Origin of the sequence: Paractinoplanes aksuensis, assembly GCF_024137025.1 — a bacterium.
GTDB lineage: Bacteria > Actinomycetota > Actinomycetes > Mycobacteriales > Micromonosporaceae > Actinoplanes > Actinoplanes aksuensis.
Window position 1 is genome coordinate 56,928 of sequence record NZ_JAMYJR010000053.1, and the last position, 44,167, is coordinate 101,094.

At 70.8% G+C, this 44,167-nt stretch carries 37 protein-coding genes and 3 pseudogenes (1 of these 40 running past the window's edge); 14 read left to right on the top strand and 26 right to left on the bottom strand.

Annotated features, from left to right (window positions below; translation table 11 throughout):
- The 3 genes in view from M1L60_RS41485 to M1L60_RS41495 are tightly spaced (at most 27 nt apart) and all read right to left on the bottom strand, a layout consistent with a single transcriptional unit that may run on beyond the window.
- A protein-coding gene (locus tag M1L60_RS41485) for a hypothetical protein (protein WP_253243086.1) crosses the window boundary here: on the bottom strand, positions 1-343 show its 5' portion. It extends 293 nt beyond the left edge of the window; only the first 343 of its 636 coding nucleotides appear in the window; the start codon lies at positions 341-343; the stop codon falls past the left edge of the window.
- A gap of 27 nt (positions 344-370) precedes the next feature.
- Positions 371-1,477, bottom strand: coding sequence for a hypothetical protein (locus tag M1L60_RS41490; RefSeq protein WP_253243087.1), 1,107 nt, complete (start codon positions 1,475-1,477; stop codon positions 371-373).
- Positions 1,474-1,977, bottom strand: a complete 504-nt coding sequence (locus tag M1L60_RS41495) for a DUF4365 domain-containing protein (protein WP_253243088.1) — start codon at positions 1,975-1,977, stop codon at positions 1,474-1,476. Before M1L60_RS41495 ends, M1L60_RS41490 begins: the two co-directional genes overlap by 4 nt.
- Before the next feature lie 234 nt (positions 1,978-2,211).
- On the opposite strand from M1L60_RS41495, the pseudogene M1L60_RS41500 reads away from it, so the two are divergent.
- Positions 2,212-3,064 (top strand): annotated as a pseudogene (locus M1L60_RS41500) (IS630 family transposase); the annotation flags it as partial.
- On the opposite strand, the gene M1L60_RS41505 reads toward M1L60_RS41500, so the two are convergent.
- Positions 3,023-3,829 carry an AAA-type ATPase lid domain-containing protein gene (locus M1L60_RS41505; protein ID WP_498370531.1) on the bottom strand — a complete coding sequence of 269 codons (807 nt, stop codon included), beginning with the start codon at positions 3,827-3,829 and terminating at the stop codon, positions 3,023-3,025. The pseudogene M1L60_RS41500 and the gene M1L60_RS41505 overlap by 42 nt on opposite strands.
- Between M1L60_RS41505 and M1L60_RS48645 the strand changes: the two genes are divergently transcribed.
- The 4 genes and pseudogenes from M1L60_RS48645 (at position 3,749) to M1L60_RS41520 (ending at position 7,499) form a co-directional block, all read left to right on the top strand.
- Positions 3,749-3,994 (top strand): hypothetical protein, encoded by a 246-nt coding sequence (locus M1L60_RS48645; RefSeq protein WP_498370530.1) that lies wholly within the window; start codon positions 3,749-3,751, stop codon positions 3,992-3,994. The two genes, M1L60_RS41505 and M1L60_RS48645, sit on opposite strands and share 81 nt — an antisense overlap.
- 69 nt (positions 3,995-4,063) lie before the next feature.
- Positions 4,064-4,303 (top strand): annotated as a pseudogene (locus tag M1L60_RS41510) (hypothetical protein); the annotation flags it as partial.
- Between the two features lie 187 nt (positions 4,304-4,490).
- Positions 4,491-5,486: an Nramp family divalent metal transporter gene (locus tag M1L60_RS41515; protein ID WP_256518370.1), complete on the top strand. Its 996-nt coding sequence runs from the start codon at positions 4,491-4,493 to the stop codon at positions 5,484-5,486.
- Positions 5,487-5,603: 117 nt separating this feature from the next.
- Positions 5,604-7,499 (top strand): putative bifunctional diguanylate cyclase/phosphodiesterase, encoded by a 1,896-nt coding sequence (locus tag M1L60_RS41520; RefSeq protein WP_253243090.1) that lies wholly within the window; start codon positions 5,604-5,606, stop codon positions 7,497-7,499.
- On the opposite strand, the gene M1L60_RS41525 is transcribed toward M1L60_RS41520, so the two are convergent.
- Positions 7,496-8,572, bottom strand: coding sequence for a Gfo/Idh/MocA family protein (locus tag M1L60_RS41525; protein ID WP_253243091.1), 1,077 nt, complete (start codon positions 8,570-8,572; stop codon positions 7,496-7,498). The genes M1L60_RS41520 and M1L60_RS41525 overlap by 4 nt on opposite strands.
- Positions 8,573-8,598: 26 nt before the next feature.
- On the bottom strand, positions 8,599-9,570 hold the full coding sequence (locus M1L60_RS41530) for an aldo/keto reductase (RefSeq protein ID WP_253243092.1): 972 nt from the start codon (positions 9,568-9,570) through the stop codon (positions 8,599-8,601).
- Positions 9,571-9,658: 88 nt separating this feature from the next.
- Between M1L60_RS41530 and M1L60_RS41535 the strand changes: the two genes are divergently transcribed.
- Both M1L60_RS41535 and M1L60_RS41540 read left to right on the top strand, forming a co-directional pair.
- The gene (locus tag M1L60_RS41535) at positions 9,659-10,120 is read left to right on the top strand and encodes a MarR family winged helix-turn-helix transcriptional regulator (RefSeq protein WP_253243093.1); all 462 of its coding nucleotides are present in this window, start codon (positions 9,659-9,661) and stop codon (positions 10,118-10,120) included.
- Positions 10,121-10,161: 41 nt separating this feature from the next.
- Complete coding sequence (locus M1L60_RS41540; protein WP_253243094.1) at positions 10,162-13,170, top strand: discoidin domain-containing protein; 3,009 nt, start codon at positions 10,162-10,164, stop codon at positions 13,168-13,170.
- Here M1L60_RS41540 and M1L60_RS41545 read toward each other — a convergent pair.
- The 8 genes from M1L60_RS41545 to M1L60_RS41580 all read right to left on the bottom strand — a co-directional run bounded on the left by M1L60_RS41545 (position 13,167) and on the right by M1L60_RS41580 (position 22,677).
- Positions 13,167-14,714: an endonuclease/exonuclease/phosphatase family protein gene (locus tag M1L60_RS41545; protein WP_253243095.1), complete on the bottom strand. Its 1,548-nt coding sequence runs from the start codon at positions 14,712-14,714 to the stop codon at positions 13,167-13,169. The genes M1L60_RS41540 and M1L60_RS41545 overlap by 4 nt on opposite strands.
- Before the next feature lie 181 nt (positions 14,715-14,895).
- Positions 14,896-16,128 (bottom strand): ricin-type beta-trefoil lectin domain protein, encoded by a 1,233-nt coding sequence (locus tag M1L60_RS41550; protein WP_253243096.1) that lies wholly within the window; start codon positions 16,126-16,128, stop codon positions 14,896-14,898.
- Between the two features lie 94 nt (positions 16,129-16,222).
- Positions 16,223-16,975, bottom strand: coding sequence for a phosphotransferase enzyme family protein (locus M1L60_RS41555; protein WP_253243097.1), 753 nt, complete (start codon positions 16,973-16,975; stop codon positions 16,223-16,225).
- A 44-nt stretch (positions 16,976-17,019) separates the two neighbouring features.
- A complete protein-coding gene (locus tag M1L60_RS41560) occupies positions 17,020-17,244 on the bottom strand; it encodes a hypothetical protein (RefSeq protein ID WP_253243098.1) in 225 nt (74 codons plus the stop codon).
- A gap of 37 nt (positions 17,245-17,281) precedes the next feature.
- Positions 17,282-19,564: a glycoside hydrolase family 2 protein gene (locus M1L60_RS41565; protein ID WP_253243099.1), complete on the bottom strand. Its 2,283-nt coding sequence runs from the start codon at positions 19,562-19,564 to the stop codon at positions 17,282-17,284.
- Between the two features lie 62 nt (positions 19,565-19,626).
- Positions 19,627-20,475 (bottom strand): carbohydrate ABC transporter permease, encoded by an 849-nt coding sequence (locus M1L60_RS41570; protein ID WP_253243100.1) that lies wholly within the window; start codon positions 20,473-20,475, stop codon positions 19,627-19,629.
- Complete coding sequence (locus M1L60_RS41575) at positions 20,468-21,337, bottom strand: carbohydrate ABC transporter permease (protein WP_253243101.1); 870 nt, start codon at positions 21,335-21,337, stop codon at positions 20,468-20,470. The genes M1L60_RS41570 and M1L60_RS41575 overlap by 8 nt, the downstream gene beginning before the upstream one ends.
- Positions 21,337-22,677 (bottom strand): ABC transporter substrate-binding protein, encoded by a 1,341-nt coding sequence (locus M1L60_RS41580; RefSeq protein ID WP_253243102.1) that lies wholly within the window; start codon positions 22,675-22,677, stop codon positions 21,337-21,339. Before M1L60_RS41580 ends, M1L60_RS41575 begins: the two co-directional genes overlap by 1 nt.
- Before the next feature lie 128 nt (positions 22,678-22,805).
- Here M1L60_RS41580 and M1L60_RS41585 point away from each other — a divergent pair, with 128 nt between their 5' ends.
- Complete coding sequence (locus M1L60_RS41585) at positions 22,806-23,858, top strand: LacI family DNA-binding transcriptional regulator (RefSeq protein WP_253243103.1); 1,053 nt, start codon at positions 22,806-22,808, stop codon at positions 23,856-23,858.
- Here M1L60_RS41585 and M1L60_RS41590 read toward each other — a convergent pair.
- The 3 genes and pseudogenes from M1L60_RS41590 to M1L60_RS41600 all read right to left on the bottom strand — a co-directional run bounded on the left by M1L60_RS41590 (position 23,848) and on the right by M1L60_RS41600 (position 25,937).
- Complete coding sequence (locus M1L60_RS41590) at positions 23,848-24,762, bottom strand: M48 family metallopeptidase (RefSeq protein WP_253243104.1); 915 nt, start codon at positions 24,760-24,762, stop codon at positions 23,848-23,850. The two genes, M1L60_RS41585 and M1L60_RS41590, sit on opposite strands and share 11 nt — an antisense overlap.
- Positions 24,763-24,808: 46 nt before the next feature.
- Positions 24,809-25,147, bottom strand: a pseudogene (locus M1L60_RS41595) (phosphotransferase); the annotation flags it as partial.
- A 52-nt stretch (positions 25,148-25,199) separates the two neighbouring features.
- The gene (locus tag M1L60_RS41600; RefSeq protein WP_253243105.1) at positions 25,200-25,937 is read right to left on the bottom strand and encodes a DUF5615 family PIN-like protein; all 738 of its coding nucleotides are present in this window, start codon (positions 25,935-25,937) and stop codon (positions 25,200-25,202) included.
- 55 nt (positions 25,938-25,992) lie between these two features.
- Here M1L60_RS41600 and M1L60_RS41605 point away from each other — a divergent pair, with 55 nt between their 5' ends.
- Complete coding sequence (locus M1L60_RS41605; RefSeq protein WP_253243106.1) at positions 25,993-26,154, top strand: hypothetical protein; 162 nt, start codon at positions 25,993-25,995, stop codon at positions 26,152-26,154.
- Here M1L60_RS41605 and arfA read toward each other — a convergent pair.
- From arfA to M1L60_RS41625, 4 genes are all read right to left on the bottom strand, one after another.
- Positions 26,123-27,649, bottom strand: a complete 1,527-nt coding sequence (arfA, locus tag M1L60_RS41610; RefSeq protein ID WP_308208621.1) for an arabinosylfuranosidase ArfA — start codon at positions 27,647-27,649, stop codon at positions 26,123-26,125. The two genes, M1L60_RS41605 and arfA, sit on opposite strands and share 32 nt — an antisense overlap.
- Positions 27,646-28,491: a carbohydrate ABC transporter permease gene (locus M1L60_RS41615; protein WP_253243107.1), complete on the bottom strand. Its 846-nt coding sequence runs from the start codon at positions 28,489-28,491 to the stop codon at positions 27,646-27,648. The genes arfA and M1L60_RS41615 overlap by 4 nt, the downstream gene beginning before the upstream one ends.
- Positions 28,488-29,411 carry a carbohydrate ABC transporter permease gene (locus tag M1L60_RS41620; protein ID WP_253243108.1) on the bottom strand — a complete coding sequence of 308 codons (924 nt, stop codon included), beginning with the start codon at positions 29,409-29,411 and terminating at the stop codon, positions 28,488-28,490. The genes M1L60_RS41615 and M1L60_RS41620 overlap by 4 nt, the downstream gene beginning before the upstream one ends.
- 81 nt (positions 29,412-29,492) lie before the next feature.
- Entirely contained in the window at positions 29,493-30,791 is a 1,299-nt protein-coding gene (locus M1L60_RS41625; protein WP_253243109.1) for an ABC transporter substrate-binding protein, read from the bottom strand.
- Positions 30,792-30,986: 195 nt separating this feature from the next.
- Here M1L60_RS41625 and M1L60_RS41630 point away from each other — a divergent pair, with 195 nt between their 5' ends.
- Positions 30,987-32,003, top strand: a complete 1,017-nt coding sequence (locus M1L60_RS41630) for a LacI family DNA-binding transcriptional regulator (protein ID WP_253243110.1) — start codon at positions 30,987-30,989, stop codon at positions 32,001-32,003.
- Between the two features lie 198 nt (positions 32,004-32,201).
- Here the strand turns inward: M1L60_RS41630 and M1L60_RS41635 are convergent, their stop codons facing one another.
- Positions 32,202-32,981 carry a class I SAM-dependent methyltransferase gene (locus tag M1L60_RS41635; protein ID WP_253243111.1) on the bottom strand — a complete coding sequence of 260 codons (780 nt, stop codon included), beginning with the start codon at positions 32,979-32,981 and terminating at the stop codon, positions 32,202-32,204.
- A 98-nt stretch (positions 32,982-33,079) separates the two neighbouring features.
- Between M1L60_RS41635 and M1L60_RS41640 the strand changes: the two genes are divergently transcribed.
- A complete protein-coding gene (locus M1L60_RS41640; RefSeq protein WP_253243112.1) occupies positions 33,080-35,650 on the top strand; it encodes an AAA family ATPase in 2,571 nt (856 codons plus the stop codon).
- Here M1L60_RS41640 and M1L60_RS41645 read toward each other — a convergent pair.
- The 4 genes from M1L60_RS41645 to M1L60_RS41660 all read right to left on the bottom strand — a co-directional run bounded on the left by M1L60_RS41645 (position 35,624) and on the right by M1L60_RS41660 (position 40,351).
- Complete coding sequence (locus M1L60_RS41645) at positions 35,624-36,241, bottom strand: TetR/AcrR family transcriptional regulator (protein WP_253243113.1); 618 nt, start codon at positions 36,239-36,241, stop codon at positions 35,624-35,626. The two genes, M1L60_RS41640 and M1L60_RS41645, sit on opposite strands and share 27 nt — an antisense overlap.
- Before the next feature lie 4 nt (positions 36,242-36,245).
- A complete protein-coding gene (locus M1L60_RS41650) occupies positions 36,246-36,674 on the bottom strand; it encodes a nuclear transport factor 2 family protein (protein WP_253243114.1) in 429 nt (142 codons plus the stop codon).
- A 133-nt stretch (positions 36,675-36,807) separates the two neighbouring features.
- On the bottom strand, positions 36,808-38,049 hold the full coding sequence (locus M1L60_RS41655) for a putative bifunctional diguanylate cyclase/phosphodiesterase (RefSeq protein WP_253243115.1): 1,242 nt from the start codon (positions 38,047-38,049) through the stop codon (positions 36,808-36,810).
- Positions 38,050-38,080: 31 nt separating this feature from the next.
- Positions 38,081-40,351: a putative bifunctional diguanylate cyclase/phosphodiesterase gene (locus M1L60_RS41660; protein ID WP_253243116.1), complete on the bottom strand. Its 2,271-nt coding sequence runs from the start codon at positions 40,349-40,351 to the stop codon at positions 38,081-38,083.
- A gap of 99 nt (positions 40,352-40,450) precedes the next feature.
- Here M1L60_RS41660 and M1L60_RS48120 point away from each other — a divergent pair, with 99 nt between their 5' ends.
- From M1L60_RS48120 to M1L60_RS41675, 3 genes are all read left to right on the top strand, one after another.
- Positions 40,451-41,935, top strand: a complete 1,485-nt coding sequence (locus tag M1L60_RS48120) for a diguanylate cyclase domain-containing protein (RefSeq protein WP_253243117.1) — start codon at positions 40,451-40,453, stop codon at positions 41,933-41,935.
- Entirely contained in the window at positions 41,932-42,069 is a 138-nt protein-coding gene (locus M1L60_RS41670; RefSeq protein ID WP_253243118.1) for a hypothetical protein, read from the top strand. The genes M1L60_RS48120 and M1L60_RS41670 overlap by 4 nt, the downstream gene beginning before the upstream one ends.
- A gap of 61 nt (positions 42,070-42,130) precedes the next feature.
- Positions 42,131-44,167 (top strand): ATP-binding protein (locus M1L60_RS41675; RefSeq protein WP_253243119.1); only part of this gene is annotated, 2,037 nt, incomplete at its 3' end.

The following is a 44,167-nucleotide window of genomic DNA, read 5'->3' on the forward strand; positions in this document are numbered from 1 at the left end:
TGCCGGACCGCGCCAAATGCTGCCCGACTCTTTCCAGAACCGCGTAGAGGACACCAGAAGGGAACTTCGCATCATCCGGTGGTCCATCGAGTAAGGCCGACTCACACCAAGCTAATCCTCGGGCCGACAGCGAGTAGGTGTGTATTCCGCGCTCGCTGACCTTAATGATGGGCTCATCCTCGGAAGGGCTCGAACGGAGAATCTTACTGTCGGCGCAGCGCCGGACGTCTGCCGTGATTTCCAAGCCGGCAAGCTCCCGGAGCTCCCTGTTCGTTATTGGGCGAGCCACCACCATCAGTGCAAACATCGAAGCTTGCCACCGGGTTGTCGACACATTGGTCACGGCAATCCTCCTGGGTTTTACGTCAGCTCAGAGCCCGGCGAGTTGGCCGGGCACCAGTTCCACTCGACCGGCGGGGCTGGTCAGCTCACCGGAGACAGTGATCTCGCGATGCTCGCGATGTGCCGTGATGGCTCGGTCGTACGATGCTTGGTCAGCAAGACGAACCCAGACCGCACGTCGTGCGCTCTCCACTCGGTCGGTCCGAAGCCAGCCACGTACCTTGATCCGCCACCGGTCCGCACCGACGACATCGTCGTGCAAGCTCTCGACGATCCCGGTCACCGTCGCCGCACCTGAAGCGACCAACTTCCGCAGCCGACTTCCAGCCGCCTGTAGTAACGGACCAGATCCAGCCGGAAACGGCAGGACATGGCTCGACGCCCCGTCCAGCGGCATGGCACGAGCCCAGCGGAATGTGATTTCGAAGGCGTCCCTGCGCTCGGTTCCGCACAGATCGCCGAGCGCCTGGCACAGATTCGCGGAAACACCCTCAGTCACCGCGTCGTCGAAGGCGGCCGGAGTTCCGGTCATCACGGCGGATTGAGCCGCCGCTGCTGACTCCAGCATCTGGGTGAGAACGGCTCGGCCGGTCAACTCCTCGTCGACGGCTGTCCGCGCCACGGCGCCGATGGCCAAGCGCATCTCCACGATATAGCTGCCCGCACGGGTTGGCCCTAATTCCGCCGCCCGCAGTATCCCGCGCAGCCCCGGCGCGGCTCTTCCTACGAACGCGTAGTGCGGTCCTTCGGCGATCGTCCGGGTGGCGACGTCCAGTAGGTTGCGAATGGCGTTGATAGTCTGGACGCCGCCGAGCAACGAGGCATAGCCAGGATCGTGACCGGAAGCGAATGCCTTGAAGTACTGCCTGTCCAGCTTCGGTAACGCGATCTCGGAAGCGATGTCCGTCGCAGGCCGGTCCTCGAGATCAGCCAGGCAGCGGAGAATTTCCCGGATTCGCCGCGCGGAATCACCCATGATGTCGCTGGCCGGGACCAGAACTTCGAAGTTGTCCGGGTGGTGCCACATCGTCGCTCGCTCGCCGCCGGGACCGTTCCTGAGCGCGGGTTGCCAGCCTGTGTTGGTCAAATAGTCGACGATATCGGCCACCTTTAGAACATCCATCGTGGCGGTCACCGGTCCAGCTCCGTCTCCGTGAGCCGGCGGAGGGTAGCTGCCGTCAAGACGTTGGCGATCGGAACCCGCACCGCGCGTTTGCGGGAACGGTCGGGCGCAGCGATCGGTTGCTCGGTCTCAAGTGACAGGTAGTAGCCGAGATGCCGGAGCAGAACACCGTCAGTAAGCGACGAAGCGTACAGGTGACTTTCGGCCGGCACTGTGATCAGGAAGAGGTAACGACGTATGGAGAAGTTCGGCCCGGCTAGCCTGTTGAACTGCCACTCGTCAAGGCCCCGATAGTTCAGATAGCCCGCGGATACCGACGGCGTCGACCAGGTTTTTACCTGCGCCTCGATGGTGGGCGAGTATGTCCGAGCACGACCTGCGACGGACTTCAACCCGAGATCGACGCCGTCGGCATCGATGTCTTCTTTGGTGACAACAAGCCCGGCTGCCGAGGCCAAGACGCGTACGTAGTCTTCACCGAACTTGCCCTGGTGCTGTCTCGCGTCGAGCATCAAACTTCCCTCCGCGAGCCTTGCTCACCGTAGCGGGAAGCTTACTGCCGGCTATGCGTCAAAGTCAGACCCTGGCTTGTCGGCATTGAGATTGCGCCTGCGATCCGCATTCTGCTAGTGCGTTGTCCATGAACGTTTGCTGGGTTGGTGACACGCCGGGCGGCGTTCGTCGTGGCCAGAGATGTTGGGCTCACTCTCGACGGTGATGTTCGCTGTCGAGAGTGAGGTGGGCCGGTGGCCGAGCCGGTACGGGCACGGCGGTTGACTCAGGACGAGGGCCGCAGGCTGCAGCAACTGGTGCGCCGTGGGAAGCATGATTCGGTCCGTGTCCGCCGGGCGTTGATCATCATGGCGTCGGCGTCCGGGACGCCGGTGCCCTCGATCGCCAGGCTGGTTGCGGCGCATGAAGACACGGTGCGCGACGTGATCCACCTGTTCAACGAGATCGGTCTTCGCGCGTTGGACCCTCAGTGGGCGGGAGGCCGTCCCCGCCGGATCAATGACGACGATGAAGCGTTCATCGTCGCGACGGCCACCACGCGCCCGAGCAAACTCGGTCGCCCGTTCACCCGCTGGAGCCTGCGCAAACTCGCCGACTACCTGGCCACCAACCCGGTGCGCCAGGTGACCGTCGGACGGGAACGGCTGCCGGCAGCTGCTGCGCGACAACGACGTCAGCTGGCAGCGCACCCGGACCTGGAAAGAATCCAAGGACCCCGACTTCGACGCCAAGCTGGACCGCATCGAAGAGGTGACAACCCGGTTCCCGCAGCGGTGTTTCGCGTTCGACCAGTTCGGGCCGCTGTCGATCCGCCCGCACCACGGTGGCGGCTGGGCGCCGCGAACGCATCCCGACCGGTTGCCGGCGACCTACAAACGCACCCATGGGATCCGCTACTTCCACGGCTGCTACAGCTTCGCCGACGACCAGCTCTGGGGTGTGATGCGCTGCCGCAAAGGCGGCGACCACACCCTGTCCGCGCTCAAATCCATCCGCAAGGCCCGGCCGGACGGCGCCCCGATCTACGTCATCCTCGACAACCTGTCAGCGAACAAGACGCCGACGATCCGGGCCTGGGCGGCCCGGGCTGAGCAGGCGGCGCGACACGGTTCGGCACTCGGGTGGCAGGTCTCGGGGCTGGATGGCGCCGCTTCGGCAGTGTTGGACGATGTTGCGCAGCACCTGCCACAACTGTTCGATGTTGCCGGGCCAGCTCGATCTGCTCAGCATCTGCAGGGCCGGTGGGGAGCACTCCAGGCGGCCGTCCGGCACCAGTTTGGCGAGGAAGAACGGGACCAGCGCCTGCACGTCCTCGGGGTGGTAGCGCAGCGGCGGCAGTTCGACCGTGCTGGCGAAGAAGCGCAGCAGACCCGCGAGCTCCCCACTGTCGTGGCGCGGGCTGAGGGTGAGCGCGACCCACGGCGCGGCCGAAGCGGTGCGGGCCTGTTCGAGCAGGCGGCACAGGGTTTCCAGCAGGGCCCCGGCCGCGCGGTCGGCGTGCTGGATGAGCAGGGCGCCGCCGGATCCCTGCAGCTCGCGACGCACGTCGTCGAGCCAGGCGCGGCCGGGGGTGGCCGCGTCGGCCACGGCGAAGTGCGCGCCGGGGTGGTCGTGCTGGTGGATGGCGCGCAGCACGGCCAGTTTCCCCACGCCGGCCTCGCCTTCGAGCACGAGCCACTCGCCGGATGCGTACGCCGCCTTCGCCTGCAGGCAGCCGCGTAGCCACAGGCCGCCCGAGCCGGCCAGGCCGGGCAGGAAGGCGCGCGGCTCATGGACCCGGCGCCCGAGACGTACAACCCGTGGACCGTCGTCAATGTGGTCTTCCACCACTTGGCTGCTCAGGGCCTGCATCCCGTGCTGGGCGGCGCCGACCCAGGTGGCCCGGCGGCTGACCTGCTGCGCGCGTTCGGCATCGAACCGGCGGCCGAGGGCGACCGCCAGGTCGGGGAAAGAGTCAAAAAGCACCTGGCCGACATCCGCGCCGCGGTTTTCGAAGAACGCCCTGACTCAATGTGAGACCGCCGCTCACCGGCAGTTGAGTTCTGATGCGTCGGGTAGGACGCAGACAAGGATGAGGAGTGACTCATGAGTCGGCAGAGTGTGGCCAAGGCTCATCAGAAGATCCAGGAGCTGTCCTGGGAACCGCAGTACCACCAGCCGGTCTCGCACTACGGAACCGACTACACGTTCCGCAAGGCGCAGAAGAAGGACCCGCTCAAGCAGGTGCTGCGCTCGTACTTCCCGATGCAGGAGGAGAAGGACCACCGGGTCTACGGCGCGTCGGACGGCGCCATCCGCGGCAACATGTTCCGCCAGGTGCAGGAACGCTGGCTGGAATGGCAGAAGCTGTTCCTGTCGATCATCCCGTTGCCGGAGATCGCTGGTCGCCGAGGAGCAGACGCCGTGGGGTGGCAGCCCCGCCCTGACGAGCGAGATCGGCGAGCTGGACGAGGGTCTGCCCCAGGATCACCGCCACCTTGCCGGTCAGGGCGCCGATCCGCGACCTGCCGAGCTGTGCCGCGAGCACTTCCCCAAGCCGGTGTCGCGCGGGCTGTGGGTGCAGGCCGAGATCATCGCGATGGCGACCGACCTGGCCGAGTTCCTGGGCGCTGCGGTCGGCCTCTACCTGCTCTTCGGCGTGCCGCTGTTCCCGGCCGGGCTGATCACGGCGGTCGTCGCGTTCGGCATCCTGGCCCTGGAACAGCGCGGCTACCGCCGCTTCGAGCTGGCCATCGCGGGCCTGCTCGGCATTGTCTTCCTCGGTTTCCTGTACGACCTGATCGTCGTCGGCGCCGACCCCGGTGGACTCGCGGCCGGGCTCGTCCCCCGGCTGGCCGGCGGCGACAGCCTGCTGCTGGTGTGCGGCATCATCGGGGCCACGGTCATGCCCCACGTCGTCTATCTGCACTCGGCGCTGACCAAGTCCCGGGTCGCCTGCCGCGACGACGGCGAGAAACGCGAACTGCTGCGCTTCCAGCGGATCGACGTGCTGATCGGGCTGGGCGCGGCCGGTCTGATCAACCTGTCGATGCTGGTCATCGCGGCCTCGCTGTTCCACGGCACCGCGTTCGCGACCGGCGACGCGATCCAGTCGGCCCACGACGGGCTGGGCCGGCTGGTCGGTGGCGGCGCGGCCCTGGCCTTCGCGGTGGCGTTGCTGGCCTCCGGCCTGTCGTCGTCCAGCGTCGGGACGTACGCCGGTCAGATCGTGATGCAGGGTTTCATCCGCCGCCGCATCCCGCTGTTCGTGCGCCGCGCGGTGACCATGACGCCCGCCCTGGTCGTGCTCGCGCTCGGCCTGCCGCTGACCGACAGCCTGGTGATCTCGCAGGTGGTGCTCTCGTTCGGGATCCCGTTCGCCCTGGTGCCGTTGCTGATGCTCACCCGTCGCCGGGACATCATGGGCACCTTCGTCAACAAGCCCCTCACCAACGCCGTGGCTGCCGCCATCGCCACGCTCATCATCGGCCTCAACGCTTTCCTGCTCTACGACACTTTTCTGGCCTGAGTGGCGCTCTGCTACCGGTTAGCAACCGGAAGTGGGTCAACCGGGAACCGGGGCGTCCGATGCTCGGTCTAGCGGGACTTCTCCCGCACCGATCCGAGGACGGACGAGGAGGCCGGCGTGTCGTTGTCCCGTGTCCGTCCCGCCCGCGCGCTCACCGTGCTGTTCGCCCTGCTGCTGGCCGGCCTGGCCGGCTACGCCGTGGTGGCCAACTGGCAGCAGGCGGCGCTGGTGCGCGAGGTGGCGGCCGCCGGCTCCGACACCGACGCGTACCAGAAGGCGGCCTTCGAGCTGACCACCGAGATGGCGGTGCTGCAGGGCACCATGCTGGAGCACGACGGCGAGGAACGCGACGAGCTGCTCGCCGCCAACCAGCGGGCCGACGACGCGATGGCCCGCATGGCCATGATCGACGAGGAGCACAGCGGCGAGGCCACCGACGTGGCCACCCGGCACCGCAACCTGCGCATGGTCGTCGTGGGCTTCCTGGCCCAGGTCGACCGGGGTGACATGGGCGCGGCCAAGGTGACCGTCGAAGAGGTGCTCGAGCCCGAGTACACGGCGATGATGAACGAACTGCTGGCCGAGCAGGACCACCACCTGGCCGACTACGACCGCAAGCAGGCCCAGGCCCTGCAGGAGTCGCGCAACTCGGTGATCGCCGTCCTGGTCGTCTTCGTGGCCGGGCTGGTCGTGCTGGGCGCCCTGGGCCTGTCCCGCCGCGCCTACCGCCGGCAGGTCGAGGCCATGGCCGGCACCGACCCGCTGACCGGGCTGCGCAGCCGGGCCGCCTTCGCCGAGCACGTCGCCGAGGCGCTGCCTGGCGAGCCGACCGTGCTGGTCATCAACGTGGACGGGTTCCGCGACGTCAACGAGCAGCTCGGGCACCGCGTCGGCGACCTGCTGCTGGTCGAGACCGGCCGCCGGCTGGCCTCGCTGGTCCGCGGCGCCGACGTGGTCGCCCGGCTCGGCGGCGACGAGTTCGCCGTGCTGCTGCGCGACCCCGAGCCCCGGATCGGCGAGACGATCGCGGCCCGCCTGACCGAGGCCTTCGACCGCTCGTTCGTGCTCGACGAGATCACCATCGACCTCGAGGTCAGCATCGGCGCCGCCACCGCGGCGCCCGGCGAGGACGTCGTCACCGTGCTGCGGCACGCCGACGCCGCCATGCACGAGGCCAAGCAGAACCGCACCGGCTTCTGCCGCTTCCAGGGCGAGAACCGGCAGGACGCCGCGGCCCGGCTCTCGCTGCTGGGCGACCTGCGCCGCGCCGTCGAGGACCCGGAACAGCTGACCCTGCACTACCAGCCCAAGGTCGCGGTCGACACGGGCGAGCTGGTCGGCGTCGAGGCCCTGGCCCGCTGGCACCACCCGGAGCGCGGCCCGGTCTCACCGGCCGACTTCATCCCGGTCCTCGAGGTCACCAACCTCATGCACCGCTTCACCGAGCGGGTGCTGACGATGGCGCTGCGACAGGCCCGGACCTGGCTCGACGCCGGCCACCGGGTGCCCATCGCCGTCAACGTGTCGGCCCGCAGCCTGCTCGATCCGCAGTTCCCCGACCGAGTGGCGACGCTGCTGGCCGACAGCGGTGTGCCGGGCGATCTGCTGTCGATCGAGGTCACCGAGTACGCCCTGATGAGCGACCCCGACACGGCCATCCGCGCGCTGCACCGGCTGCGCGAGTCCGGCGTCAAGGCGTCCATCGACGACTACGGCACCGGCTACTCGTCGATGACGTACCTGAAGCTGCTCCCGATCGCCGAGCTGAAGATCGACCGCTCGTTCGTGCTGGACATGGCCGACGACAACAGCAGCCGGGCCCTGGTCGCCTCGACCGTCGAGCTGGGCCACCGCCTCGGCCTGACCGTCGTGGCCGAGGGCGTCGAGGACGAGGCCGCGGTGCAGGCCCTGCGCGAGATCGGCTGCGACACCGCCCAGGGCTACCACTTCGCCAAGCCGATGACGGCCGAGGCGCTGACCACCCAGCTGCGCGAGACGCTGCAGGTCGCCTAGCCGGCTGTCCCCGCCACGCGGGCGACCAGGCGGCTGTTGTGCAGGGCGTGGGCGAACCCGGGCGTGTGGTGGGTGCCGTTCTCGATGTCGCGGGCCAGGCTCGCGTACACCTCGCCCACGTTGATGGCCGCTCCCGTCCAGATCCCGGCCACGGCCGGGCCGGCCCCGGTGGCCACGGGACGGTCGGGCGCGGCGAAACCCACGCTCGAGGTGAGCGTGAGATCACCGACCTGAACTCCGGCGGGGTGATCGCCGGTCAGCCGCAGCCAGCCGTCCGACCCGCGCACGTCGAACTGGAAGAACGCCTCGCCGGCGGGCACACCGGCCAGGATCTGCACGTTCGCCGGGGCGCCGGACGCCGTACCGACGATGGCGTCGAGGTGGTCCGGCACCTCCCGCACCGAGATCCCGCCGGTGTCGGCCAGCTTCACCTCGGGCCACAGCAGCCGCGTGCGCGCGTCGATCTCGGTGATGTCACCCAGGACCGCCTCGATCACGTCGAGCACGTGGGCGGCCGCGATCGGCAGGAACCCGGCGCCCGCGGCCGCCTGGTCGAAGTATTGGTAGGCGCTGGTCGACTCCGGCCCGTTGCCGAAGGTGGTGGCGCCGACGCGCGCCGAGAGCAGCCGCCCGAGCTGTCCGTCGGCGATGATCTCGGCCGCGCGGCGTACGGCCGGGTTGTGCCGCCCCTGCAGGCCGATCGCGGTATGCAGCGAACCGGCGGCGTCGGCCATCTCCCGGGTCTGCTCGACGGACGTGCCCAGCGGCGATTCCGAGTAGACGGCCTTGTTCGCGGCCAGGGCGGCGAGCACGAGGTCGCGGTGGGCCGGCACCTTGACGGCCACGGTGACGAGGTCGATCGACGGATCGGCGATCAGCTCGAACGGGTCGGCGTACCAGCGTTCGGCGCCGAAGGTCTCGGCCGCGAGCCGGGCGCTCGGCTCACGGCGGGTCGCCACGGCCGCCAGCGTGAACCGCGGCTGGGCGGCCAGCGCCGGAATGTGCGACGCCCCGGCCCAGCTGGCCCGGGTGTCGGCGCCGATGACACCGACGCGGATCGTGTTGCTCGACATGATGGTGACTCCCGTTCTTCGTGACTTCAGAGGTTGACGACGGCCATGTCGGACTCGGCATGGCGTTCACCCGTGGCCGGCGGCAGGGCGTTCAGGCGGGCGACCTGGTCGGCGGTGAGCCGCAGATCGTCGGCGGCGCTGTTCTCCTCGAGCCGGTCGATCCGGGTGGTGCCCGGGATCGGCGCGACGGCGTCGCCGGTTGCCAGCAGCCAGGCCAGCGCGACCTGGGCCGGCGTGGCCCCGGCCTCGGCCGCGACCTCGCGCACCTCATCGACGATGCGCAGGTTGCGCGCGAGATTGCCGCCGGTGAACCGGGGGTTGGTCCGGCGCCAGTCGCCCTCGTCCAGCCCGTCCAGCGAGCGGACCTGGCCGGTGAGAAAACCGTGCCCCAACGGCGAGTACGGGACCAGGCCGATGCCCAGCTCGTGCAGGGTGGGCCGGATCTCGGCCTCCACGGCGCGCGTCCACAGCGAGTACTCGGTCTGCACAGCGGCGATCGGATGCACCGCGTGGGCCCGGCGGATGGTCGCCGCCGACGCCTCGGACAGCCCGAGGTGGCCGACTTTGCCTGCGGTCACGAGCTCGCTCAGCGCGCCGACCGTCTCCTCGATGGGCGTGCCCGTGTCGACCCGGTGCTGGTAGTAGAGGTCGATGCGGTCGGTGCCGAGCCGGCGCAACGACCCCTCGACGGCGGCGCGGATGTTGGCCGGGGTGCTGTCCATCCCGGGCCGCCCGGTGTGGGACACGAGCCCGAACTTGGTGGCCAGGACGACCCCGTCCCGGCGGCCCCGGAGCGCGCGACCCAGCAGTTCCTCGTTGACGAAGGGCCCGTACACCTCAGCGGTGTCGAGATGGGTGACGCCGAGGTCGAGGGCGCGGTGGATGGTGCGGATCGACGCGGTGTCGTCGCGGCCCGCCCCGGTGTAGAACGCCGACATCCCCATGACACCGAGGCCGACGCGAGAGACCTCGAGCCCGCCCAGGAAAGTGCTTCGCATGCCGTGGCCTCTCATCGTTCGAACTTGACGCATCAAGAAGTACACGGTCGAACTTGATGCGTCAACAAGGGGCGCTAGGATGGGTGTCATGACACGCTGGCTGAGCCCCGACGAACTGGCGGCCTGGCTCGCCAACTCCGCGATCATGATCAGCCTGCCGGCCGCGCTCGACGCCCGGATGCAGCGCGAATCGCAGATGACGTTCTTCGAATACATGGTGTTGTCGGTGCTCTCCGAGGAGCCGGATCGCACCATGCAGATGAGCGACCTGGCCGCGCGCACGGCCGCGTCGCTCTCCCGCCTGTCGCACGTCGTCGGGCGGCTGGAGAACCGGGGACTGCTCACCCGGGCTCGGGTTCCCGGCTCCGGCCGGCGCACCAATGCCACGCTGACCGACGCCGGCTACGACCAGGTCGTGGCCGCGGCCCCCGGGCACGTCGCGGCGGTCCGCGAGTATCTGATCGACGGCCTCGAGCCCGGCGACCTGGCCGCGCTGCGCCGCATCGGCACCTCGGTCGAGGCCGCCATCAAGGGCGGCAATCTTTATTAGTGCATTGACCGTCGCGGATGGGCTCGGGAAGCATCGGCCTCATGGTCACCCGCCGCGCCCTGCTCGCCCTGGCCGGTTCGGCCGGCGGTGCGCTCGTTCTGCCGACACCCGCCCGGGCCCGCGCCGCCGACCCGGTCGCCGACGAATACCACCGGCTGCTGCTGGTGCACACCCGCTGGGTCGAGCAACAGTGGGACGCGGGGACCGGGGCCTACCGCCTCGCCGATTTCCGGTTCGCCGCCGTACTGGGAAACGCTGTTCTTCTGACGGTTGACGGCTATGACGCCGAGCCGGCCGGAATCGACGCGGCCACGCTGCGGCAGCACACGCTGGCCACGATCAAGCGGTTCGCGGCCACCAACCGGCTCGCCGGGGGCGCCGAATGGGGGCAGCGGCTGTTCTGGGACTCGACGTTCGAGCTGTACTTCGTCCTCGCCGCCCGGCTGTTGTGGACCGAGCTGGACGACGCCACCCGCGCGAACGTCGACGCCATTGCCCGCGGGCAGGCCGAATACGCGTACGGGCTGGGCACCGGGAACGACCCGCTCAGCGGCTCGTGGACGCCCAACGGCAGTGCGGGCGGCTACCGGGGCGACACCAAATTGGAAGAGATGGGCGTCTACGCGCAGGCCATCGCGCCCGGCCTGGCCTGGTCGCTGGTCGAGGACACCGGCCGGTTCGGCTTCTGGGCGGCCAACGCGAGCGGGCTGCCCGCGGCCGACCGGGCCAACCCGGCCGTCGTGGACGGTCGCGCGGTTCGGGAGTGGAACGTCGCCCACAATCTGCACGACACGTTCGTGGTGGAGAACCACGAGTCGGTCAACCCGCACTACCAGGCCGAGTTGTGGCGCACCGCGGGCCGGGCGGCCGCGCATTTCCTGGCCGCCGGGCGCCCGGTGCCGCAGGTGCTCACCCACCAGCCCAACGGCCGCGAGCTGTGGGCCACGCTGCGGTTGCTGGCCTCCGACGCCGGCGAGCCCGTGATGCCGATGGTCGCCGACCGCTACCACCTGTACGGGCGCGACGTGCTGCCGCTCGCCTTCCTGGCCCAGGTGCAGGGCGATCGGCACGCGGCCCGGGCCGAGGCCGACTTGGCCGCGCGGCTCATGCCCTATCTGCGCTACTCCCCCGGGAACAGACTGACGAAGTTCAGCGGCGAGGAGAAGTACGAGCCGGAGGCGCGGGCCGAGCTGGCCATCTCGTACCTGTTCCACCGCTGGCGCCAGACGCCGGTGCAGCCGGTGACCAGCGCCGAGTTCTTCGCGGCGGCCTCGGGCACCCGCGACTTCGGCTCGGCCGTCGGGCTGACCGCGCACCAGACCCCGGCCGGGTTCGCGGCCGCCGTGACCAAGGCCGGTTACACGCGGTTCCTGTGGCAGCCCGGGCACGACAACTGGCTGATCGACACGCGGGCGTCGGCCTTCCTGCCGCCGGCGCCGGCCGCACCGGCCCAGCAGTGGACGGCCGCGTACACCCGGGTCCGCGACGGGATCGACGCCACCGCAACGGTGTTGCGGACCGCCGCCGGATGGGCCGGATATGCGACCTTGCCGACCGGAACGGTGATCTACGCGGGTCCGGGCCCGTCCACGCTGAGCCTGTTCACCCTGGACATGCCCGGGGTGCCCGGCCTTGACGGCAGCCGCACGTTCACGGGCCAGGGTGGCGCGGTGACGCCCCCGCCGGGCCTCGGCGACGGCGGCACCGATCACATTCTGTTTCCCGTACGGACGGTCCGGCACATTCGCTTCGTGGGCCGGGCCCCCGCCACCCAGTACGGCTATTCGCTGTACGCCATCGAAGCGCTCGACGCGACGGGTGCCGACCGGGCCCGCGGCCGCCCGGTGACGGTGTCGTCGGCCGATCCCGCCTATCCGGCCGCGAACGCGGTCGACGGGAACGCCGCCACCCGGTGGGCGGTCGCCCGCGCCGAGCGGGGCCGCGCCGACAGCCGGCTCGCCGTCGACCTGGGCGCGGCCGTCGAGCTGACCGGCGTGCGGTTGAGCTGGGAGGCCGCGTACGGCGTGGAGTACGTCATCGAGACCTCGACCGACGGCGCCACGTGGACCACGGCGGCGACCGTGCCGGTCACGGCGGCGCTGGGCGCGTGGGCCGGCATCGACGGGCGGGCCGGGGTGGTCGCCCACGGCGCCGGCGGCCCGATCACCGCGTCGTCGGCGCGCGTGACGATTCCGGCGGCCCGGCTCATCGAGGGCTACCCCGGCGACCGCACCGACCTGGCAGCCCTGTCCCGCCGTCCGTTGCCCGTCGGCGGGCCGGACACCCTGCGGCTCAGCGACGCCGACGGCTGCCTGACCGCACTCAATCTCTCCGGCACCGCGCTGACCGACGTCGCGGTGACGCTGCCGCGCGGCGACCGGCTCTATCGTGGGGTGTCGGTCGTACGCCCGGACCAGCGGCTCGATCTGGCCGTTTCCGTCACCGCGGGCGGCGGCGCGGTCGAACCGGTCCGCTTCACGGTGACCGGCCGCGCGCCCGCCGGCACCCGCTTCACCGTCACCGACTCCCACCACATCACCGTCACCGCCCCGGCGACCTCGGCCGTCGACATCCGCCTGACCGCCGCTGCGGCCGGCGTCGATGGCAGTGCTCCGGCTGCGCGCTCCGCCGCCGTCAATCGGCCGGTGGCGGTTCGCGTGCCGGCCGGGGCGAGCCGCAGTTACGCCGTGCCGGTGGAGGGGCCGGTCACCCCGACCGCCGACCTGGCCCGGGGGCGCCCCACGTTCCCGACCTCGCCGCTGCCCGCGGGCATGGGCGAGCCGTCCCGAGCCGTCGACGGCGACCCGGGCACGGCCTGGCGACCCGGCCCGGACGGGCGGATGGTCGTCGACCTGGGCTCGGCCCATGCCGTGCGGACAGTCGCGCTGACCTGGACGGAAGGCCGGCGCCCACCGGTGGTCATCGAGACCTCGGCGGACGGGGCGACTTACGTGCCGTTCACCGCGCCCGCCACCGTTCGCTATGTCGCCGTGGCCGTTCCCGGCTGGCTCGACAACGGCCCCGAGCTCATCGCGCTCACCGTGGACTAGCGCACCTGGAACGTGGTCAGGACGGCCGCGTGGTCGGACGTCCACTGGTTTCCGGTGTGGTCGGGGATGGGCTGGGGCGTGCCGGCGACCAGCGTGCGTGAGCCGAGCACCGGCCAGGCGCCCTTGGCGTAGACGAAGTCGATCCGGTCCTGGGGCTCGGGCTGCCCGGCGAACTGGTCGTAGCCGTACCCGCCGGCGAACGTGCGGGTGATCGGCGACCAGGTGTGACCGGGCACCGCGACCGGGTCGGGGTGGGCGCGGCGGAAGGTGTCGACCAGCCCGGCCTGGGTGGGCAGGGTCGACGTCGGCCACGGGACAGTCTGCTGGTAGCCGCACCGGGCGGTCGCCGCGGTCCAGTCGAGGTGCGAGGCGGCGTTGAAGTCGCCGGTCAGCAGCACCGGGGTGGTGGCGGACTGGTTGAGCGGCGCCTGCATCCGCTGCAGGACGGTGGTGATCTGGCCGGTGCGACCGGAATCCGCTTCTCGTTGCAGCAGCCGCGGGACGGTGAGGCGGCCGAAACAGGCGTCGTACGGCCCGTACGGGGTGTAGCCGAGGTGGGCGTTCCACAGCGCCACGTCGTCGCCGAACTGGTCGTCGAGGCTGATCACGACGTCGTTGACCTTGGGGCCGCCGGCCGTGGGCGCGGTGCCGCGGCGCACGATCGGATAGCGGCTGAGGATGCCGAGGTCCGCTCCCACGTCATGGAAGTTCCAGCCCAGGGCCGCGCCGAGAGCGGCCGCCGCGCCGTCGTTCTCCTGGATGCCGACTACGTCCACGTCCTGTTCGAGCAGGAAGCGCAGCTGCTTGGCGCGGTAGTTGGTGACCCGGGTGCCGCCGTGCCACAGGTTCCAGCTCATCACGTTGAGCGTGGGCACCAGCCGGTCGGCGGCTCGGCTCACGTCCAGCGCGACTCGCGTGCGGGCGGTCTGGCCGGCGGTGTTGGTGGCCTGCACGGTGGCCGAGGCGGTGGCGCCGCCCGCGGTCTCGGGTGGGGTGCCGCCGATCGCGCCGTCCCGGCCGACGGTCAGCCAGGCCGGGCCGTCGACCTTGGTGAAGGCGGCGCCCCGGGTGTCGCCGGTGAGCAGACCGGCGACCGAGGCCTGATAGCCGCGCCCGGCCTTGGCGTTGCGCAGCGGCGTGGTCGCGGCGACGAACTGCAGCTCCTGGGCGCTGCGGACGGTGAACCGGACCGGCTCGGCGAACCAGGCGTATCCGTCGCGGGCCAGCCCGTACGCGATGTAGGCGCCGGGCGTCCAGTTGCCGGTGGCGAAGGTCAGCGTGCCGGTGGCCGCGGTGGCGTACTGCCACTGGAACGACGGCCCGACGAACTGCTGGTTCACGGGCCCGTTGCCGGGGTCGGTGTAGATGCCGATCCAGTTGGTGGCATGCGGCGCGTCGGCCCGGTATTCGACCTGCAGGGCCTCGCCCGGAACGACCGAGGGCGTACGGATGGTCAGGTTTCCGCTCGGGGCGGCGATGGCCGGTGAGGGCAGGACGACGATGCCGACGAGGACGACAAGGGCCACCAGGGCTCGCTTGAACATGCTCCGGACTCAACCCGACCCAACGATCGTGGTCAATATCAGTCGGTGAAGTTGGTGAACTGTTTGCCGCACGATCAACAGAAAGGCCGCCCACGGCGCGGAGAGCGTCGTGAGCGGCCTCGAACATCTGGATACGTGTTGACGTGTTGATTCAACACGTCAACACGTCGTCACCATGAGGTCAGGCGCGGGACCACTTCTGGTTGGGCTGGCCGGAGCAGTCCCAGAGCTGCAGCTGGGCGCCGTTGGCCGTATTGCGGTCCTTGATGTCCACGCACTTGTTGGCGGAGACGTTCACCAGGTCGCCCTGGGCCGACAGGGTGAACCGCTGCACCGGGTTGGTGTTGCACTGGACCAGCTGGATCGGGGTGCCGTTGGTCAGCGCCCCGCCGGCCGGGTCCATGCACTTGCCCATGGCGCGGATCGTACCGTCGCCGTTCTGGGTCCACTGCTGGGCGGCGGTGTTGTTGCAGTCGTACATCTGCAGCCGGGCCCCATCCACCGGGTTGGCGCCGGGGATGTCGATGCAGCGGCCGCTCAGGCTCGACTTGAGCGCGTTGCCGTTGCCGGTCGGCGGCGGCGTCGTGGTCGAGGTGCTGACGTGCACGTAGTCGACCAGCATCTTGCTCTCGGCGGGCAGGCTGCCGGGGTTGCCCTGGCCGAAGTTGCCGCCGATGGCCAGGTTCAGGATGATGAAGAACCCGTGGTTGAAGACCCAGTTGACGTTGCCCTTGGCCGCGCGCAGCGAGTCGGGGGTGGCGCGGAAGAACTCCCGGCCGTCGACGGTCCAGACGACCAGGTTGGGCGACCAGTCCACGGCGTACGTGTGGAAGGCCTGGTGCCACGGGGTGCTCGAGGTCGTGATGGCGCCGAACGAGTTGCCACCCGAGTAGCCGGGGCCGTGCAGCGTGCCGAAGAGCTGGTTGGGCTCGCGGCCGACGACCTCCATGATGTCGATCTCGCCGTCGGTCGGCCAGTTGCTGCCGCCGAGCATCCAGAACGCGGGCCACAGACCCGAGCCGTTGGGGACCTGGATGCGGGCCTCGATGTGCCCGTACTGCTGGGTGAACTTGCCGGCGGTCTGGATGCGGCCCGAGGTGAACTGGCAGGGGCCGTTCCAGCAGTTGTTGCCGCCGCTGCCCTTGCGGGCGGTGATGACCAACTGGCCCTGCCCGTTCATGGCGACGTTGCTGGTGCCCTGGGTGTAGTACTGGAGCTCCTGGTTGCCCCAGCCGCCGCCACCGACGTCGAAGTTCCACTTCGACGAGTCGACGCCGCTGCCGGCCGGGCCGTTGAAGTCTTCGTTCCAGACGACCGCCGCCTCGGCGGTGTCACTGCGGGAGCCGACGGCAAGGCCGGCGCCCAGGGCCACCATCATGACGGTGGCCGCGATGAAAAACCTGGACTTGCGCATGGGGGATTTCCTCCGGGGAGAGGACATGGATAATACGAAACAGTCTTAATAATTGATCCCCGCGAGTCAAGGCAAGCCGGGCATTGGCGGAACTTCAGTGCCCGAATGTCGGGGCCCGAACTGCTCGAACCTCGGCCAGCCGCCGCTTCGAGAAGTCGTCGTCCCAGCACACGGCGGCCTCCCAGGCGGCCGAGGCCTGCGCGGCGACGTCGTACGCCTCGTCGTCGAGGCCGGCGGCGTTGCCGGGCAGCACCAGGTCGAGGTCGGGCATGTCGACGTGCGACTCGTCCCAGTCGATCAGCGCGACCCGGTCCGCGGTCAGGCGGATGTTGCCCGGATTGAGATCACCGTGCACGACGCAGGTGGGCCGGCCGGCCAGCCGCGCCCAGGCGGCCCGGCAGCGGGCGACACCCTCCGGCGGCATCGCGCCCAGGTCGACCCTGGTGCCGGTCTCGGCCCGCAGCAGGTCGGTGCACGATCGCCAACCCGGGCGCTGCGGCCACCCGCTCGTCAGTCGATGCAGCTCACGCACCGTTTCGGCCACGCGTCGCCAGTCGCCCGGCGTCTCGGGCGGCCCGCCTTCGAGGTAGGTCATCACGACCAGGCCGTCGACGAACAACCGGCCGTCGGTGGCCGGGACGGGCCGCGGCACGGTCAGGCCCTCACGGTCGAGGTGTTGCAGGAGACCCGTCTCCCAGGCGAGATCGGCGTCGCGGCGGCGGCCGAGACGACCGATCGCGAGCTGCCCGCCGACCCGCACGCGCCACACGTCGTTGGCGACGCCGGCGGTGATCTTCTCGAGGCGGACGGCGTCCTCGCCCCACTGCCCGAGCGCTTCCCAGCTCATCAACCAAATGTTAAGGATGATCCGGTGCCGGGGGCGAACGGCTTTCAGCGGATGGTGAGCGCGGCCAGGCCGGCCACCGCGACAAGCGTGCTGGCGGTCAGGAACGCGGTGTTGTGGGCTGTCCACCAGCGGATGCGGCCGCGGACGTAGGCCGGGCAGTCGTCGGGCCGCACCACCCGCAGCGCGACGACGGTGAGGGCGGCCAGGACCATGCCGGCCACACCCAGCAGCGCCACCAGGGTGGCGAGCTCGGGTCGGGCCGGGTCCATGGCGTCATCTCACCGCGCCGCGGCGGGTGCTGGTGTCTCAGCTTGAGACGCGAGCCGTCGCCGGCCGGCTCGAGACGCGGGGGTCGTCGCCGATGTGACGGGTCGTATTGCGATCGACGTCGACGGCAGCGCGGGCAGCGACCCGGCCGTCGGGAGTCAGCACTGACAGGTGCAGGCGCCCTGAAGGCCAGCCGTCGGGCAGCACGGCCTCGATCGCGGTCGCGGCGCTCAACTCGTACGGCTTGGCCTCGACCGACGGGCCGTCCACCGGCGCACCGACGGGACCGGTGGAGTAGACCGGTCCCCAGGCGTGGGTCAGGCGGCCGGTGAACAGGTCGGGGCCGTGGTGCGAGAGGTGCACGCCGATGGTGGCGGTGGCACCGACGATGTCGCGGCCGGGAGCGACCGGGGCGACGTCGAGCACCAGCGTGGTCGGGGCGTTGACCGCGGCCGGGTCGGCGCCGCCCAGATCCTTGGGTTCGCGGTCGAAGGTGAGCAGGCCGGCCGACTCGTGCTCGATGTCGTACAGCTCGGTGTAGACATAACCCGAGAGCCGGTCGTGGCGGCGCAGCTCCTGGGTCTGCCAGCGCAGGTGCCAGGCCCGCTCGACACTGGTGAAGCCGCCGCCGTACTCGCTGTTGAGGTTGGGCAGTCCGCGCAGCGGTTGCGAAGGCACGGCGAGCGCCTTGTCGACCACGAAATCCGGCCCGAGCTTGACCGGGAAACTGTCGCGCTCGCCGCTGACCAGCGCGGCCAGGGTCTGCTGCCAGCCGATGGCGCTCTCGTCGTAGTAGTGCCAGTCGAGCAGGTCGGTGCGAACGTGGGTCCACCCCGAGTTATCCACAATGGGACGGGTGCGGTCGAGAGAAGCCAATTTTTCGTACGCGGCGACGACTGCCTCCTGTTTGGCGGTGTCCCCGGGGATGTCCCAATCGAGGCCCCACTCCTCGTTGTAGAGCCCCCACACGACGATGGCCGGCGAGTTGCCGTCCCGGGCGACCATGGGCTCGATCTGCGCCTCGAACGCGGCCGTGGACGCCGCGGTGAACGTGCCGGTCGAGGCCGGCTCGCACCACAGCAACAGACCCAGCCGGTCGGCGTGGTGGATGAAGCGGGGATCCTCGAGCTTGAGGTGCTTGCGCACGAGGGTGTAGCCGAGCTCGCGCGCCAGCTCCAGGTCGCGGATCATGGCGGCGTCGCTGGGCGGGGTGATGCCGGTCCGCGGCCAGTAGCCCTGGTCGAGCACGCCCTTGATGAAGAGCCGCTCGCCGTTGAAGAGGATCTCCTCGCCGCGCACTTCGACCTTGCGCAGCCCGGTATAGCCGGTGACGCGGTCGATGCCGTCGGAGGTCTCCAGCTCGACATCGACGTAGTAGAGGTGTGGATCGGCCGGGCTCCACAATGCGGGTTCCGCGATTGCCACAACGGTCTCCGTGACACCCGAATGCGCCCCGACGAAGTCGAATGCGCTCGACGCGCCACCCGACACGGCAGGCGCGGCACTCGACACGGCGGGCGCGGCACTCGACACGGCAGGCGCGGCGCTGAAAGCAGTCGAGTCGTTGGTCGTGGACGGAACGGATCGGATCGCGAGACGAACCGTTGCGTCGGCCGAGTGGGGGCCGGCGGTGTGGATCCGCACGGTGACGCCGTCGAGGTTCTCGGTCGGGCGCAGCGTCAATGCCGTGATGTGGGTGGCCGGGCGGGCCTCGAGCCACACGCTCTGCCAGATGCCGGAGGACGGGGTGAAGCAGACGCCGTCGTAGTCCGTGCGAGGAACGCTTCGCTGCTTGCCGTGGGCGATCTCGCGCTTGTCGGCCGGCGCGTCCACCCGCACCACCACCTCGCACTCCCCCGCCGCCGCGACGAGACGATCCGTTCCGTCTTGCGAGAGCACGAGACGATCCGTTCCGTCCTGCGAAAGCGCGAGACGATCCGTTTCGTCTCGGGAGGACACTGGGGGCGTCGGGGGTGCAGCGGGCGAGGCGAGCGCGTCGGTGATGTCGGCCTCGAACGGGGTGTAGCCGCCCTCGTGGCGCACCACCTCGGTGCCGTTGACCCAGACGGTGGCAGCGTGGTGGACGGCGCCGAAGTGCAGGACGACCCGCTGGCCGGTCCAGTCGGCGGGGACGGTCACGGTGCGGCGGTACCAGCCAGTGGGGCGCCAATGCTGCGCTTGGCCCGAGGCGGGCGTCTCCCACGCGTACGGGACCTGGATCCGGGAGTCGAAGGCGCGCTCACCGAAAGAGAAGTCCCAGGTGCCGTTCAGGCTGAGCCAGCTGTGGGAGCGGTCGAAATGCGGCCGCGGATATTCTGCCATTTTGTTGCTCCTATGCGGACTGACGGGATCAGCCTTTGACGTTGCCGGTTGACGAAAGGAATTCAGCCTTTGACGCTGCCGGCGAGGATGCCGTTGATGAAGTGGCGTTGGAGGAGGACGAAGACGACAAGCAGCGGGATCATCGCGATGCTGCTGGCCGCCAGCAGTTCGCTCCAGACGGTGGCGAAGTCGGCGCCGATCCGGTTGCCGCTGATGTTCTGGGCCAGGGTCGAGAGCACCACCTGCAATGTCTGATGCTTCTCGTCATTGACGGCGACCACCGGCCAGACGAAGTCGTTGTAGACGTTCATCATGGTGAGCACGGCCAGTCCGGCCAGGCCGGGGCGGATCACCGGCACCACGATCCGGCGGAAGACTCCGAATTCGCCAGCGCCGTCGACCCGGCCCGCGTCCAGCAGTTCGTCGGGGATGGCCGCGATGACCTGGCGCATCCAGAAGATGCTGAACGCGTCGATGCTGCCCGGCAGGATCAGCGCCTTGTACGTGTTGACCCAGCCCAGCGCGCTCATTTCGAGCAGCAACGGAATGATGAGCACGAGGGTCGGCAGCATCAGGGTCAGCAGCACGATCCCGAAGAGCAGATCCTTGCCGGGGAATTTGTACTTGGCGAACGCGTAGCCGGCCAACGGACAGAAGAACAGCGTCATTCCGCCCTTGATGACGAGCACCAGCGCCGTATTGGCGAAACCGGTGCCGATCGGCACGTCGGCGAACATCGCCCGGTAGCCGTCGAGCGTGACGTCGGCCAGGGAGAAACCGAGGGGGTCGCTGATGATTTCGGCGGCCGGCTTGAGCGAGGAGCTGATCGCCCACCAGATCGGGTAGAGGAACAGCAGCGCCAGTACGCCCAACAGCGCGTACGTGGGAAGGCTTGGTCTTTTGTCATTCATCACGCGCTCGCAGGAGCCGGACGGAGAGCAGGGACAACGCGAACACGAGGATCACCAGCAGGAACGAGTTGGCCGCCCCGGTGCCCAGGTCGGAGGCGGTGATGTGGTCGTAGAGGTAGAGCCCGGCGGTGGTGGTCGACCCGTACGGGCCGCCCTGGGTCACCACGAACGGTTCGGCGAACATCTGGAACACCGCCAGGGTCTGGATGACCAGCAGGAACGACAGGCTGCGGCGCATCAGCGGCACGGTCATCGACCAGAACTGGCGCGCCCGGGACGCACCGTCGAGGTCGGCCGCCTCGTACACGTGTGAAGGCACTGCCTGCAGCCCGGCCAGCAGGATGATGATGGCGAAGCCGGTGGTCTTCCACAGGAACAGCAGGGCCAGCGTCGGTTTGGACCACGCGGTGCTGGTCAGCCAGCCCACGTCGGGCAGGCCGATCAGGTTGAGCGCATGGTTGACCAGGCCGTAGTCGCGGTCGAAGACGACGATCCAGACCTGGGCCATGGCGACCAGCGGCGTCACGAACGGTGCGATGAACGCCACCCGGAACAGCCCGCGCAGCCGCAGTTTCGCGTTGGAGAGCAGCACCGCCGCGCCGAGACCGGCCACCAGCTGGATCGGCACGACGAGCAACCACATGATCGAGCTGTTGCCCAGCGACGCCCAGAACTCGGGGCTGGTCAGCAGGTAGGTGTAGTTGTCGAGGCCGATCCAGCGGGCCTCGCCGGCCCCGGTCCACTTCGTGAAGCTCAACCTCAGGGCGTACGCCAGCGGGTACGCACCGAAGGCGGCGAACACCACGAAGAAGGGCAGGACGAAGACGTACGGCGCCGCTCTCTTGCGAAGGAGCAGAGACATCAGGCCCGGTCCACCAGGTTCCGCTGGATCTGCTTGGTCGACTCGGCGATCACGTCGTCCACCGACAGCTGGCCCTGGATGAGGCGCTGCAGGTTGTTGCCGAGGTAGTCGACGGACTTGGCCCACCAGGCCGGGATGGGCGCGGCGGCCGGGATGGTCTTGCTGGCGTCGACGGCGACCTTCCACAGGTCCTGGCCGCCGAGCGCCTCGAGCGGCTGGAACAGGGGCTTGGCCGCGTCGAGGGCGGGCAGGAAGGCCGGGACCGAGGTGTTGAGACCGCCCGGATAGGTGTCGCTGGGCCCGTACACGGCCTTGATGCCCTCGTCCTGGACGGTCAGGAACTCGTACAGCCGCCAGGCCAGCTCGGGGTTCTTGGCCTTGGCCGGGATGACAAAACTGCTGCCGCCCATCGCGCCGCTGCGGGCCCCGCCCGGGGTCCAGGCCGGCAGCGGGGCCGCGCGCCACTTGCCCTTGGTCCGGCTGAGCAGGGTCTGCGGGGCGAAGTCGAACCAGATCGCCCACGGCACGAACGCCTGGGTGCCGTCCTCGAGGGCGGCGATGTCGGCCGGCTTCAGGTACGGGGTGTGGGTGACCAGCTTGTCGTCGACGGCCGACTTGATCCAGGTGAAGATGCGCCGGTACTCCTCGGAGTCGAGCCGCAGCTTGCCCTGGTCGTCGCTGAGGCTGGTGCCCTGCTGATTGGCCAGCATCTCGAGCCAGAGCTGACCCAGGAACGGGTCGGCGTCGAGGTGGATGGGCTTGGCCTTGGCGTTGCGCTCGCGCAGCTTCCGCGAGGCGGCCAGCAGGTCGTCGTAGGTGGCCAGGCCGGCCGGGTCGATGCTCGCGTCCTGCAGCAGATCCTCGCGGTAGTAGAGCAGGCCCGGGTTGAGGTCCCAGGGCACGCCGTAGACCTTGCCGCCGACCGTGTTCACGCTCAGCTTCTGGGGCGCGATCCGGTCGCGGTAGGGGGCGATGAGCGCGGTCAGGTCGTACAGGTGCTCGGCCTGGCCGGCGATCTTGGCGTCGTCCCAGAACGAGCCGTCGGGCACGCCGGCCCCGCTGATCAGCGTGTTGGCCAGCTTGGCGTCGATGTCGACGGCCTGGTGGTCGACGGTGACGCCGGGGTTGGCCGCGGTGAACTTCTTGATGGCGGCGTCGAAGACCTTGAACAAGTCGCCCGAGCGGCTCCAGATCGTGAGCGACCCGGTCAGAGGTCCGGCGCTGGAGGAGGCGGTGAGCGGCTGGGAGGTGGTGGTGTCGTCGCCACCGCCGCAGGCGGCGAGGGCGGTCAGGGCACCGGCGCCGGCGGCACCGGCCAACAGGGAACGGCGAGTGGTCATGTCTGCTCCTTCGAGCTGGTGGCAGCTCTGCAACGATGCAGACATCGTGCACGTAGCTCTGCAACGATGCAAGACCTAGGATGGGCGCGTTGCCGTAAGCTGTCGTTTGTTTTTTCGGGGAGGTCGGGATGCGCGAGGCGACGCTGAAGGATGTGGCGACCCGGGCCGGGGTGTCGATCCGCACGGTGTCGAACGTGGTGAACGGCTACGCGCCGGTCTCGGACGCGTTGCGGGCCAAGGTCGAGACGGCGCTGGGCGAGCTCGACTACCGGCCCAACGTGATCGCCCGCAACCTCAAGCAGGGGCGCAGCGGGCTGCTCGGCCTGGTCGTGCCCGAGCTCGACGTGCCGTACTTCGCCGAGCTGGCCCGGGCCACGATCGCCGCCGGGCGCCGGCACGGTTACACGGTCATGGTCGACCAGACCGACGCCGACCCCGAACGCGAGCGCGAGCTGCTGACCCGCAACTCACGGCTGGCGCTGTTCGACGGTCTGATCCTGAGCCCACTGACCTTGACCGTGCAAGACCTTCGTGTACGGGGAAACCGCGCCCCCATAGTGCTGCTGGGTGAGCACTTGTTCGACGGCAGCTTCTCGCACGTGGCGATCGACAACGTGGCCGCCGCCCGCGAGGCCACGGAACACCTCATCGCGCTCGGCCGCACCCGCATCGCGGCGATCGGCGACCAGCCCTACCAGACCGGCGAGACGGCCCAGCTGCGGACGGCGGGTTATCGGCAGGCGCTGGAAAGAGCCGGCATTGCGTACGATCCCCGGCTCGTGCGGCCCACCGAGCGTTTCCACCGCCGCCTCGGGGCCGCGGCCGCCACCGAGCTGATGGCGCTGCCGTCACCGCCCGACGCGATCTTCTGCTACAACGACCTGCTCGCCTTGGGCGCCCTGCGGTCCCTGGTGCGCGCGGGCGTGCGGGTGCCCGACGACGTGGCGGTCATCGGCATCGACGGCATCGAGGAGGGCGAGTTCTCGATGCCGAGCCTGAGCACTGTCGCCCCCGACAAGCAGCAGATCGCCACCCTGGCCGTCGAGAGCCTGGTCGCGCTGATCGAGGGCACCGCCGCCCCGGCCCCGGCCGAGGTGCGGGCCGCCCACACTCTGCTCCCCCGCGAGAGCACGCTCGGTATCAGTGGGCTCGGTGTCAGTGGGCTCGGTATCAGTGGGTGAGCTCGCGCAAGACCCGCTTCTGGTGCACGGCCAGCTCGTCGTCGATGCGGGCGATGTCGCTCTCGGCCACGGTCACCGCGGCGGCCTGACGCGGGGTGCGCTCGAGCATCGCGGCCCGCAGACCGGCCGGCGGGTGCGAGGCGAACAGGGACACGTCGGTGTGCCGGCTCAGGCGGCGCAACGTGGGCATGTTCGGGGCGAGGTTGACCCGCGCCACCCGGGCGGCGTCCAGCCAGGCTGACATGCCGTTACCGGCGCGGGCCTCGCGGCGGACGACGGTGTCGATCGACTCCAGGATCACCAGGTGGTCGGCCAGCGCGACCGCGGCGTCGGTGCCACCGGCCCGGGCTGCCAGCTCGTCGGCCCGGTACTCGGCGCGTTGCGAGTCGCGCTGGCTCGTCCACACGATCAGCAGTTGCAGCGCCCGGGCGACGGTGGCGACGATCCAGCCGAGGAACCGGGTGATGATCGCGGTGAGGTAGCCGATGATTCCCTCGCCGGTCGCTTCCGGCTGGTCGAAGAGGTGAGCGACACGGTCCAGGGTCGTCTCGGCGACCTGAGTCAGCGGGCCGCGACGGATGTCACCGTTGACGAAGTGCCCCAACTCGTGGCCCAGCAGCGCCACCCGCTCCTGCGGTTCGAGCGTCGCCCACAGCGGCAGGCCGATGTTCAGGACCCGGGTGCGGCGCACACCGACCGCGGTGGTGAACGCGTTGAGGTCGTACCCGATCATGAGAACTTGCGGCCGGGGCGCCCCGACTGCGGTGGCGACCCGCTCGATCAGCGCGAACAGTTGCGGCGCCTGCTCCGGCTTCAGCTCGATGCCCTGCCCGGCCAGGTCGGCGACCCGGCCCAGCCGCGGCCGTAGCAGGAAGGCGACGCCGACCAGCACCAGCCCGAGCACGACGCGAGCGGTCGCCAGGGCGGTCGAAGCCCAGCCCTTCGGCCACGTCCGGTGGGCACAGCGGCACCCACCAGAGCGCGGTCAGCGCCAGGTCGAACTCGCGCGTGGACGGGCCCGCGGTGTCCCAGTCGAAGAAGCCGGCCAGCCGGTCGCCGTCGAGGACGGCCGCGTTGTGGGGAGCCGCATCCTGATGCCCGACGATCTGGCCCGGCTCCAGCGTGTGCCCGGCGAACCAGCACTCGTCCAGCGGCGGGACGAAGCCCGCGGTCACGTCGTGAACCCGCCGCATCCACCGGCCGACCTGGGCCGGCATCCTGTCGGTGAACGTCCACGCGGGCCACGGGAACCGGCCCGCGGCCGTCGCGCCGGGCAGGAACGTGAGCATCTCGCGCCCCGTCACGGTGCCGCACGGCTGGACGCCTCGCGCCCGAGCCACCTCAACGCAGCCAGGTGACGCCGTCCGGCCCGGGCAATTCGCCCGCTGTCAGCAGTTCGTCGAGTGCTTCGGCCATGCGCTGGAGCCCGGCGCCGGTACGAGGAAAGCGCCGGCCCAGGACAAAGACGATGCCGTGATGCCCGAAGCCCTGCTGTGCCAACCGAGCGAAGTCGCTGATGTTCTCGGTAACTACACAGCGACGACTCCGGCTCGCCCAAGCCAGGACATCCTCGTCCGTCTTGGCCGCCAGACCGACCTCGATCTCCAGGACGGTGACCGCATCGTGGCCGGCTTGCCGCAGTTGTTGTGCGATCAGGTCGTGTTCGGTCAGCGTCAGCTCGTCGCCGTGCCAGCGGTACCGCAGCACGTCGCGGGCCCGGTCGCGGTCCTGGTGGACGGCCGGATGGTCGCCCTCGAGCACCCGCTCACCGAAGTAGGTGGCGACGATGTGCCGGCGCACCGGCGGCCCGAAGCCCAGGTCGGCGTCGCTGACCACGGTGAAGTCGTTCTTGGCGAGGTCGTCCCAGTGGTCCTTCACGCGCGGGCCGCCGCCCGGATCAGGTCGACGGAGGCCTGCGTGCTCAGCGAGCGCCGCTGCAGTTCGTCGAAGTAGCGGCGGTATTGCGCGAGGCTGTCGGCCGTCTCGAGCAGCCGGTAGCCGGCGGGCCGCGCTCACCCAGCGCATCATCCGGTCGGCCGGCGCGCCCTCGACCCGGTATTCCCGGATCAGGTCGCGCACGTCCCGGGCCTGTGGGCTGCCCGCTTGCAGTGGCCCTGAGACAAGGGAGACAGCCATGAAGGTCCTGTCCGACTTCTCGGTCCTCGTCAAGATCGCCCTGACCGGCCTCCTGCTGGGCTTCGCCCTCGGCCTGTGCGCGACGGGCATGTCCTGGACGCCACCGATGAGCCCGGCCGAACCGGCGCCTACGAGCCCGGCCGACCAGCCCCTGCATTGACCGGCGCCAGCCGGAACGCGGTCCACGAGACCGCGGGCAGACGCAACCGTGCGGAGCCGTCGGCGAGCGCCAATTCGGCGGCCCGCGGCGCGACCCGGTCCGGGTGCAGCTGAGTGTTGGTGGCGGTCAGATCCGGGTCGTGCAGCGTCCACGCCTCGACGACCTCGAGCCCCGCGCCGAAGGCGGCCAGCGGCACGGTGAGCTCGACCGGATCGGTCCGGTGACGGTTCACCGCGAAGACGGTCAGGTCGCCGGTGGCGGGGTCGTGGGTGGCCACCGCGTCGAGCACCGGCACCTCGCCGAAGCGCTCGGTGTCGTACGTGGGGGAAGTGATCCCGATGTCGAGCACCTCACCGCGGGCCAGGCGTGAGGTGAGCGCGAACGGGTGGAACGTGGTCTGCCGCCAGGCCGGGCCGGTCGGCTCGGCGCGGATGGGCGCGATCACGTTGACCAGCTGGGCCTGGCAGGCCGCAGTGACCCGGTCGCTGTGGCGCAGCAACGAGATGAGCAAATTGCCGACCACCACGGCGTCGGCCACGGTGTAGCAGTCCTCGATCACGCGGGGCGCCACCGCCCAGTCAACCGGAGTGGGTCGCGCCTGGAACTCCGAGAGATACCAGACGTTCCATTCGTCGAAGGAAATGTTGATGCGCTTCTTCGACTTCAGCCTGGCCCCGACGCTGTCGGCGGTGGCGGTCACGCTGGTGATGAAGTGGTCCATATCGACGGCCGAGGCCAGAAAGCTCGGCAGGTCACCGTCGACCGGCTCGTAATAGGCGTGGGCCGAGATGGCGTCGACCTGGTCGTAGGCCAGCTCGAGCACGGTCGCCTCCCACGCGCCGAACGTGGGCATCGACGAATGGGAACTGCCGCAGGCGATCAGCTCCAGGCCCGGTTCGGCCGAGCGCAACGCCCGGGCTGTCTCGGCGGCCAGCCGGCCGTACTCGTGGGCGGTTTTGTGACCGGTCTGCCAGGGTCCGTCCATCTCGTTGCCCAGACAGAACATGCCGATCCCGTACGGCTTCCCGCCGCGCCGGTCGGCCAGCGCCGTGCCCTCGGGCTGATTCAGGTATTCGTGGACGTCGAGCGCCTCCTGCACGCCGCGGGTGCCCAGATTCAGCGCGTACATCACCTCGACGTCGGCCTTGGCCGCCCAGCGCATGAATTCGTCCACGCCGACCTCGTTGGTCTCCAGGCTGTGCCAGGCCAGATCGCGCCGCACCGGCCGGTTCGCGACCGGGCCGATCCCGTCCTCCCAGCGGTATCCGGAGACGAAATTGCCGCCCGGATACCGCACCACCGAAACCCCCATTTCCCGTACGAGGGCCAGCACGTCCTGCCGGAAGCCGTCGGCATCGGCCGCCGGATGGGCCGGTTCGTAGATGCCGCCGTAGACGCACCGGCCCATGTGTTCGACGAAGGAACCGAACGTCCGGCGCGAGACGGGGGCGACGACGCGCGCCGGGTCCAGGTTCAGCGAGGCGAACAGGGTCACTTGAGACTCCCTACGGCCAGCCCACCCTGCCAGTACTTCTGCAAAGTCAGGAAGGCGACGATCAGCGGCACGATCGAGACGAGGGAACCCACGATGATGAGGTTCCACAGGGATTGACCGCCGGCATTGTTGGAGCTGGCCAGTTGCGTCCACAGGCCGATGCCGACGGGGAGCGGGAACAATTTCGAACTCGACAACATGGTCAGCGGCAGGAAGAAGTTGTTCCAGGTCGAGACGACCGACAACAGCAGCACGGTGATCACCCCGGGCCGCATCAGGGGCAGCGCCACCCGGACGAATGTCCGCAGCTCACCGGCCCCGTCGATGCGGGCCGCGTCGAGCAGTTCGTCGGGCACCGACGCCGCCGCGTAGACGCGCATCAGATAGACCGCGAACGGGCTGAGCAACGACGGCAGGATCACCGCCCAGATCGTGTCGGTCAGCCCGACGTTCGACATCAGCACGAATGTCGGGATGACCAGCGCCGTCAACGGCACCATCACCGAGCCCAGCACGAGCGCGAAGACCGCGTTCCGGCCCCGGAAGGTGAACTTGGCGAACCCGTAGCCGGCCAGCACCGAGATGACGGTGCAACCGGCCCCACCGGCGAACGCATAGAGAACGCTGTTGCCGAGCCAGCGCAGGAACTCGCCGTTGTTGAACGAGAACAGGTCGCCCAGGTTCTCGAACAGGTGGAAACCGTTGAACCACAACGCCCCCGAGCCCGAGAACAGGCCTTCGGCGTTCTTCGTGCTGGCCACCAGCAGCCACCACACCGGCACCAGGAAATAGGCGCACATCGCGAGGAGCAACAGTTTCGCCCCGACGTGCCGAGGTCTCATGTGAAGATGCTCCCCCGCTTGCGAGTGGCGACCATGAAGATGGCCACGGCCAGGAACACCACGAAGCCGAGCGAGAACGAGATGGCCGAGGCGTAGTTGAACTGGGCGTAGCGGAACGCCAGGTTGAACGCGTAGATGTTGGGCGTGAAGTCGGGCGTCACCGAGCCGTTGGCGATCGGGCCCAGGATCTGCGGCTCGGTGAAGAACTGCAACGTGCCGATCAGCGAGAAGATGAGGATCAGCACCAGCGCCGACGACACCATCGGCACCTTGATGCGAAAGGCGATCTGGCGGGCGCCGGCCCCGTCGATCCGGGCCGCCTCATAGATCGACGAGTCGATGCTGCGCAGGGCGGCATAAATGATGATCATGTAGTAGCCGGACCATTGCCAGGTCACCACGTTCAGCAGCCCGTAGAAGATGTTGCCCTGGCTGAGCAGGAAAGGCGCCCGCACGTCGAACGCGGTGGCGATCTGCTCGATCGGGCCGAAGCTCGGACTGTAGAGAAAGCCCCACATGAGGGCGCCGAGAACGACCGGGACCGCGTACGGGAGGAAGATCACCAACCGCGAGAAGCGGGCCAGCCGGCCGGTCACCTCGTCGAGCACCAACGCGGCGACCAGCGCGACGATGATCTGGAGTGGAATCACGACCAGGCTGAACTTGAGGACGAACCACAGCCCTTTGCGGAACGACGGGTCGCCGAACGCGCGGGTGTAGTTGTCGAACCCGGCGAACGTGGTTCCCGTGGCCAGCCCCTTCGTCCACAGGCTCAGATAACCGGCATAGAGCAGCGGGGCGAGCAGGAACGCGACGAACACGACCAGGAACGGCAGGATGAAGAGCCAGCCCTTCGAGGGCGCCCGCTTTGTCCGTCTCACAACCGTGGCGGCCGGCGCGGCGGAATGCGTGTCGATCATCAGCGCACCGTGAAGCCCTGGCTCTTGGCGTACTCGACGATCTGGTTGTGCAGATCGGTGGCCGCCTGCGCCCCCGTCGTCTCACCCGCGTTGATCTTCACGATCTGGGCCTGCAACTGAGCGTAGTAGTACACGGTGAACGGGCTGTAGACCGCGCCCTTGTACGCGTTCTCGGCCGGCACGTAGATGTCCTTGTTCGCCGTCTGCCCGCCGAAGAACTCGACCTTCGCGTTGACGAACTCGTCGGACTTCAGCACGCCCTGGTTGAGCGGGAAGATCGTCTGCGTCTTCCAGCCGTCCTCGAGCGACGCCTCGTCGGCGTAGATGCCCATCGCGACCTTGGCCGCCAGCGCCTTGTCGGCGGCCTGGCTGGTGACCGCGAACGCCGACCCGCCCCAGTTCACCGACACCGGGTTGGCCACGTCCCACTGCGGCAGCGGAGCCACCGCGAACTTGCCCTTGTCCTTGCCCGCACCCACCCCGGAACCGGTGAGATAGCCGGGCGCCCACGCCGGCCGACACGTACGTCGCGTACTTGCCGCCGACCATGCCCGCGATGTAGTCGGTGGTGAACTGGTCCTCCTTGCCGACCAAGCCCTTCTTCACCAGGTCGCCCCAGAAGCTCAGCACGTCCTTGGTCGCCTGGTCGTCCAGCTTCACGGTGATGTTCTGCTTGTCCGACAGGTCGTAGACGAACGGCTGCGCGCCCTTCTGGATCATCAGCGCGGTCGTCACGGCGGGCACGTTGCTGCCGAAGTCGCCGAACACCGGGCCGCCGGCCGACTTCACCTTCGCGGCCGACTCGGCGTACTCGGCCCAGGTCTTCGGGGGTTTGATCTTGTATTTGTCGAAGATGTCGGTGCGGTAGATCAACGCCATCGGGCCGCCGTCGACCGGGATCGCGTAGACCGCCTCGCCCTGCGAGACGTCCTTCCACGCGCCCTCGCTGAAGTTCTTCTTGACGTCGTTGGCGCCGAACGGGGCCAGGTCGACCAGCGCGTCCTGGATCTCGAACCCGACCAGCTGATCGGCCTCGAGCATGATGACGTCGGGCGCGCCCTTCTTGGCGGCGATCGCGGTCTGGAACTTCTCGTACTCGGGCTGGCCCTGACCGGCGTTCGTCCAGCACACCTGGACGTCGGTGTGCTGGTTGTTGAAGTTGTCGACGACCTTGGCCATGTTCGGGTACCAGGCCCACACCAGCACCCGGGGCGCCTCTTCGTGGACGACCTTGTTGGTGCAGTTGGTGGGCTTGGCGGCGGTTCCGCCACCCCCGCTGTCGTCATCGCCGCCGGAACAGGCGGACAGCCCGAGGGCGACGGTCAGCGTGGTGACTAGGGCAATGGGGAATCTGCGCATGATCCTGGCCTCCTGAAGCACGCCTTCATACGCAGCGTCACCTTCCTAGGGATGACGCCGTGCGGTGGCACGCTATGGGTGGATGCCGAGGAGCGTGAGGGGAGAGCACCGCTCGCCGGGTGACAAGGGGGTTAAAGTCTGATTGCAGCGCTGCAAAAGACTATGCGCCAGCCGACGCGGCCGTGGCAAGAGGACATTCATGATCGGGAGTGATCGATGCGGGAAACTACGCTGCGCGACGTCGCCGAGCTGGCCGGCGTCTCGCCGCGCACCGTCTCCAACGTGGTCAACGGCTACGCCCGGGTCACCGACGCCACCCGCGAAAAGGTCGAACGGGCCATCGCCGAGCTCGGCTACCAGCCCAACGTGCTCGCCCGGAACCTGGCCACCGGCCGCTCCGGGCAGATCGTCGTGGTCGTGCCCTATCTGGACACCCCGTACTTCGCCGAACTGCTGCAGGCGATCATCCCGGCCGCCCGCCAGGCCGGGTACAACGTGCTGGTCGACCAGACCGACGGCGACCCGGCCCACGAGGCGTCGCTGGTCTCGCGCGGGGCGAGGCGGCTGCTGTTCGACGGCATGATCTTCAGTCCGCTCGGCCTCTCCCAACAAGATCTTTCCGTACGGGACCCGGCCCTGCCCCTGGTCGTGCTGGGCGAACGCACCTCGGACGGCACCTTCGACCACGTCGGCATCGACGACGTGGCCGCGTCCTCGGACGCCGTCGCCCACCTGATCAAAATCGGCCGTACGCGCATCGCCGCCATCGGCGACCAGCCGTACCCCACGGGCGAGGCGGCCCAGCTGCGCACCCGCGGCTTCCGGGCCGCCCACGCCGCCGCCGGCCGCCCGGTCGACGAGACGCTGATCGTCGGCACGGCCCGCTTCAACCGCCTCGACGGGGCGCAGGCGATGGCCACCCTGCTCGACCGGGCCGACCCCCCGGACGCGGTCTTCTGCTACAGCGACCTGGTGGCCTCGGGCGCCATCCACACCCTGCTGCAACGCGGCCTGCGCGTCCCCGAGGACGTGGCCGTCATCGGCTACGACGACATCGAGGACGGCCGCTACGGACGACCCACGATCAGCACCATCTCCCCCGACAAGAAGGCGATCGCCCAAACCGCCGTGGACCGCCTCATGCTGCGTATCAGCAGCTCAGAGCCGGTGCCAGGCGTCGAACTACGCGCCGCCCACCGGCTCATCCCCCGCGAGAGCACACTCGGCCGCTGACCGCTTGCGGGTCGCGGTGGCGCACCCCGCTTCGCGTAAAGCGTCCTAGGAACCTAGGTGTGATGGTGGATAACTGCGGTAGGCAGTCGTTTGCCGCTGTGGACAAGTTGGCGCTCGAAGTTGACTCGCGCTCTACGGTCTACCTCATTCCCCGGGCGGGAGGGGGAGGCGGTGGTCAGGGGCTGCAAAAGTCGACGATCATGAAGCAGATTTGCGACGCAGGGCGCCGATCAGCAGCGGCCATACTGCGGTGTGGTCGCCGTAGACCCGGGTTGCCGTGTCGATTTCGGACAACCAGTCGTCGCGCTGGGATTCGGTGATCAGTGACTTGGCCACCGCCAGCGGGGCGATGCTGCGGTAGGTCGCGGCCAGCATCCCGGCCGAGTCGGCCATCGTGCCCAGGCGGCCGGTCACGTCGGTCGCGTCCGGGGCGCCGATGCCGGCCTCGGCGAACAGCGCCGGCAACCGGGTGCCCAGCCGGACGTCCCGGCCCGCGGCCGCGTACGCGCCCAGGAAGACCCGCCGCCACTCGTCGACCACCCCCAGCGGTGGGTACGAGTCGACCGACCGCATGTCGTAGTCCTGCACCACGAGCACGCCGCCGGGCGCCACCCACCGCCACATCCGGCGCAGCGCCGCCACCGGATCGGCCACGTGCAACAGGATCAGCCGGCCGAAGACCAGATCAAAACCTTCCACCGGTACGGCGTCGTCGTCGGTTTCCACGTCGGCCCGGACGAACGCGCCGTCGACGGCCGCCCCGAGCGTCGCGTCGACGTCGATCCCGGTGACCACTCCCCCGCGGGCCGCCATCAGCTCCATCACCGCGCCGGTGCCGCAGCCCACGTCGAGGCAGCGGTCCCCCGGCGACAGCCCGGCCCGGTCGAGCAGCCGGGCCGTGGCCACCGACCACACCTCGGCCTGCCGGCGCAGCCGCTCGTACTCCTCGGCCGTCCGGCCCATCACGTAGTCGCTCACGATTCCCCCTCGAGCTGTCGGGCATGTGCCCTCAGGCTGGCCCGGGACGCCGCGCGGGAGCATCGTGGAGGCGCTACCGAGATTTGGACGCCGGGACCATGACCGAACTGTGCGGACGCGACCGGGAACTGGCCGACCTGGCCGGGCGGATCACCGTGCCCGCGGGCGGTCCGGGCCGGTTGGTGGTGCTCGAGGGGCCGGCCGGGATCGGCAAGACCGCCCTGGCCGTCGCCGCCCTGACCCGCGTCCGCGGAACGACCGTGCTGCGGGCCCGGGGCAGCCCGCTCGACCAGGACTACGCCTTCGGCATCGCACGCCAGGCCTTCACCGGCGTGGCCTCCGAGCACCGGGCCTTGACCGACGGCGAGCCGGCCCGGGCCAGCACGGCCGATGCGACCCACGCGGCGATCCACGACCTCGTCGCGCTGACCGCGAAGGTCGCCGCCCGCCGTCCGACCTTGCTGTTCGTCGACGACCTGCAATGGGCCGACCCGCCGTCGCAGCGCTGGCTGGCCGCCGTGGCCCGCCGCCTCGACGAGTTGCCGCTCGCCCTGTTCCTCTGTGTCCGCACCGGCGAGCGCGTCCTGGACGATCTGCTGGCCGGAACGGTCATCCCGTTGGGCCCGCTCGACCGGGCTGCCGCCGAAGCCCTCGACCCGACCCGGGCCCCGACCGCGGGCGGCATCCCGTTCCTCCTGGTCCACGACTCGGCCGAGATCGGCCGTTGGATCACCCGCCTGCTGCACGAGTTGCCGAAAGGCTGCGCCCCACTGGCCACCGCGCTGTCCGTTCTCGGCCCGGCCGCCCGCCTCCACGAAGCCGCCGAACTGGCCGGGCTGACCCTCGCCGAGGCCGCCCCCGGCGCCGACGCGCTGCGGGCCGCGGGTCTGCTCGCGCCCGGCGAATGGACGCTGGCCACTCCGCTGATCGCCACGGCCGTCGGCGAACGGCTGGGCGCGGGCGAACGTGGCCTGTGGCACGAGCGGGCGGCCGCCCTGACCGGGCACGACCCCGAACGCGCGGCGGTGCACCTGCTGCGGACCGAGCCCGCCGCCCGTACCGAAGTGGTGTCTCTGCTGCATCTGGCGGCCACCCGCGTCGCCGCCCGGGGCGCGCCCGAGACCGCCGCCCGCTACCTGTGCCGCGCCCTCGAGGAATCACCGACCGACCCGGCCCCGCTCCAACTCGATCTGGCCCTCGCCCTGGCCGCCGAGCGCCGCGAGGGCGCAGCCGCCCTGGCCCACGAGGCCGTCGTCCACATCGCCGACCCGGCCGCGCGGGCCGAGGCCGCCCTGCGCTGCGGCCGCGCCCTGGCCATCACCCCGCTCAGCACGGCCGCGATCGCCGTGCTGCGGATCGGCCTGGCCGCCGCGCCCACCCCCGAGACCCGCGCCCGCCTGGAGGCCGAACTCGCCGGCGCGGCCGGCAGCGACAGCCGCACCATGCCACTGACCCGCGAGTACGTCGCTCGCAGCGGCACGCAGCCGCTGGCGCCGGTGATCGCCGCCGTGAACGCGACCTTCGACGGCGAGCCCGCCCCGCGCACCCTGGCCCGGCTGCACCCGGCCCTGCCCGGCCTGGCCGCCGAGACCGACTCGGTGCTACCCACGGTGGCCGCGCTGACCCTGATCGCCAACGGCGACCTGACCACCGCCGCCCGCATGGCCCAGTCCCTGATCGACGAGGCCGCCCCGCGCGGCTGGCTGAGCACCGTCGCCCATGGGCAGTTCCTGCGCTCGCTCACGCTGCTCCCGGCCGGCCGCATCACCGAGGCCCTGGCCGACGCCCGCGCCGCCACCGACTTCAAGCTGACCAGCAGCACCCCGCCCGAGGGCCTGCTGTTCGCGCTCGTCCCGTTGCTCGACGCCCTGATCGAAGCCGACCGCCTGCCCGAGGCCGAGGACGCGCTGCGCCAGTCGTTCCCCGGCGAGCCGCCACCGCACGCGCTGAGCAGCCCGATGCTGCTGCAGAGCCGGGCCCGCCTGCGCTGGGCCCAGAACCGTCCGGCCGACGCGATCACCGACCTGCGCACGGCCGCCGGCCGTTGGGCCGAACTGGGCGTACGCCACCCCGCGTTCGCCAGTTGGCGGGCCGACCTGGTCGCGCCGCTGATCGCCGCCGGCGACCACCCCGCCGACCTGGCCGCCGCCCACCTGAAGCTGGCCGAAGCAGCCGAGGCCCCCGGCCCCCTGAGCGCCGCCCTACGCACGGCCGCCCTGGTCGCACCCCGCGACCAGCGACTGTCCCTGCTGTCCCGAGCGGTCGACGTCTGCGCCGGAACATCGGAACACCTGGCCTCGGCCCACGCCGCAACCGTCTACGGCGCCGCCCTGCGCCGGGCCGGCCGCCGCGACGAAGCCCGCCACTTCCTGCGTACGGCCTGGGAAGCCGCCGCCGCAGGCGGAGCTCACCGCCTGGCCACCCGAGCCATGACCGAACTGCACGCGACCGGCGCCCGCCCCCGCCGCCCCGCCACCCACGGCCCCGACGCCCTGACCGACGCCGAGAAACAGATCACCGCCCTGGCCGCCGACGGCCTGACCAACCGCGAGATAGCCCAGCACCTGACCCTGAGCCGCCGCACCGTCGAGACCCACCTGGCCCACGCCTACGCCAAGCTGGCCATAACCTCCCGCCGCGACCTAGGTGCGGCCCTGAACCGGGGCTAGGCAGGCGAGAATCAGCTCCTGCGCCGAGCGGACGGTGGCCGCGTAGGCCGTCGCTTCGCGGCCGATGTGTTCGGCGCCTGCTCGCATGGCGCCGGAGAGCAGTTCCACTGTGAGGGCCACGTCGCCGACGTCGCGGAATTCGCCTCGGGTGATGCCTTCGCGGACGACGTTCTCCACCTCGGACACGACCGCGGTGAACGGGTTGTCCGGGCCTTTGGGCACTTCGGCGACCAGCGGGCCGGATCCGGGGCGGAACATCGGCTGCAACGCCTGATCGGTCGACGCCTCCAGGACGGCCTCGACGATCCGGGCCAGCCGGTCGGCGGCCGGGGTCGCAGGTTGCGCGGCGATGGCGGCCACTCGTTCGCGCATCGGGCGGCTGGCCCGCTCGGTGAGGGCCCGGATCAGGGCCGGCTTGTCGGCGGCGTAGTTGTAGAGCGTGTTGCGGGCCAGGCCGGCCCGGGCCGCGATATGCCCCATCGTGATCTCGTCGTAGCCGCGTTCCAGCAGCAGCTGCCGCACCGCCTCGGCCAGGTCGGCCCACACCAGCTCGTGGTGCTCCTCGATGCTGGCTCCCCGGATGCGCGGCATCCTGTCATCCTGCCTGAGGCGCCAGGTGCCCGTTCTGCTGGTGGGCGACCGTCAGCCGCACGCTGCTCAGGCGCCAGCCCTGGGGTGTGCGCACCGCTTCGTTGTCGTAGAAGCCGACCACCAGCCAGCACTCGCCGGACGGCACCCAGTGCTCGGCCCGCACGTGGGCGTGCACGGTGGCCCGGTCGCCGTCGATCTCGACGGTGTGGCCGGTGATGACGTGGTGGGTCGCCGCGAAGGAGGCGAACGAGCCGCGGAGGATCTCCACGTACTCCGGCAGCGGCATGGTCATCGGCGGAATGTCACCGACCGACGAGAAGTCGAGGGTCACCGGGTCGGTGAGGACCCGCGCGGGCAGCTCGGCGAACTCTTTCAGATCGGCGATGTCGGCGTAGCGGCCCAGAAGTTCGATGAGTGCGGCGTGATCGTCCATGCGCCAAAGATTACGACAGACTGTCGTGAAAATCCAGGAGAGAGCGGGCGACCAGCACGCGCACGTCGTCCGGGGCGACCTGTTCCTGCAGGAAGACGACGCTGTAGACGGCGGCTACATCGCCCGCTGAGCCTCAGAAGACCAGCAGGGCCTCGTTGTTGAGGAACAGCGGGATCACCCGCGCGGGCTGCGGCACCGCGTAGTGGAAGCCCATCCCCTGCCGATAGCCGAGGTCATGGAGCATGGCCGCCTGCGGAGCGCCCTCCACGGCCTTGGCCACCGGGGTGATGCCCAGGTCGCGGGCCAGCACGACGATGGCCCGGGCCACGGTGGCCTGGCGGGGCGAGGTGATGATCTGCTCGGTGATCGAGCCGTGCAGCTTGATGATGTCGATGGGCGCCGACCCCAGTGCCCGCAGCGAGGCCGGCCCGGCCCCGAAGTCGTCCAGACTCACCCGTACGCCGGACTCGCGGACGGCCCGCAACGTGCGCACCACCGTCTCCTCGGCCAGGGCATCCTCGGTGACCTCGAGGATCAGCCGGTCGGGCGCGGTGACCGTGCGTGCCACCTCGTCGGCGAAGCCGGGTTCGCGCAGCTGGTGGGCCGAGACGTTGACGTAGGTCTCGGGCCAGTCGGCCTCCTGCTGGCGGCACGCCTCGGCCAGCATCCACCGGCCCAGCGGCCCGATGAGCCCGCTGCGCTCGGCGATCGGGATGAAGTCGCCCGGCATGATCGGGCCGCGGGCCGGGTGCTGCCACCGGGCCAGCGCCTCGAGGCCGGTCAGCGTGCCCTCGCCGAGCCGGACGATCGGCTGGTAGACCAGTTCGAGCTGCCCGCCCTCGACCGCGTCGTGCAGGCCTTCGAGCAGGGCCGCCTGGTCGAGGAAGCGGACCTTCATCCCCGACTCGTAGGGCACGGGCCGGCCGTGGCCGCGGGTCTTGGCCGTCCGCAGCGCCATCTCGGCCTTGCCGAGCAGGTCGGTCCCGCGGTCGCCGGGCGCGCCGTGGGCCACGCCGATGCCGGCCCGGGCCGAGACGGGACGTCCGCCGGCGTCGACCGGGCGGGCCAGCGCGACCCGGATCCGCTCGCTCAACTGTTCCAGCTCGGGCCCGGTGATCCGGGGCACGAGCACGGCGAACTGGTCGCCGCCGAGCCGGCCCACCACCCCGTCCGCGCCGGCGCTGTCACCCAGCGCGCGGGCCACGCCGGCCAGGATCTGGTCCCCGGCCTCGTAGCCGAGCACGTCGTTGACGCTCGCGAAGTCGTCGAGGTCGACGACCAGCACACCCGGCGCGTCACCCCGTTGGAGCCCTTCGGTGGCCTCGTCGAGACGGTGCAGGAACGCCGCCCGGTTCGCCAGTTCGGTGCCGGTCACAAGACTCCGATCGGCACCCGTCCCCGTTGACTTAGGCCGCGGCCGGGTCGAGCAGGGCGGCCTCGATCTCGGCGGCCGGGACGGGGCGGCCGAACAGGTAGCCCTGGGCCAGCGAGTAGCCGGCCGCGTGCAGGCGGCGGGCCTGGTCCTCGGTCTCGACGCCCTCGGCCACGGCCTCCATCCGCAGGCCGTTGGTGAAGCCGATCAGGTGCTCGACGATGACCGCCCCGGCCTGGTCGGCGGCGGCCCCGCTGACGAACGACTTGTCGACCTTGAGCACGTCGACCGGCACGGTCAGCAGCAGCGACAGCGAGCTCTGGCCGGTGCCGAAGTCGTCCAGGGCCACGCGCAGGCCCCGCTCGCGCAGCTCGCGCACGGCCTCGAGCGCGGCGCCGGCCTCGAGCACGGCCGTCTCGGTGACCTCCAGCAGCAGGCGGGTGCGGTCGACGCCCGTACGGGAGAGAATGTCCTCGACCTCGGCCACGAACCCCGGCTCGGCGAGCTGACGGGCCGAGACGTTGATGCTGACCTTGCCCGGGGCCCGCTCCCCGTGCCGGTGCTGCCACACCGCGGCCTGCCGGCAGGCGTTCTCGAGCACCCAGCGTCCGATCTCGACGATCACTCCGCTGCGCTCGGCCAGCGGCACGAACACGTCCGGCGCCACCAGCCCGAGTTCAGGGTGGCGCCAGCGCAGCAGCACCTCGACCCCGGTCCGGCGCCCGCTCGGCAGCTCGACGATCGGCTGGTAGAGCAGGAACAGCTCGTCGCGCAGCAGGGCCTGGGCCAGGTCGTCGGTGAGCCGGGCCGCTTCCCCGGCCTGGTCGTCGAGGGCCGCGTCGAACCACTGCCATCGGTCGCCGCCGGCCGCCTTGGCCGCGTACATGGCCACGTCGGCCCGTCGCAGCAGGTCGACCGGGGTGTCACCGGGGCGGGCGGTGGTGACGCCGATGCTGGCCGAGCTGCGGCCGGGGGCGCCGGTCGGCTCGCGCAGCGCGGTCACCATCCGGCCCAGGATCTCCTCGACGTGCACCGGGTCGAGGTCGCGCAGCAGGATCGCGAACTCGTCGCCGCCGAGCCGCACGACGATGCCCTGGGGGCCGGTGACCGCGCGCAGACGACGGCTGACCAGCACCAGCAGCGAGTCGCCGGCGTGGTGGCCGTGCCGGTCGTTGACGTTCTTGAAGTCGTCCATGTCGAGCAGGGCCACGTGCAGGCGGGCCCGGGTCGCGACCAGCAGCTCGGCCGTCTGCTCGAACAGGGCCCGGTTGCCGACCCCGGTCAGCGGGTCGTGGGTGGCCTGGTGGGACAGCTGGTCCTGGTAGTCGCGCAGCTGGGACAGGTTGGCGTCGACGGTGCTCAGCAGGCGGCGGTTCTCGCGCAACGCGTACACCTGACGGGCCATGACGAGCACCGTGAGCAGGGCGGCGCTGATGCGCACGGCCGGGTCACCGCCGCCGGTCGAGAGCAGCAGCCCGTCCAGGGCGACGACCGCGACGTACGGAAGGACGCTCAGCCGCCGCCGCGGGCGGGGCTTACGGATGGCTCCGTCCCCGTGCAGCTGCTGGTTCGCGGCCAGGATCATGCCGAGCGCGCCGATCGGCACGGCGGCGAAGCTCGACGACAGGTAGGGACGGTCGCCGAGGAACGGCGACAGGCCGCCGAAGACGACACTGAGTGCCCCGCCCGCCGCCAGCAGGTGCAGCGACCGGCGGTCGATCCAGCCCGCGCCGGCAAAGGCGACCTTGAGGAACGTGACCACCGCGACCAGGCCGACCGCGACGATCACCAGCACCGCGCCGGTCGAGCCGGATTGCTCGACCCACTCCTGGTTGCCGCGGATCGAGAACTGCCAGACGAAGGCGGCCCCGGCCACCAGCACCACGCACGAGTCGAGGGCGAACCGGACCCGATCGCCGTGGGTGCGCTGCCAGGACGGCAGCCGCAGCAGGGCGAAGATGACCACACCCATGACCGCCAGGTACAGGGCCATGGCGACCGGGCCGATCCGCTGCGACGGCTGCGGGCCGCCGACCGCGTCGACGGCGTTGGCGACCGTGGCCGCCCCGAACAGCAGGCCGGCGACGGTCAGGCTGCGCCAGAACCGCCGGGTGGCCGGGTCGAACCGCTCCGAGCGCACGACCCGCAGGGACGCGAGCGCGGCCAGGCCGCTGATCACCGGCAACGGAAGCCATCCGAGCACGGGGTGAGCCCATTCATGCCCGAGCCCGGCCACCAGCCAGACGGCGTCGAGCAGCACGAGGGCCACCCCGGCGAGCGCGAGGGCGTTCCGCTTCCGAATCATGCCCGCTCTCATCGGCACGCGACCCCGGCCGTCAAGGCAAAGTTGTTTGAAGGTTGAAGAGAACTCACCTGGACCGGCCGGCTGCCGATCTCCAGGACCGTGGAACTACGGCGCAGGCTGACCCCCGACCCCGTGCTGGCCGGGCTGTCCCTGTTCAGCCTGGCCCTGGTCGGGTGGTTCCTCACCGGCCCGGGCGGGGCCACCGTCTCGTGGGCGGTGCAGACCGCCCTCGACGTCACCATCGCCGTCGGCGCCTGGCGGCTGGCCCGGCTGAACACGGGTCACCGGCATGCCCGGCGCTTCTGGCTGGCCGTTCTCGCCACCGGGGTGTGCTGCACGCTCGGCGACGGCTTCCAGACCGTGCTCACCCTGTTCGACCAGGCGGCCGGGCACCAGCCGCACGTGGTCCAGACCGGCCTCGTCGTGCTCGGCATGCTGATCGTGGTCGTCGCGATGGTGTTCCACCCGTTGGGCGGCACCGGGCGGCAGCGGCTGCGACTGTGGCTGGACGCGGCGACCGTGCTGGCCGGCGTGGCCGTCTTCCTCTGGTACTTCCTGCTGGCCGGGGTCGTCACCCACGGCAACCGGACCGACCTGGCCGGCGCCGCGGCCACCTCGGCCGTCATGCTGCTGATCACGGTCGGGCTGCTCAAGCTGATGCTGGGCGGCACCGCGCCGTTCGCCCGCATCCCCGGCCTCGTGGCCGCCCTCGGGGTGGCCGGCACCGCGGTCGCCGCCTCCACCGTGACGCTGGTGACCGGCAACGACGACCCGGGCGTCATCTACGTCTCGCAGCTGCTGCCGTGCCTGCTCATGCCGGTCAGCATGCGGCTGCAGTCGCTGCACATGCGCCGCGCCGCCACCCGCCCGGCCGCGCCGGCCCGCCGCCGCTCGAGCCGCCTGCCCTACGCGGCCGTCGTGGCCGTGCAGCTGCTGCTGCTCGCGGCCCTGCTCGGGCACAGCGGCGACCTGCGGATCTGGGGCGTCGCGGTGGGCGCGGTGACGATCACCGGCCTGGTCCTGTCCCGGCAGACGGCGGCGTTCACCGACAACGAGCGGCTGCTGTCCGAGCTCGACTCCCGGATGGCCGAGGTGCACGAGCTGCACGACGAGCTGCACCACCGGGCCACCCACGACGCCCTGACCGGGCTGGCCAACCGCAGCCTGTTCGAGCAGCGGCTGGGTGAGCTGCCGGCCGGCGCCGAGGTCGGCCTGCTGCTGATCGACCTCGACGGGTTCAAGCCGGTCAACGACTCGTACGGCCACCACGCCGGCGACCAGGTGCTGGTGGCCGTGGCCGAGCGACTGGCCGCGTGGACCCCGCCGGACGGGCTGGCCGTACGCCTGGGGGGCGACGAGTTCGCCGTCCTGCTGCCCGGCCCGGCCCCGGCCGACGGGCTCGTGGCCGCGCTGGAACGGCCGATCATGCTGCCGGGCACGGCCGAGGTGACCGTCGGCGCCAGCGTCGGCCGGGCCACCGGCTCGCCCGCCGACGCCACCCACCTGCTGCGCGAGGCCGACGCGGCCATGTACCGGACCAAGGCGGAAAGGAAGAGCGCGAAACCGCTAAGTTTCTCGATGTGACACACGACGCGCGGCTCGTCGCGGGCCGGTACCGGCTGGGCCGGGCGCTCGGCCGCGGCGGGATGGGCGCGGTCCGGCAGGCCCACGACGACGTCTCGACCGACACGTACGAGCGGGTCAGCCGCACTCCCTGAACCGCATAATCAGCCTTTCGGAGGGGCTGCGCGCGACGATCTTCGGAGTAACTTACGGGCAGTGTTCCTCTCCGTGCTGGGTCCGTTGCGCGCCACCGTCCGGGGCGTGACGGCCGATCTCGGTGGGCCGCGGCAGCGCGCTGTGCTCGCACGTCTCGCTGTCGCGGCCGGCGAGGTCGTGTCGGCCGACCGGCTCGTCGACGACCTGTGGGGCGACACGCTGCCGGCCAAGGCGCTGGCCACCCTGCAGGTGCACATCTCGCATCTGCGCCGCGCGCTCGAACCGGGCCGGGCCCCCCGCACCCCGGCCACCGTCCTGGTCAGCGCCCCACCCGGGTACGCGCTGCGCCTGCCGCCGGAGGCGGTCGACGCCTGGCACTTCGACGCCCTGGTGCGCACGGCCGCCACGGCCGCGCCGGCTGAGCAACTGCGGCTGCTGACCGAGGCCCTCGACTGCTGGCAGGGCGACGCGTACGCCGAGATGGCGGCCGAGCCGTGGGCCGGGCCCGAAGTGGCCCGCCTGACCGAGCTGCGCCTGCTGGCCGTCGAGTCCCGGGCCGAGGCGCAACTGGCGCTCGGCCGCTCGGCCGTGGTGGTGGCCGAACTCGAACGCCACCGGCACGACAACCCGGGCCGCGAGGCCGCCGTCCGGCTGCTCGCGCTCGCCCTCTATCGCTGCGGCCGCCAGGGGGACGCCCTGGCCGTGCTGCGCCGCACCCGCGACCACCTGGCCGACGAGCTGGGCGTCGACCCCGGCCCGGTGCTGCGCGCGCTCGAATCGGCCATCCTGGCCCAGGCCCCCGCGCTCGACCCGCCACCGGCGGCCGCCGCCCCGGTGCTGGGCGCCCCCGCGCTGGGCGTCCCCGTGCCGGGCGCCCCGATGATCGCCGCGCCGGTCGCCTCCGGTCGCGAAGCCGAGCTCGCCACCATCGCCGCCGCCGCCGACGAGGCCGCCCAGCACGGCGCCCGGGTCGTGATGATCGGGGGCGAGGCCGGCGCCGGCAAGACCACCCTGGCCGAGGCCGCCCTGGTCACGTTGGCCGGGGCGGGCTGGGTCACCCGCCGGGGCCGCTGCCCCGAGGTGGCCGGCGCTCCGCCCGGCTGGGCCTGGACCGAGGCCCTGAACGGATCCGATCCGGCGGCAACCGGCCCGCCCCACCCGGCCGAGGGGCCCGCCCGGGCCGCCGCGGCCTCGGCCCACCTGTTCGAGAAGCCCGCCCCCGCCGCGGCCCCACCCAGCCCGTTCGAGAAGCCCGCCCTCGTGGCCGCCTCACCCAACCCGTTCGAGCTGGGGCGCCGGATCGCCGGCGGGCTCGACACCGGGCCGACGGCCGTGCTGCTCGACGACGTGCACCGGGCCGACGACCTGACCCTGCAACTGCTGCGGCAGGTGGTCGCGCAGCAGGCCACGCGCCCCCTGCTGGTGCTGGTCACCTATCGCACGACCGACCGCGGCGACGAGCTCGACGCGACGGTGGCCGCGCTGCTCGGGTCGACCGCGGCCCACCTGGTGCTGCGCGGCCTGGCCCCGGCCGCGGTGGCCGAGCTGGCCCGCCGGCACGGGCTGGCCGAGGCCGGTCCGGAGCTGCTGGCCCTGGTGGCCGAGCGCACCAACGGCAACCCGCTGTTCGTGCGCGAGCTGGCCCGGCTGATCGCGGCCGAGGGCGCGGGCGCGGCCGGGTCGGGCATCCCGGCCGGCGTCCGCGAGGTGCTGCGGCGCCGGATCGCCCGCCTGCCCGACGCCGTGGCCACCACGCTGCGCCAGGTGGCCGTGCTCGGGCGCGAGGCCGACCTGGACACGCTGGCCGCGGTGGCCGGGCGCGACCCCGACGACCTGCTCGACCTGCTCGAGGCGGCGGTGCTGGCCGGGCTGCTCGACGAGCCCGCGCCGGGCCAGGTGCGGTTCACCCACGCGCTGGTGCGCGACACGCTCTACGAGGACACCCCGCTGCTGCGCCGGGCCCGGCTGCACACCCGGGCCCTGACCGCGCTCGACGGGCAGGCGGACGCGGCCACGCTGGCCCGGCACGCCGCGGCGGCGGCCGGCCCGGCGACGGCGCGAGAGGCCATCCCGTACGCGGTGACGGCGGCCCGGGCC

Bases quoted from the DNA above. Each gene is read 5' to 3' on its own strand.
- M1L60_RS41540 (WP_253243094.1), top strand. From the start codon at position 10,162: ATGGTCACCCGCCGCGCCCTGCTCGCCCTGGCCGGTTCGGCCGGCGGT.
- M1L60_RS41580 (WP_253243102.1), bottom strand. From the start codon at position 22,677: ATGACCACTCGCCGTTCCCTGTTGGCCGGTGCCGCCGGCGCCGGTGCC.
- M1L60_RS41605 (WP_253243106.1), top strand. From the start codon at position 25,993: ATGAAGGTCCTGTCCGACTTCTCGGTCCTCGTCAAGATCGCCCTGACC.
- M1L60_RS41570 (WP_253243100.1), bottom strand. From the start codon at position 20,475: ATGAATGACAAAAGACCAAGCCTTCCCACGTACGCGCTGTTGGGCGTA.
- M1L60_RS41555 (WP_253243097.1), bottom strand. From the start codon at position 16,975: ATGAGCTGGGAAGCGCTCGGGCAGTGGGGCGAGGACGCCGTCCGCCTC.
- M1L60_RS41650 (WP_253243114.1), bottom strand. From the start codon at position 36,674: ATGGACGATCACGCCGCACTCATCGAACTTCTGGGCCGCTACGCCGAC.
- M1L60_RS41565 (WP_253243099.1), bottom strand. From the start codon at position 19,564: ATGGCAGAATATCCGCGGCCGCATTTCGACCGCTCCCACAGCTGGCTC.
- M1L60_RS41585 (WP_253243103.1), top strand. From the start codon at position 22,806: ATGCGCGAGGCGACGCTGAAGGATGTGGCGACCCGGGCCGGGGTGTCG.
- M1L60_RS41660 (WP_253243116.1), bottom strand. From the start codon at position 40,351: ATGATTCGGAAGCGGAACGCCCTCGCGCTCGCCGGGGTGGCCCTCGTG.
- M1L60_RS41560 (WP_253243098.1), bottom strand. From the start codon at position 17,244: ATGGACCCGGCCCGACCCGAGCTCGCCACCCTGGTGGCGCTGCTGGGT.
- M1L60_RS41505 (WP_498370531.1), bottom strand. From the start codon at position 3,829: ATGCAGGCCCTGAGCAGCCAAGTGGTGGAAGACCACATTGACGACGGT.
- M1L60_RS41525 (WP_253243091.1), bottom strand. From the start codon at position 8,572: ATGTCGAGCAACACGATCCGCGTCGGTGTCATCGGCGCCGACACCCGG.
- M1L60_RS41495 (WP_253243088.1), bottom strand. From the start codon at position 1,977: ATGCTCGACGCGAGACAGCACCAGGGCAAGTTCGGTGAAGACTACGTA.
- M1L60_RS41630 (WP_253243110.1), top strand. From the start codon at position 30,987: ATGCGGGAAACTACGCTGCGCGACGTCGCCGAGCTGGCCGGCGTCTCG.
- M1L60_RS41640 (WP_253243112.1), top strand. From the start codon at position 33,080: ATGACCGAACTGTGCGGACGCGACCGGGAACTGGCCGACCTGGCCGGG.
- M1L60_RS41615 (WP_253243107.1), bottom strand. From the start codon at position 28,491: ATGAGACCTCGGCACGTCGGGGCGAAACTGTTGCTCCTCGCGATGTGC.
- M1L60_RS48645 (WP_498370530.1), top strand. From the start codon at position 3,749: ATGGACCCGGCGCCCGAGACGTACAACCCGTGGACCGTCGTCAATGTG.
- M1L60_RS41535 (WP_253243093.1), top strand. From the start codon at position 9,659: ATGACACGCTGGCTGAGCCCCGACGAACTGGCGGCCTGGCTCGCCAAC.
- M1L60_RS41620 (WP_253243108.1), bottom strand. From the start codon at position 29,411: ATGATCGACACGCATTCCGCCGCGCCGGCCGCCACGGTTGTGAGACGG.
- M1L60_RS41645 (WP_253243113.1), bottom strand. From the start codon at position 36,241: ATGCCGCGCATCCGGGGAGCCAGCATCGAGGAGCACCACGAGCTGGTG.
- M1L60_RS41550 (WP_253243096.1), bottom strand. From the start codon at position 16,128: ATGCGCAAGTCCAGGTTTTTCATCGCGGCCACCGTCATGATGGTGGCC.
- M1L60_RS41530 (WP_253243092.1), bottom strand. From the start codon at position 9,570: ATGCGAAGCACTTTCCTGGGCGGGCTCGAGGTCTCTCGCGTCGGCCTC.
- M1L60_RS41545 (WP_253243095.1), bottom strand. From the start codon at position 14,714: ATGTTCAAGCGAGCCCTGGTGGCCCTTGTCGTCCTCGTCGGCATCGTC.
- M1L60_RS41575 (WP_253243101.1), bottom strand. From the start codon at position 21,337: ATGTCTCTGCTCCTTCGCAAGAGAGCGGCGCCGTACGTCTTCGTCCTG.